Genomic DNA, 57671 nt, shown 5'->3' with positions numbered 1-57671 from the left:
AACATACTAGTGAATATCCAATTTCGTCTCAAAGGGTCGCGGATCGACAATGCTTCGAATTACTTCGACAACACACTGAACGGCAAGCAGACCAAAACCTATGGGAATAACAATTTCCGACCACCATAAGGGGATGTCGAGCATGGAGCCGGTGGTCTCATTCGTTATCCAGACATCCACCGCGATCACCCCGCCCCACCAGGCAATAAACACCGCAAAACCGAAAATAAAGATGTAGGTGACCATATCCATGCTCCGCCGAAACCTATCCGGCAAAACAGCAAGCAACATATTGATGCGGATCAGGTCATTGTTGTAGAGCACGAATGCGGACGCGCTGAAAATACCCCAAAGAAGAAGCATGCGGGATATTTCTTCAACCCAGATAGTGGGGGCATTGAAGACATATCGCATCACCACTTCATACGTGACGATCAGGCCGATAAAAAAGAACAACCACGCGGAGAAGGCTCCCAACGCACGTGTCATTTTATCAAAAATACTCAAAATCTGCACGTCAGTAATTCTCCAAAAAATGAACGGGTGGCTAAGTCAGCCACCCGTTGTAGCTCCGCCAAGCTTATTTCTTCAGCTCATCTACAGCCATCAAGAGCTGTACGCCGGTTTCGCCGGCATCTTTTTTATAAGACTCGATAACCGGTGTAACAGTTTCCTGCCACAGGATCACTTCTTCTGGTGACAGTTCGCGCACTTTCATGCCTTCTTTTCTGGCAGTTGCCAACGCGTCCGCTTCGACTTCGCTGATCCTGTCACGAAGTGCCACTTCTACTTTCTGCGCCGCAGTCGTAATGATCACCTGCTCTTCGCTGGTCAATCCTTCCCAGAATTTTTCGTTAATCAGAACGACAAACTCGATATCACTGTGGTTTGTCAGAGTGAGCCAGTCCATCACTTGATAGAGCTTACGGCTTTTAACGCCGGACAAGCCGGTCATACCCGCATCGACGATTCCCCGTTGATAAGCCAGGAACTGCTCAGACCCTGAAATAAGGGTTGGGACGCCGCCGGCAGATTCAACGAATTTACCCAGGGTTTTACCAAAAACACGGACTTTCTTGCCATCCATATCCTCGGGAACAGCGATGACATCACCGTTGGAAAGGACTTGCGCCATTCCATATGCCTGCCACCAAAGAACCCGAGATCCGGTCTTCTGGATTTCATCTTCAATCAAAGTCCGAACTTTACTGCCGGGAGCGGTTGCCTTCTTCACAAGCTCTTCAGAGTTCAGGACAAACGGCAGATAAAACAGTTCTACAGCAGGAATAGCGCCGGAAAAACGTGTGAGAGACGCAACGCCCATTTCGATCGCTCCGGAACCAACCGCGCGCGGTACTTCCTTGTCTTTGTAAAGCTGGGCTGAATGATAAATCTCGACTTCCAGCTCACCCTTGGATTCCGCTTCAACTTCCTTTTTGAACTCCAACAAGTTTTGCGTCAGGTGATTTTTCAATGGGACTTGAATGGTAATGCGAAGCTTCTTCGCTGCGTCGGCGTCACTGGCTAATGCGCCGAGAAACATTAAATTTGTTATCAATAATGCGTATAGAATTTTCTTCATGACTTCCCTCTGTGTTCAATCGGTATTCAGTATTAGGTGCAGAAATTATTATTCTTATTTGATGATCTTATCTGCAGTCGTTTCTTAGCTTTATGTTTGAGAAATCTATTTTTTGTATACATGTTTGTAAAGAAGTTTATTACTATTTACATCATCTGTATGATCGATTTAAAATTTATGTATTTAATATCAATTAGTTAATACTATTTTTCTTTCCGTTTCTGATTTGTTGATTTATTGAATATCACCTTATATACTCTAAATTGTATACATTTTGGAATAGGATTCGATTAGTATGGCAAATACTCGTGCTCAGGAAATAGCGGAACATCTGCGCAAAAACATCCTCTCGGGAACCTATTTGCCCGGCAGCCGTCTGCATGAAGAAACATTGGCAGAAGAAACCGGCGTCTCCCGAACACCAATCCGTGCGGCGCTTCGGCTCATGGATGCGGAACGACTGGTGAATTATTTTCCCAATAAGGGATATGTGGTTCGGGAATATTCCCCGGATCAAATTCGTGCCGCCTATCAAACCCGCGCCGTCCTTGAAGGGTTGGCCTGCCGGCAAGCTGTCGAACGGGGCCTTTCTAACTCTTTCAAAAACTCCTTAAAGAAATGTATTACCGAAATCGACGTGATGCTGAAAAAAGGCAGCTTGCATAAAGATAACGTTTTACAATGGCGTCACTGGAATGCCCAGTTTCACAATCAGATTATCGAGGCCTCAGGGAATGAAAGCCTGGCGGCGGCCATTAATCTGGTCACACGTATTCCCATGGTTTCCAATTCCATCATCGTCTGGAGTACCTTCGACGTTGTTGCCAATTTCCACGAGCACCATCGCCAAATTCACGATTTGCTGTGCCGGGGTTTAGCCGGTAGAGCGGAATTCGCCATGCGCGAACATGTGGAACAAGGCGGTGATTTTATCGTCTCCAAATTAATGGAAGCCGAAAGTTCGGGTTAGTCGTCCTCACACCATTCGTCGCCCAATAGCTCTGGATCATTATAGTCATAAAAATCTTCGAGATGTTTTTGACTGTCTTCAACAAACAAGCTTTTAACCAGGGCGGTGACCAATCTGTTTGCCCCGATGTTGACGCCCGGAATGTCACTGCTCACGGCGGCGTGGGACATGGTTGTCGCCGCATTGAACAAATGGATGTGCGACAAATATGGCGCCGCTCCCGGTTTTTTCTCCAACAACTCGAAATCGCTTCCCAAATAGGGGAACCGACTCAATTCAGGATCTGCAATTTCTAACGGTGGCGCATATTGATCTTTCCACAGCTTAACTTTATCCGCAAAATCAGTGAATTCCGGTTGATCATTAATATTGATCGCGTAACCGGTTCCCAGAATGAGGAAATCAGCTGCAATGGTTGCTTTGGGTGTCGTTACAACGACGTTATTGTTCTGAAACGTTGCGATCTCAACCGGGCTACCAAAATGAATATGGGCCCGTTTTAACGCTTTCAAGCGGAGCATGGATCCGCGCGGGGCGGCCACTTTGCATCCAAATCCATGCTGCAGAAACCGCCAGCGCGTCTCATCATCAGTGGATAAAAATCCGTGTAGAAAACCGGAATAAACAGTGCTTTTGAACTTATTCAAACGCGGCATTTCAGATGCACGCATAAGTAAATGAACTTCATCCGCCCCAGCTTCCAAGGCAGTTGCCGCACTATCCACCGCCGAAGCGGCGCCACCAATCACGATAATTTTCTTACCTTTAAGTGCTGAAAAATCAATATCATCTTCCGTATGGGCCCTTACGGTTTTCGGTAAACCGGCAAAGGCCTGCGGCAACCGCGTCCCACCAAACGCGGCCCGCCCCGTGGCCAAAACAATTCTCCGGGTCAATTTCTGGAATTCTAATCCCTCCTGCTTTAAATGGAGGTTTAACAAATCTCCAACGGGCTCGATGCGCAACAATTCGATATTATTCTCCGTCGGAATGTCCAGTATTTCCCGATACCAACGAAGATACTCCATCCACATTTCTCGCGGAATATTAGCCAGCACCTCCCACTTTTCCCGACCCCATTTCGCCCGAAACCAAGCCTGAAACGTCAGGTTGGGCAGTCCCATATGTGGTCCGGTTAGATGTTTTGGCGATCGCAACGTTTCCATTCTGGCCGTGGTAACCCAGGGGCCTTCAAATCCTTTGTCTTGCCGCTCGAAAATTCTGAAATTTAGAACGCCTTCACGGCGCAGACCAAAAGCTGCGGCCATGCCGCACATGCCACCTCCGATGATTGCGACATCCAGCACGGGCTGGCCTTTCGGTCCCGTGACAGCCTTCACCCAATTTTCCGCCGGATAATTAAGATACTCGAAGTCGCGAAGGATATCTGTTTCCAACTGGTGCAGCCGGCCCTGATCGTCAGTCATGCTTATTGCTCAATTTTATTATTATATTTTTACCAGCATACGTCATGTTTCAAACTTTTCATCCGGTTTTTATAGGTACCGTTACCTTGACACAAAGATGGGTTGTTGAAATAAGTCCTCTCAACAGATAGCCTAAGCTCTAATGTTCGGGGATTTGTAGAAAAATAAGGGGAACTCCGTTGAAAGCAGTAATCTTGGCCGGTGGATTGGGAACCCGAATTTCCGAAGAGTCCCATTTACGCCCAAAACCCATGATCGAGATCGGGGACCGCCCCATCTTGTGGCATATCATGAAGATTTATGCGCATCACGGCATCACAGATTTTATCATCTGTCTGGGCCATCGGAGCTATGTGGTGAAAGAGTATTTCGCGAACTATTTTCTACATCGATCAGATGTCACCTTTGATTTAAAAAATAACGAAGCAACTTACCATACTGCAAAGGCGGAGCCTTGGCGTGTTTCTCTCGTTGAAACCGGAGAAACGACCATGACCGGCGGGAGGTTAAAACGGGTCGCAAGCTATCTGGATCCGGGAGAAACCTTTTGTATGACCTATGGTGATGGCGTTGCAGATGTTAATATTGCTGAGCTGATAGAGTTCCACCGTTCTGAAGGACGTGAAGCGACCCTTACGGCGGTTGCCCCGCCCGGCCGTTTTGGTGCAACAGTGATCGAAGATAACAGGGTAAAGGAGTTTATTGAAAAACCTGCAGGTGATAACGGGCTGATCAATGGCGGTTTTTTTGTGCTTGAACCCTCTGTTCTGGAAAGAATTGCCGGTGATGAAATTCCGTGGGAGAACGAGCCCTTGACCGGGTTGGCGGCGGATGGCCAATTATCTGCGTATCGGCACACGGGTTTCTGGCAACCGATGGATACATTGCGCGAGAAAAACTATCTGGAGCAACTCTGGGCAACTGGAAATGCCCCCTGGCGGATTTGGGCTTAGTGAAAATCAAATGACTATTTGCTCTGTAAAACCTGATTTTTGGAAAAACCGACGCATTTTATTAACGGGTCATACTGGTTTTAAAGGCACTTGGGCGGCCCTTTGGCTCCAAAAAATGGGGGCCGACGTGATTGGCGTTTCGCTCCCACCCGACGGCGAATTTTCTCTTTTCAGCAGCGTCGAAAATTCCGCGACCGTTCGCTCACATTTCGTCGACATCCGAAATCAGACAGAACTCGATGCGATCGTCTCCAAGGAAAATCCAGAAATCGTTTTACACATGGCGGCTCAAGCCCTTGTTCGTCGGTCGTACCGGGAACCGATACTGACCTATGAGACCAATGTAATGGGGACTGTAAACCTGCTGGACAGTCTAAGCCGGGCTTCGTCCCTGAAGGCCGCGTTGATTGTGACAAGCGACAAAGTCTACGCCAACAACAACAGCGGCAAGCCGTTTGTCGAAGGCGACGCTTTGGGTGGCGATGACCCTTATTCCTCGTCCAAGGCCGCCTGTGAAATTGCCACAGCTTCATTGGCTAAAAGTTTGTTTGCAGATAAGACTATCCCCATCGTGACCGCTCGAGCCGGAAATGTAATCGGCGGCGGCGACTTTTCTGAAGACAGGTTGATCCCCGATATATGGCGTGCCGCTCGCAAAGGTGAGCCGGTTACGCTTCGATATCCCAATGCAACGCGACCCTGGCAGCATGTTCTAGAATCTGTATCTGGATATCTCACTTATCTTCAGGCCCTGTGCGAAGATATGGATAACAATTTACCTAAAGCATTGAATTTTGGGCCTGCGTCGGCGGAAACAGTTACCGTCGGTCAAATTGCTAATCAAGTTCAAGAAGCCTTTGGCATAAAAACTGATTGGCTGTTAGATAAGGCAAATCAGCCCGCGGAAAAAACCGCTCTTGCCCTTGACGCTGGTCTTGCGAAACAAGCTCTTGGCTGGGAAGCTAAGTGGAGGGCTGAAAAGACACTGGATATGACAGTCGCCTGGTATCGAGCCTTTAGTGACGGTCGTAGCGTGCATGAACTGACGCTGTCGCAAATCGAAGAATATGAGAAAGAGACCGCATGAGTAACGTGTTGAAATGCCGATTTTGTCAAGACGACTTAACAGAAACGTTGGTTGATTTAGGCTCAATGCCGCTGGCCAATAGTTACCTGAAGCACAAAGATGACATGGCGTCTGAAAAATCCTACCCGTTGCACGCTCGGGTCTGCGGCACCTGCTTTCTGGTTCAGGTTGAAGATGCCGTCCCTGCAGAAGAAATCTTTTCGGATTATGCCTATTTTTCCTCCTATTCGGATAGCTGGGTCGCTCATGCCAAAAGATATTGTGAAAAACTGACAGGCCTTCTCGATTTGGCCGAAAACTCCCTGGTTATGGAAGTCGCGAGCAATGACGGCTACCTTCTAAAGCATTTTGTCTCCCGCAACATTCCCGTCTTGGGGATAGAACCGGCGGCGAATGTCGCCAAGGTTGCGGAAGCTGCCGGCGTTAAAACCGATGTTGCTTTTTTTGGAGCGGACACTGCCAATAGATTAGCGAACCAGGGTTTGAAAGCGGATCTGATTGCGGCCAATAATGTCATGGCGCATGTCCCGGATATTAACGACTTTATTGAAGGTTTCCGGATTATCCTGGCCGAGAATGGCGTGTTTACTATTGAATTTCCGCATTTATTGAATCTCATCAACAAAGTGCAGTTCGATACCATTTATCACGAACATTATTCCTATTTATCTCTGCTGACCGTCGAAAAAATCCTTACCGCACACGGGTTAAAGGTATTTGATGTTGAGGAATTACCAACACATGGTGGCTCGTTGCGTGTCTACGCCTGTCACGCTGGTAACGACTTATATGCAATGCAAGACGGCTTAACCTCCCTCCGGGATAAAGAACAATTGGCCAGATTAGGTGATCTGGCAGGCTACCGGGGTTTTACGCCAAAAGTAGAGGCCGTTCGGAGCTCTCTTCTCGATTTTCTGACCTCGGAAAAATCCAAAGGCAGCAAAGTTGCGGCGTACGGCGCGGCAGCCAAAGGCAATACATTATTGAATTATTGCAAAATAGAAGCTGGGTTGATTGATTTCGTGGTCGACCGAAATCCGGAGAAACAGGATACCTATTTACCGGGCAGCCATATTCCGGTTTTCTCCCCGGAAAAAGTCTGGCAGGAAAAACCTGACTTCTTGCTTATACTCCCTTGGAACCTGGCCGAAGAAATCTCTACTGACATGGCCGCAATCAAAGACTGGGGCGGTAGGTTCGCCGTACCGATACCCCAGTTGACTTTTTTGCAATGAAATTCACAGCAACGAAAATTTCAGATGTTTTCATCGTTGACATGGAACGCCATGAAGACGATCGCGGATATTTTGCCCGAACTTTCTGTGAAGATGAATTCAGGGAGCAGGGGTTTTCTTTCAAGCCTGTGCAGAGCAATATTTCCTACAATAAAAACAAATATACTTTGCGCGGAATGCATTATCATGCGCCGCCTTATGAAGAAACAAAACTAGTCCGGTGCACGGCTGGGCGCGTTTTTGATGTTGCCGTCGATATCCGCCCACACTCTCCTTCGTTTAAAAACTGGGTTGGTGTGGAACTAAGCGCGCAAAATGGACGCGGCCTCTATATCCCCGCCGGCTTCGCACACGGATTTTTGACCCTTGAAGACGCCACCGATGTTTTTTACCAAATGGGCCCCGCCTTTGAGCCCGGTCATGACCGCGGATTTCGCTGGGATGATCCGGAAATCGCGGTCAACTGGCCCGCCATTCCAAAAGTTATTTCTGATAAGGATCAAAATCTTGCCTGCTTTACCTGAAGTAAAATGGTAACCGATAACAACCAACCCTGCCTCGTCACCGGTGCCACCGGGCTGATCGGACGGCGCGTGGTTGAACGTCTCTGTGCAAGCGGCCATTCCGTCCTCGCCGTCGGCCGCACACCAACCGCTTATGAGGATAATGAACAGGCCACCTATTGTCCGCTCGATTTACATGATCCAATCGCCGTCACTGCCTTTTTCGAACAATACAAGCCACGCCAGTTGATCCATCTCGCGTGGGAGGCAACACCTGGTACCTTCTGGCAGTCACCGGAAAACTTCCGCTGGATTGCCGCTAGCGCCCATCTGCTCGACCGTTTTGTCGCACATGGCGGGCAACGGGCTATACTTACCGGCAGCTGTGCCGAATATGGCTGGGGCCAGACCCCTTTGCAAGAACATCATTCTGCTCTCAACCCCCGTAGCTATTATTCCGCAGCAAAAGCCGCCTTTCACAATCTGGCCCAGGTGATTGCCCAAGACATCGATCTCGTCTGGGCCCGGGTATTTTTTCCCTACGGCCCCGAAGAGGACGGCAGCAAACTCATCTCCCACATCTTACGGGAAATCAGCGCGGATCGGCTGCCCGAATTCAAGACGTCCGGCCGTGCCGTCGATTTTATCCATCTTTCCGACGTCGCCTATTGTTTTGAACGGCTTCTTGGTGCGCCCCTCACGGGACCCGTCAATATCTGTTCCGGGGTCGCCCTGAAACCATTAGAAATTGCGGCCGTTGCCGTCCGGCTTCTCAACAAACCGGATCTATCCGCCAAACTTGATGATCAATTGGCAAATGTCGAACGCGAATTAACAATCGTCGGCGACCGCCAGCTCCTGGATCAGGTTCTGACACAGACAATGCCTAAACAGAAAACACAGATGCAGACACGTCGCCTCCTCAGTATGGAAGACGGCCTGCGTAGCTATCTCTCGGCAAAAGCGAGATAAAGGCAAACTATCATTTCTCTATAAATACGACGAAATGGTGCTTTTTCTGCCCCCAAAAACAGCCAATTAACCCCTAAAATTGGCTCCTGTTTCTACGTCGCACGTCAAAATACTGTTGGCGGCCCATCAATTCACGCCGAAGCCTCACAGAACATGTTTTTGAAATTTAATACTACAACAATCATTATACAGAGCTTACGAGCCTAATGACCATCATTACATTGTAATAGTTTGAGCCCTGCTGTGACCCAGCTCGAAAAAAAACGCCGCCGAAATCCACTGAAGCACCGGCCTGATACGCAATGTAAAAAGCCTGCGCTTGCCGACACAAACCCGGACACTGTACAAGGCGTCAGCTCAGATTTTCTCGCGAACCAAGTACCCATTAGATGTACTAAAATGTTGAAAGGAGACGGACGAAAGCGCCGCTAGAATTGCGATTTCAAAGGACGGGTCACACGGATAATGTTCTCGGCAACAACACGGGCGTCTAGTCTTCAAACCCGCCGACATCTCGCACCACTGCGCATCATCCCTATCTTCGCAGATACTTGCCCCATAATGACGGGCTTCTACTTAATGCCAAGCAGTTTTCTTACCCGCCGTGACTTCGTAAATCTGTTCCGCTTTTTGGGTTTTTTTGCTGTATCGCTTCCCGTCGCAAATAGTTGTAAATTTTTCTCAAAAATATTGACTTGCTGAATGAGGTTCGCATCATAAACCCCGCCAAACTCCTCCACAATACGGCGAAAAACGGCTTCTTTATGTTTCTTATCTAACGTTCTAAGAGGCGCAGGTACATTATCCAAAGACATTCTTAATCCGCGTAAAATAAGCCAGTCAATGGGTATTTCGGATGCATATCGCCATTCTTGATCAAATTTCTGAAGGCTGCCATCACTTCCAATAATCGTATTCTCTGGAATCAAATCACAATATTGCCCGTCGATAACACGCTTACCCGAACTGCTTGACCCTAGTTCCAAAACTAACTCACACCACGGCCGCGCCCAATCCAGTATGTCAGTTTCTGATTGTTTTCCCTCAGCAAGCAATTTGTACAGCTGCTTGAGTAGGGAAATACCTGAAATATAGGCCTCATCTACGATGTGATGTGAGTATGTAGTGTCTTCTTTACGGGGCATATCATGCAAATAGGACGATTGAATATTGACAATTCCGTCTGTGAATTCGAATACGTTAAGTTTGTTAAAACATTTCCGTCGTTCCGTGGAAAATGTCCAGGCAAACGGGCCACCCGAAGGGTCAAAAACTGTTTTATCTCCGGCAACAATAAGAAACGAGTTTGAAACATCTCCCAAAATATCGTTATCAATTATCGCGTCGAAACTCATAGCTTCAGAGAAATGACGAGGATAACTTTGAGCCTGAATATCTGCCTGCCCGCGTTGTAAAACACCTTTTAAACAATCTCGTTTTTCAGGCTCTATCAAATCAAACGCCTGCTCCGACACAACGAGCTTAGGCAGTTTGTAATCTGGAAACGGATAATAGAAGTCAGCGTTATTAAAAACCTTTTTTAGCTTTCTGGTAATTTCCTGCTTGCCAAAGGTCCTGACGGGTTTGTCATCGTATAAATCATAAATTCCGGAATGTGCTTTTCCTAAATGATCCTCAGGTGCGCCGGCAAAATACTTGAGCCCCAATTTGTTTTCAATTGCAATAACAAGCTTGCCATTCGGTTTTAGCATGGCATTGCATTTCTTCAGCATTTCGAAAGCCGGGTCTTCCCCTTTTACAAAAGCTTGCGAATATTCAAGAACCCCAATAAGCGTAATAAAATCGTATTTCTCGCCTGTATTAACTAAGTCAAAATTGTCACAAATCACCGTAATATTGGAAAAAGACTTACATCTGCTTGCCGTAATTCTCGCGCGGCGCTCACTTCCTTCGATGGCCGTAACAGTATTGGCGACTTCACACAAATACGGGGTAATCGCACCACAACCAGCGCCAATTTCAAGGACATCTGCGTCCCTCATTAGGGGCTCTAGTGGCTTGAGTAAGCAAAAGCGAGATCTGGAGAAATGATATTTCGTCGCCCAATCATGGACATGTCCGAATAAATCATCTGATCCAGCGGACGTATCACTAGTAGATTGCACGATTTCGAAAAGCGCATCTTCTGTTTTATCACCTTCGCTATAACCGAAACTATGCGATCTGTTGCTAGGAACGTAAACACCATCATTAAGTGAGTAATTATCCATATGTTAGGCCGATATCTCTATATTGAAGTACTGTTAGCAATCTGAAATTCAGACAGTTGTTTTACCTAACACAGACGAGCCATTTAATCACTGTTTGATGTTACTTTTGTTTCACGCCAAGGAAACGAAAAAACCGCCGTATTCTTCGTGACAACTTTTTTTGTTTAAATGGATTAGGCCCTGGATCGTCGGCACTCCAGGCAAGGTTTGATAAAAATTGGCGCATCCACTTATCTCCCTGTTGGTAGTCATCAGTTCGATTATCAGCGATCAACAAGTTCTTTTGCTCCTGCGAGCGAAAAGTCTCACTTTCCCGCCAATCCTCTTTTTCCCAAACTCGACCCTTTTTGTCCACCACCAACAAGTGCATTCCTTTTTCCAATAATTGTTGGCTCATGCTACTGGGTCCGGATTCAAACAAATTGGTGTCGCGCTTTTGGGACATTTCCCATTTTTGCAACATCGCCAGATTCCCGCTGGATATAAAAAATGCATTTGTTCTTATTGTGTAATTCGGAAAATTCCCGTCACCAACATTGCTTTCCCATGAGCCGGAGACACCAACAACACCGACGCTTGCGCGACTAATAAATCCATTGAAAACATGCGTTAGCCAGTCCGGCGCTAGTATCCTGCTATAAGAATTCATAAAAAAGAAAAAGTCATGATCAAAAAAGTCAGCGCTCTCCAGATACGGCCCTATATCGTATCCGCCATCGTCTCGATAATCCCGTCGTAGATACGAGAGTCCTTCCAGAACCTCAAGCGCGGCCTGATCCTCACCACCTTCAAATCCTGAAAAGAGAATAATAAGGTCATGAGGTAGTGGGTCTGGAAAGCGACGATAGGAATCGATAAAATTCTTAAAATGTATGATATCTGCACCCTGCCAAAGTAAATGGCAGACTGCGATCCGTGGCGTTGTCTCTAAGATCATGAGCACCAACTTTTAAGGTTGGTATTACGCCCAGATATACATCCTGAATTTCGATATGAATTTTTCACGAAGACGCCAATTTTTCTTTCAACCAGCTACGTATTATCCGTCTAAATTTCGCTGTGGTGCCGTTCACATAAGAGGGCAAATATGCATAAATAATAATTTTTTGCCCTCTTGATAGTGTGGCGTTCTTCACTATTGATACACAATATTTCATAAAGGAAACAGCCATATCATATTGGCCGCGAAAGTCTTTAGGCCGCCACCTGCTGTCTGACTTTCCGGTTTCAAGCTGGTAAAACTTAGTCTCATTTGTTCCCATTACCTCGCCACGAACGACATAGTTAAAAAGCACTAAATGATCCCACGCCCAGACATGCGTGTATCTCGTCACGACATCTTGAATACGATCTGGTAAATTCGCTCGTCTGTATAATCCATAAAACCAGCCTGGATGTGACTTGGATAATTGATCTTTTACAAAAAAGGCAGAACGAGTATTCAAGGCCGCTGGATAATCGATTTCGCCAGCAATACTGCCGTCCATCCGTTTTCTGACAATTTTACTGACCGCTAAACTACAGCCTTCATTACATAATAAAATGTCGAGCAGGACAGAAATATAGTTTGAATCCGAACGATCGTCGTATGATCTCCATAAGAAAAAATTTGCCGTGCTTAAGGCCGATAACAGCCGGAAATTCTCCAACGCACCGACATTGGACTTTTGCTTTATTACGGTAATACGCGGGTCAGAAAAACTTTCTATAATTGAAATAGTGGCGTCAGTAGAGGCATTGTCCGATATCAATATCTCCAAATCTTTATGATCTTGATCAAGTAAAGACTGTATTGCACTTCCAATAAAAACCTCGCCATTAAAAACTGGCATTCCGACGGAGACTTTTGTCATCTGTAGTACAACATAGAAAATATAATATTTGATCCCAATCAACTGGGCAGAATCACTGCATCTCTAATATCTATCCTGCAAAAAAAAGGAACACAATAAATTTTGCTCCTCAAGTTTTGTTTCCTTAGTAGTTTGTTTTTATTTAATGCGGTGTAGTTGTGATTTTAGCCAACAGCTGCCCGGCATAGAGATCTTTTTATTCGGGTTTTCGTTCGCGGCTAGGGCTGATGCCATATTGCTCACGATAACTTTTGGCGAAATGGGAATGTGTCGTAAATCCGGAGGCGATAAATATCTCCGTTATGGACATACTGGTTTGGAGTAAAAGCAACCGGGCATGTTCAAGGCGAAGTTCCATATAATAGCGGGCCGGCGATTTGTCCGTGTGCTGACGAAAAAGCCGCTCAACCTGACGGATGGAAATCCCGACGGTCTCCGCCAACTCTTCTGGTGAGATTGGATCTTCGATATTCTGCTCCATAATCTCAACAATCGACAAAAGTTTTTGCGATTTCGCCGCCAGCTGTAATTTGCGGCCAGCCTGTTGTTTATCATGGTGGGTGCGGATGCGATCATGCATAATTTGAAGACAAATATCTTGCGCAAGTTTCGGTCCATGTTCCTCTGTAATCAAATGCAACATCAAATCGAACACAGCGGTGCCGCCCGCACAGGTATAGCGGTTCCGGTCTATCTCAAAAAGGCTTCCGGTGAAATTCACTTGCGGATACCGTTCTTGAAGGCTGATGGCCCCCTCCCAATGGATCGTGCACCGATAGTTATTGAGAAGGCCGGCCGCGGCCAGAATAAAGGCACCGGTACTCAAAGAGCCAATCCCCGTACCGTGATGCGCAACGCGGCGCAATTCAGCGAAAAAATGCTCATCTTCAATTTTATCTGTCTCTATGCCCCCCATGACAAACAAAATATCCAAGTCCGTCGCCTGCTCAAACAGCAAATCGGGCAAAATTTCGATGCCGCTGCTACAGCGTTCGCTTTTTCCGTCTATGGTCAGGATGTTCCAATCATATAGATGCCGGCCACTCATACGATTGGCAATTCGCAATGCATCAATGCCACAGACGAGGCAATGCATGCTGCTTTTTGGTGTTACAACGAACCCGAATTTTTTGGGAGTATGCAAAGTTATCTGCCCCCACCCTCTCAAATTTACCCTGGCGATTCTGATCGATCAGATTATGCCGTCCACAGAATATCTACGGAAAATTCCTGAACTGCAACAAAATTGAGTCATCGTGTCAACGAAAGGGATAGAAAGGGTTCGGAATAAATAACAGGGTATGTCCATGTTCAATTTTTTACTGTCGTATTCAGAACGAAAGAAAGGAATAGTTTCCTTTATGTTGCATCATGAAAAATGACCCCCAATGTATGCCTGTTGCCGGACTTGATCTCGCTGACACCATGTCGCATTTTTATACGAGACATCTTTTTCAGCCCCATCTTGGGTCGATCATTTACAGCAAATATAATGGCATCTCCCTGGTTTAAATCTATTACCGTCGCGCGCGATTGCATACGCGGGCTTTGTTCCGTCAAAACGAACTCGCCACCCGTAAAATCTTCTCCGGGCTTGTTGAGTAAGATAGCCATTTGCAGCGGAAAAACATGGTCTCCATAGAGGTCTTGGTGCAATCGATTATAGTCGCCCGTTTTATATTTGAGCAAAAGAGGAGTCGGGCGCCGCTGCCCAGATTCATGACAAATTTTTGTATAGTCTTCCAGGTATTGAGGATAGCGACGATCCAAATTTAGTTTCTCTGACCACTCATTAGCAATGACCGAAAGCGGTTGATAAAATCCCTGCCGCAGATCCGAAACTTGTTTGGGGAGTGGATAGGAAAAATAGCGATACTCTCCCTGTCCGTAGCCATGTTGTTGCATCACAACTCGATTTCGAAAACGCTCCTCCTCCTCATACATTGCAATTAACGCACTGCAGTCCGTTTCCGTCAGGAGGCTTTTCAAGCGCCCAAAACCTGTTTCGTTCAGATCTTCTGCTATTCTCGCCCAATTGTTTGCCATTAATGTTGTCCCCTGCCCGCGTTCATTCCGATATGCATCTGATAGCACTTATTGAGAACTTTTTTGCCCCGAAAATCGACTTGGAATTTCTGGGTGCGCCTGAAATAATTTAGTATAGACTGCCTGCCTATTAAATTGGGAGACAGGGATGCAAGAAAAAGATCTGGTCGTGGTCACAGGGGCGTCGGGTTTTATCGCCCAGCACACAATCAAAATATTGCTGGAAAAAGGATATGCTGTTCGCGGCACGGTGCGTGATCTTGGTCGCATTGAACGACTGACAACGTCTCTTGCGGCACAATGTGATGTGACCAATCTGAGTTTTGCCAAAGTTGATTTATCAGATGACGAGGGTTGGGATACAGCTCTTGGCGGCGCAAAATACCTTTTGCATATGGCATCTCCCCTACCGGTGGAGCAGCCGGAAGACGAAAATGACCTCATAATTCCAGCCCGCGATGGAGCTCTGCGCGCGCTTAAAGCGGCCGTGGCGGCGCAGGTTTCCCGCATCGTAATGACATCATCTATTGCCTCCGTTTCCGGTGGGCTTGATTCGACCGCGACCTTTAATGAAAGTCATTGGAGTGATATAACGCAGGACATAGGCCCCTACCCCAAGAGTAAAACCATCGCCGAGCGGGCGGCTTGGGACTATATCAAATCCCTGCCCGAAGAAGATCGCCCGGAACTGACCATGATCAATCCGGGTTTCGTCCTCGGTCCGCTTATCGATCCGGATACAAGTGCGTCTCATGAAGTGGTCCGCAGACTGCTCTCCGGGCAGGTTCCCGGCATTCCGGACATCGGGTTCAGCCTTGTGGACGTGCGTGATGTGGCAGCTGCCCACGTGGCCGCCTTGACAGCGACAGATGCACCTGGAAATCGTTATATCTGTGTGACTGGCTATATGGATTATTACGATGTTGCAAAACAGCTGCATGCTCATCTTGCCGGAACCGACTTCAAAATTCCCTTACGCCGTATTCCAAGCTGGCTCGTTCGTTTAATGGCGAATTTCAATCCGACCCTGAAACTGATCGTTCCGCGACTGGGCCAGACTCCGCAGTTCGATACAGCGCGCATCCGTCATGATCTCGATTGGCAACCAATTGACCTCGACACGTCCTTGATTGAAACGGTTGATAGCCTGATCGAGCATAAAATCGTCTAGGTTTTTCCGCGTAATGTCCGACGCTTACTGAGGACAGAATCGTTATCGACGTAGCATCCTTGAAGATGACGCGGGCCGCTTTCAGGATTGAAGGCGGCGCGGCCATGGAGTGCCCGGCGATTGTTGAAAACCAGTAAATCACCTGGCTGAAGTTTAAGCGCTAGTATGTTATCGGACCTTCTGATTATTTCGGTAAAGACACGATAAGCCCGGTAAAAGGGCAAGACATCGTCGAAATCAAGGTCAAGGGGCGCTGTTAAGGCGGCATGAAATCTTATTTCCTGCAAATCCCCTAATTGGTCCCGAGCTATGGTCGGTGCGGACCACTGAACATCCCAGTCCTGATCATGAAACCGAAATGGAATATGCAGCTTGGCAAGTATCTCATATGCTGCTGGATCCTCTTTTTCCAGCTGACGGGCAGCGCCGAAACCATCGACTAGCGTACTTTCTCCGCCTTCGGCGTCAAATTCTAGACAATGCAAAAACTGCGTTCCGGGTGGCAGCTCCCAATTTGGTAGATCACTATGTGATTCCAGCTTCAAAGCCGTATAGGCCACGTTATTAGGATTCGGTTTTGAAATAACATCAAAGTCCCGACCAAAATTTGTTTCTCGCAAATATGCGATACGATTGGCAACGCGCGTAACCTCTCCTTGCACTGTTGGCGTATTTCGTACGAGGACAAATCCATAATCGACCAACAAGTCTAACCAAGCCAGCAATCCCGAATCATTTTTCATAACAGCTTCATATTCAATTTCCGGTAAAGCCGTTTTTACAGTCGCCGCCCACAAAATTGGCTTTTCCCGTCGGGCCTCTCTTGCAGATTTTGAATAACAATTCAAACGAAGCCAATCCGTTCGAAATTCGCTTACGTGACCATCTTTCCATGAAATAACCAGTTGCTCTTTTTGCAAATCAAGCGCGTTCAAATCCGGTTGATCCGCAGCTATTGTCATGACATCAAACGTTCTTTCTTTCGTTTGAGGGTGAAGACAATTCGGGCAGGGGCAGTTATCACGCAACCAAATAAAATGAAATTGGCTATGATGGCCATCTGACCAGACCAAATCTACACTGTCGGCGGCTGTTTCGGCCGATTTTACACTGCAAGCTGACGCCATAGAATCCACCTCATGCATTTCCATTCGATATGATTGGAGAATGGCAATTTAATTGTGTTTGTACAAATCAAATCAGCGTCCTTCATATTTTTCGCCAATGAGTTTTTTCTTGGATTATTGCAGCTTTAACGATAGAGCAATTAAGTTAGCCCCTATTCTTCTTTCTACATGTTCCCGATCAGGATCAAAATGGCAAAACTATCGCCTCATTTATACGGCACGCTTATCACTACTCTGGGCGTAATTATTTTGTCCCCGGATGCATTGCTTATCCGCCTAATCGGTGTGGATGGATGGACAATTTTATTTTGGCGCGGGTTGTTTTTTGCAGCGGGTGTTTGGGGATATTATATTCTCCGCCATGGTCGCAAAAGCGTCGGTTTTTTGACAGTTATGGGTAGGCGTGGGGTCCTAGCCGCAACCCTGTTTACTTTGAGCACAATTTTTTTCGTGTTGGCAATAACGCATACCTCGGTTGCGAACACGCTTGTCATTATTGCAACGGCACCTTTATGGGCCGCAATTCTGTCTCGGATTTTTCTAAAAGAGCGAATTGCACTTTTAACATGGCTCGCCATCCTCATCTGTGTTGGCGGTATCAGCCTTATTTTTATCGGTAGTCTCGGCGGTGGTAGCCGCCATGGAGATATATTCGCACTTATTTGCGCTTTCGGCCTGGCCGGGCAAATCACGACAGTGCGCCACGCAAAAGACATTGATATGGTGCCGTCTCTCGGTTTGTCAGGCCTAATGGTTGCGGCTATAGCATTTCCACTAGCAGACCCAGGTTCCGTGACACAAGAGGGCTTCGCCTACCTCGTTTTGCTAGGCCTTTTCATTCTTCCTTTGGCATTCAGCCTAATTACAATTGGTCCACGCTATATTCCAGCGCCGGAAGTAAGCCTGCTAATGCTGTTGGAAAGTATATTAGGACCGCTTTGGGTATGGCTTGTTCTCAACGAAGTGCCGCACTCCGAGACGCTTATCGGCGGCACTCTGGTGATCGCAACGCTCGTTCTGCACTCATGTCTTGGATTCTGGAGAAAGAAATAGTCTAGATCGTTTCTTCTCGATAGAAAATATGGCTACCAACCTGTCCAAGTTTGTTCAGGTAAGCGCTCCATCTCGGATTTACATAGGAAGCATGATAATGTGTGGCGCGCTTCGCAATGCCGCTTCGTTCACCCTCCATGACAAGCGCGACAACCTTAAGGGCTTTTTCCCAGGACCGCGTATTTCTAGGCCGATCGGATTGACCATCACAAGCAAAAGAGAACTGACATTTATGTCGGCGATGTTTATTTTGAAAAACGACAGCGCAAGCCGTATCTGGATATCGCGCATCAACGATCCGGTTCAATATCACTTCGGCAATGGCAACTTGGCCGACAAGTGGCTCGCTTCTTGCCTCAAAATACACAGCTTGCGCAATACACATATCTTCTGAGGTAAAAGTCCGCCCGAATAAATCAACGCTCTTAAAGGTTTTGTTCAAGCTATGAGCGTCCGGCATATCCAAGTCGGTCAACTGAGCATAAGTACCAGGTTGCGCCCACAAGTCTTTTACTTTTTGATCCAATACTACGCTTTGTGTAGTTTTCTGAGATTTTACAAAAGCAAATTTCTCTGCAGAATCAGCCGCAGCGCCGATCCTGAATAATAGTCCAAAGCTGATAACCATTACCGCTAATATCGTCGCAGAGCCCAGCGCTATGCCTATTTCATGAGAACGTGCTTTTACCATTTTATTCATTTTATCCCGCAGGTTTCGCATTGCTCCGGTCCCGTCAATATTTGTAAGAAGGGTCTCAGATTACTGGGACCCCACCATTAAATAAGACTTACCAGCCATTCACAATTTGACTCATCCCCTAAACATGGGGACAACCTTCATTTTTTTTACCTATTATTAACCATCAATTCAAAATTATGGTTAATCAACAGGTACTCTTATCCATCCGATTAATCTGGCTCAAAATACTGATATTCATTATAAAACAACAGCTTATAATAAAAAAACAGGAGATCAATGTTATTAACTATTTCCTGCCGATCCTATCCCCCAAACAAGGTAGAACACTGTAAAATGAGCCCTTGATCAATTGAGAAAAGCCACGTCGATAGAATCTAGCAGAGGAAGTAACATAAATTTTTCCGAGCGTATATTACTTTTTTATATTTATCGAAAGCCCCGATATGAGTCGCCTTCTTTGATCCAACCGGACTCTACAAGGACATGCTAAAGTACCGTACTATTCTCCAAAAAGTAGCGTCCGTCACATTTCTACATAACTTTTTTGTATTTCAATATTGTTTTACTTGCATCAATTCACAAAATTGTTATATCAGCGGTTAAGCATTTTCGTTTACACAACAAATTAGATGGTTTTTTAATGGATATCTCCCTACTGCAAGAAAAGTCCCTGGACGCAAGCCGCTTCCTCAAAGCGATGTCAAATAAGCACAGATTGCTTATCCTTTGTAATTTGGTCGATAAAGAGCGTTCTGTCGGTGAATTGGAAAAGATCGTTGGTCTTAGTCAGTCTGCGTTGTCACAACATCTTGCTCGGTTACGCAAGGAAGAAGTTGTAAAGACACGTAGAGATGCACAGACGATTTACTATTCATTGCAAGATGAAAACGTCGTTGAAGTTTTAGAATTACTGTTTTCTATTTTCGTCGCCGACGACAGGAAACTAGCCGAAGTCGCATAGTTTTATGCAATTATTTATACGGGTGAAGGGGTTATTCCTTTCACCCGTTTTTTTGTTCAAGCAATTGTCACGACCTGCTTACCAATTACATCCCTGCGCTCCATCGCTTCAAGGGCTTCTTTGATCTGATCAAGTGGCCACCGCTTCCCGATCAGTGGCTTCAAATCATTTTCCTCGGTAAGTTTGATTAATTGCTCGAAACTTCGACGCCCCGCCGCGGGGTCACGCCGACCAAATTCACCGGCACGTACACCAATAACAGAACATCCTTTTTCAGAGGGTAAATTTGTTTTGAGAACACCAAATTCGCCGCCAGCGAAACCAACGATCAAAATACGACCAGCCCAGGCTATGCAGTCCAAACTTTTTTCGAAATACTCGCCGCCGACTGGATCAAGAATAATATCCGCGCCCACATTATTTGTGATTTTCTGAACTTCAGAGGCAAAATCATCCGTTTGATAGTTGATTAAATAATCCGCACCGCTCTGTTTGGCGAGTGCGAGTTTAGCCTCAGAACTAGCGGCCGCAATTACAGTCGCTCCTTTTGCTTTCGCAACATCTACACTTGCTTGGCCAACGCCACCACCGGCGCCAAGGATTAAAACGGTTTCGCCGGGTTTGATCCGCGCCTTGTCAACCAACGATACATGCGCGGTTAAATAGGTAACAGAATAGGCTGCAGCCTCTTCAAACGTTAGGGTATTGGGCATTGCGGCCAACTGGGCATAAGTAGCCGTCATGTATTCTGCGAATGCTCCTGTTTTTCCCTTTACCAACACCGCATCGCCGATAGAAAAATCAGAATCTGGATCCTGAAGTTCTTCGATAATGCCAGCTCCTTCCATTCCCAAAATAAACGGCAGTTCAGGTTTGAACTGATATTTTCCGTAAGTCATAAGTAAATCGGGGAAATTCAATGCTGCGGCGCGTATCCGAATTCTATACTCACCGGCTTTCAACGGCTGAAGTGGCATTTCTTTGATAACCACTGCCTTTGGGCCATCCAATTTCATGCATATTGCCATTTTGGAAGTCGTGTCAGTCATTTCTTTTTTCTTATTTTTCTGAATTCATAGATCATCACCTATTGTGGACTGATATCACACATTTTTCCACGATCTTGTGACTGGAATATGTCTCGAAAAAAGGTTATCTGTGGCACATAGAATTCAAATTCAGCTTTTAGTAGATTGAGTAACATAATGGGTGGTCTGGATATTACTTACGCAGCGGCGGTTGGCGGCGGGCTTGTTAGTTTTCTGAGCCCCTGTGTTTTGCCGCTTGTCCCTGCGTATCTATGCCTTGTTGCCGGTAAAAGTCTTGATCAACTGGCTGACCTAGATGAGAAGGAAGCAATCCGCAGAGGGGTAAATTGGCAAGTCGTCTCTATGGCCGTTGTTTTTGTTTTGGGATTTTCTACGGTTTTTATACTGTTAGGCGCTTCAGCTTCGTTCATCAATAGGCTGATTATCGAGCATCTTGAGCTGCTGTCGAAAATTGCGGGAGCTGTCATTATCATATTTGGCGTCCACATGACCGGGCTCGTCCGTATCCCTTTTCTTTACCGAGAAGCTCGCTTCAATAACGTGGATAAACCGCAAAACTGGTTTGGCTCCTATGTAATTGGACTCGCCTTTGGATTCGGCTGGACACCCTGTATCGGACCTATTTTGGGAACTATCCTAGCCCTCGCGGCAAGTGAGAGTTCTCTAGGTTATGGTGTTAGTTTGCTTGGCGCCTATTCCCTGGGCCTCGGGATCCCATTTATTCTTGCTGCCTTCGCAATGAATACATTCTTAAAATTCATGCGACGGTTCAGAAAGTATTTCAAAGCAGTCGAAATTGGAACCGGTCTCATTCTTATTGCAACGGGTGTCTTAATATTCTCCGGCCAATTCCAGATTCTTGCCTATTGGTTTCTTGAGGCATTTCCGGGGCTAGCAAATCTCGGGTAACATCAGCTCCCCGCTCTCAGGTTTTAGAGAAAAGAGAACCAACCCAATCACAGGCGCCACTTTTTTCAGTAATCTTTTTAGCGACTACCGTCCCGGTAGCCAGTGACGTGATATCCGGTTCGTTTTGGGCCAAGACATCAGAGCTGTCGGCCATTAATGAACTAATTCCCATCACGGCAACCAAAAGGCCTGCAATAATCCAAGTTGTTTTGATTTCGTCCCGCATCTTTCTCATTCCTCAAGTCGAATTAATTTTTCAAGCAGTTTCGAGACTGATATTTTGCACATTCTTGGTGCTTTAGCCGTGTAGATATTGCGCCCTGATTAAAGTTCAAGATAAACCGTCGTGTCCTAGGATAATTGGCTGTGTTAAAAGGGAAAATTGTATCATTCGTCACATTCTGAATGCCTTTAACTCACTGGCTTCCTATAATATTCTCTTCAACTGAGGCCAATTATCCAATATGCTTAACGCCGCGATAAAAGTTGTATGTTAGGTTCTCAGGATGTGCGGAAGATTCAGCTTAACGAGCCCAGTAGACGCAATTCGGCAACTTTTCGGATTTAAAGAAAGCCCTAACCTCCAACCTAGATACAATATTGCGCCAACAACGCAAATCATAGCAGTCCGCCACCCCCCAGTTGGGGAGTCTGCTGAAAAAGAGCTTTTTTCCGCTCATTGGGGCTTAATTCCTTCTTGGGCAAAATCGCCGGAATTTAGTGCAAAAATGATCAATGCACGATCAGAAACAGCTGCGGGCAAACCGGCGTTCCGCACCGCTTACAAGTCACGCCGCTGCCTCATCCCGTCGAACGGTTTTTATGAATGGCAAAAACTGGGAAACACAAAAAAACAACCCTGGCTGATTTGCCTTCGAGACGCGCCATTGTTCGCTTTTGCAGGACTTTGGGAAAGTTGGAAAGATTCGAGCGGAAGAACGATTGAAAGCTGTACTATTCTAACGACCGAAGCAGCTGATAGTATTGCATTTATCCACCACCGTATGCCGGTCATTATCGACAAGATCAAGTATGATCAATGGTTAGACGGGGGGATCGAACAAACTCTGTTCGCACCGTTCGACAGCTCAAGAATGGCGTATCATAAAGTATCACAACGGGTTGGGAATGTCCGCAATGACGATGCGGACTTGATTGTTCCAAATGACAGCATCTCAACGAACAGTCAGCAAGAATTATTTTGAAGCCAATTTACGCAGTCTGTGAGTTTCGCCCAACAGGGGTTTCACGGCTAATTCGAACAACCGACGCTCTCAATTTTTCGAATGCCTTATGTTCTATCTGACGTACTCTCTCCTTGGTTATGCCTAATCGGCCGCCCAACACTTCCAAGGTTGTTTTATCATCTTGCAATCTTCTTTCGCGAATAATCAGCTGTTCTCTGTCGGTCAGTTCATGCAATGCCAAATCTAACCAACGGGACCTGACTTCACCATCGAGGGACTTCATTACAGCTTCTTCGGGCGTCGGACCTGTATCTGGTAAAAAATCTTCCAGGCTATCGTCACCGTTCTCACCAATAGGTGCATTCAAGGATTGATCGCGGCCAGACAGCCTATTGGCCATTTTCTCGACTTCACCTATCTTAATTCTCAATTTCTTGGAAATGGCATCCAGGGTATCTGACGAGAACCCGCCGTCATCAGAACTTTGAATTTTGGCTCGTAGCCATCGCAAATTGAAAAAGAGTGATTTTTGAGAAGCGCTTGTACCAGATCTGACAATCGACCAATTGCGTAAAATGTAATCTTGCATTGACGATTTTATCCACCAACTGGCATAAGTCGAAAATCGAATTTCCCTTTCTGGTTCAAACTTAAAGGCAGCTTGCATCAGGCCAATATTGCCTTCTTGCACCAGATCACCCATAGGCAAGCCGTAATTCCGGAATTTAGTTGCCATAGAAATAACAAGTCTCATATATGCCGATACCAGCTCATGGAGAGCCTTCTCGTCGTCATGATCACGCCAGAGGAATGCCAGTTCAAATTCCCGTTCTCTCGTCAAGAGTGGAATTGACATCGCTTCCGAAACAAAAGCTCTGTTTCGTCTTACCGCAAGTGTCGTATCATGTTTAGTCATGTGAGTTTCCTCCCACCAAACTTTTCTAGACAGTTGATATCAGGAACAGCTCATTCATATTAATACTATAAAATATAAGAATTTTCGCTGAATTGTCCATTATTTAACAGGTATCCTGATACAAACGTGATCGGAGTTGACGGCTGCTGTCTCCTTGTATTTTGTATACGCAAGAAGTATTAAATCAGATCAGTGTGATTAAATTTAGGCAGGAGCAACGGTTTCTTGCATTGGTTTTTCGCTCGATCTTGAATAGAGCAAAAGCGCTATAACCAGCATACCACCGACAAACATAAAGGAATGTCGATACCCTGCCTCTGGACTTATCGCCAAAATCCAACCAAACATCGATTGCATGAAACCAACGCCGGTAATACTGATCAGATTTAGTGTAGAGTTTGCACGCCCAACCAAATGGTCTGGGAAGGCCGCTCGGCATTGGGCCGCGAGGACCACGTAGTACTGTTGTACAAACGCAATATAAACGAAAAGACAGGTGACTGTAATAATCGATAAATTCTCAACAGCTCCTAAAATTCCAAAAGCAATCAACTCCGTTGTTACGGCAAAAAAAACGATTGTCTTCCGACTTTTGAAAACCCGATCCAAGGGGCCAAAGAACAAAGCTCCAATAGGGACAGCCACCATCATCAAAAACAAGATCTGGCCGCGCTCCCATCCGTCCAGTCCATAGGTATCCTCAAGGAACGGACCACCCCACATACCGATTATGGCGACCGCGGGTCCGTACGCGACAAATCCCATAGCCAGCAAATTGAAAAACCGCGGATGGCGTAGAACATTTATGTATCCCCGAATACTCTGCCCCATAGTCAACGGTGCATTGAGGCTGTTGCTATATCCTGGCGGTGCGTCCCGAATAACGACAATTCCAATCAACAACATGATCAAGGTCGCGCCCGCGACAAAGAAGAAGGGAGATCTCCAGCCATATAACTCAATCATTCCAGCCAGTGGGGCCGACGCCATTATACCACCTATGCTCGATGACGCCATTAACCAAGAAGCCATTGTCGCAAATTTTTCCGGCGGAAACCATTTCGCGAAAAGTACATATGCAGACATCATCGTTGCTGAGAACCCTAAGCCGATCAAGATCCTGGATATCAGCAGCTCGTTGAAATTAGTTGCCGTGGCTATCAACAATGAGCCAATGACCGCCAATATAGCTATGCTCGGTATAATTATACGGGGGCCAAAGCGATCAAGCAGCATGCCGATGGGCACTTGGACAAAAGCGGATGCGAAGAATAGTGCCGCTGCTGCAATACCCAATTCCTCGACGGCAATGCCAATATCTTTGGCAATGGGCGGCATGATAACAGCCCCAGACATGCGATGAAACTGGCCAAGGCCAAACATTACGGCGCAAATCAGGAAGATGTAAAAGGCATGTCTTTTGACGGCAGCCGGCCGATTTTCTGAAGGCATTGAGCTCGCTTACTGACGATTTCTTTTGATCCTACGGTCTGCCTAATTAAATTATTTGTCAAACGAATTGCTTAAATGGTCATTGCTTGCCCGGTGGAAGAATACGAAAATTTCAAATTAGCTGTTTCCCAAAAGTGATTTTACGAATATTAATCTCGCAGCAATTGATAATGACACCCTAACCGTTAAAAAATCACGTGTTGAAGGAAACCCAAACATGGATAGTTTTTACGAAATATTTCAACGGAATAAAGATTGGGCTGCGCGTACTAAAGAAAATAAACCTGACTTTTTCGAAAAAATGGTGGATCAACAAAATCCGGAATATTTGTGGATAGGGTGTTCTGATAGCCGCGTTCCTGCAAACCAGATCGTCGACTTACCGCCTGGCGACGTATTTGTTCATCGCAATGTCGCTAACATAGTTGTTCCCTCAGACTTAAACTGCTTGTCTGTTTTGCAATATGCTATTGAAGTTCTAAAAGTAAAACACGTTATTGTTTGTGGCCATTATGGTTGTGGTGGTGTTGAAGCCGCCCTTTCGGGCCAGAAGTTTGGGATGATCGATAATTGGCTGCGCCCAATTCGCTCTATTATCCGCCATAATAAATCGGCAATGGACAGCGCAACAACAGATCAAGAGCGGTCCGACCTACTCTGCGAGCTAAATGTCATTGAACAAGTACAGAATGTCTGCGCATCGACGGTCGTCCAGGATGCTTGGGATGCAGGACAATCCTTCTCCGTCCATGGTATTATTTATTCCATTCGGGATGGCTTGCTACGCGACTTGGTTCACTATGAAAAAGGCCGGATTGAGACACGTGGCCCCGATTATCCGGAATCTTTGCCTTGAAGGTCGGGCTGCTTGAGCAGCAAGGTTTAAAACTGACTTTTTGTCAATTTACTTGATCATTGTATCTACCCGTCCTATTTTCCAATAAATTGCGGGCGCCGCAGATAACCAAATAAGAAATAAGAAATTGAGAGTACGGCATGAAATTTAAAGGCACTGATACATATGTTGCAACGGAAGATCTGATGATCGCCGTAAACGCGGCGATTACACTTGAGCGCCCTCTTCTTATCAAGGGGGAGCCGGGCACCGGTAAAACAGTTTTGGCACAAGAAGTAGCAAACGCACTCGGCAAGCGATTTATCGAATGGAACATCAAATCAACGACCAAAGCACAGCAAGGATTGTACGAATATGATGCTGTCTCCCGCTTGCGCGATTCGCAGCTTGGTGATGACAAAGTACATGAAATATCCAATTATATTCGCCCTGGAAAAATGTGGGAAGCATTTACTGCCGACGAAAGCCCTATTTTATTAATTGATGAGATCGATAAGGCTGACATCGAGTTTCCGAACGACTTGTTACAGGAGCTCGATCGCATGGAGTTTTTTGTCTATGAAACTCAAGAGACAATCAAAGCAACTCATCGTCCACTAGTGATTATTACATCAAATAACGAAAAAGAACTTCCTGATGCTTTCCTGCGTCGGTGTTTTTTCCATTATATCAGCTTCCCTGACACAGAAACCATGGAGAAAATTATCGATGTGCATCACCCAGATGCAAAACAGGAACTGGTTCGGGATGCTTTAAAAGTTTTCTTTGACGTTCGTGAAACGCCGGGTCTCAAAAAGAAGCCATCAACGAGTGAACTTCTGGATTGGCTTAAACTTCTCATGTCGGAAGAACTTCCCGAAGACGTACTTCGCTCAAAAGATCCATCGAAACTTATTCCGCCTTTGCATGGCGCTTTGTTAAAGAACGAGCAGGATGTCCATTTGTTCGAACGATTAGCTTTTCTGTCGCGACGCGAGCAACGATAACAACGGAGGACGTCTATGTTCACCAAATTTTTCTTCACGCTCAAAGACGCTCAGATACCGGTTACATTGCGCGAATATCTAACGTTGATTGAAGCTTTGAAAGCAGGATGCGCCGAATATTCTGTGAATGATTTTTACTATCTCTCGCGTACCACGTTGGTGAAAGACGAGAAGAATCTCGATAAGTTTGACCAGGTATTTGGTCATTGCTTCAATGGCATCGAGTTCATAGCGGATGACCAAACGGTCGAAATCCCCGACGAATGGCTCAAGAAACTGGCAGAATTGTCTTTAACCGACGAGGAAAAAGCCGAAGTTGAAGCCATGGGGGGCTGGGAAAAGCTAATGGAAACCCTTCAAGAGCGCTTGAAGGAGCAGGAAAAACGGCATCAAGGTGGTAACAAATGGATCGGAACCGCCGGTAAGTCGCCGTTTGGAGCTTACGGATATAACCCTGAAGGGGTCCGTATTGGCCAAAAGGAAAGCCGCAATCGCAAAGCCGTTAAAGTTTGGGACAAACGTGAATACAAGAACCTGGATGACAGTATTGAGCTTGGCACCCGAAATATAAAGGTAGCCATGAAGCGCCTCAGGCAATTTGCCCGTGAAGGCGCGGCGGATGAGCTGGATTTGGATGACACTATTCGGTCCACAGCGCGCAATGCTGGTTTCCTGGATTTAAAAATGCGCCCGGAGCGCCACAATACGGTCAAGGTGCTTATCTTGTTTGATATTGGCGGTTCCATGGACGACCATATCAAGGCCTGCGAAGAGCTCTTTTCGGCCGCACGTAGTGAATTTAAACATCTAGAGTTCTACTATTTCCATAACTGCGTTTATGAAAAACTATGGAAAGAAAATAGCCGACGGCACTCCGCTTTTATGCCCACATGGGACGTTCTTCATACCTATCCAGCAGACTACAAGCTGATCATTGTGGGGGATGCAACCATGAGCCCTTACGAGATTGCCTATGCGGGTGGTAGTGTCGAACACTGGAATGAAGAACCCGGCCAGGCCTGGATGGAACGGATGCTGAATATTTATCACAAAGCTGTTTGGCTTAATCCAGTCCCTGAAAAATATTGGGACTATACGCCGTCAGTTCAAATGATGAAGCAATTGATGACGGATCGAATGTTTCCGTTGACTATTGGCGGCCTTGAAGGCGCGATGAAAGAGTTAAATCGTTAAGTCCCGCCATCTTCATGGATTAACAGTATAAACCATCCATTTGCCGCCGAAAGGCGATGATATTCTATGGAATTTGTCATTGTCGTCCAGGACGGCATGATGCATTGGGTTATTATAAAGGAAAAATATTGGCTCATGGACATCTGCCAAGTCATGCGTAATTTTGTCCGTAACATCTTTTAAAATGTCCGCACCAAAAGAATTAAAAAGATATATGATGTGTGGCTCGGACGGCAGTTCATATGTTGTAGCATCCCCATGTACAGAATGTAGAACGTTAGCTACGACACTATTCCTGCGCTTCATTTTTATTATGTTTTCCGTCGCGATCTCGTGAAGCATGAAACTGTGTTCAACTCCCACAACAGACTTGAAAGGATAAGTTGCTGCTGCGGCCAATATAGCGCCTTTTCCAGATCCATAATCGATGAAATTGTATTGATCGTATTGTACCTTTAACCTTTCAAGAACATCTCTGAATTCATATTCAGAAGCAGCTTCATAGCGAGTGGCGGTCTTTTGTTTTTCTTTCGGCAAGTCAAGGTTTTGAACTTCAACAATCCCGCCTGTGTCCAATCCACTATATTCGCTACCATGTTCCTGGAACATAAATTTTTGCATAATCGGTAGCTGAAGTTTGGAAGAAGCCCTCGCTATGATACCTAGTATTGTCAGAACAAATCCGCGATACTTGATATTGACAAAAACCGTTCGTGTGGTTCTTAAAAACTGGTTATGTTCAACTTCAAAGCCGGGCATCCGGGCGGTCCGGGTAAAGAAATAACGTACCAACTAATTACTCCACTAATTGCTGTCAACTACGTACCAATCGCACAAAAGCGCTAAATGTTTGCAGTCTTCAAATTATAACGAATTTATTAATTCCTACTTACTTCATATCATCTTCGATAAACTGAACGGCATTTATAAGCGGTTCCATTCTTGCGATAGCAAGCTTTTGTAGCGCCAAAGACACAGTCAGATAGTAAACAGGTGCATGAATAACCGCCTCGATCTCACTGTTTTGAATAAGATATACTCCGATTAAAACAGATCCGAAAACAAGATACCAAAGCCGGCCATACCGACGGAGACGTTGTGCTTTGTACGGAAATTTATCACTTTGCAACTCATGCTTATACCATAATTCAAAAGCGTTAGAGAGGATGATGATGGGTACGACTATGGTCGTTACTAGGATTAGCATAGCCACCGCCGGCTGCCCTGATTTGAACAGTGCTACCATACCATCAATCAAGGAATATGAGCCGTTTAGATCGTGAAAGCTCTGTACAGTGACGATAGATTGAGACAGTGCAAGCCCCAGCAATGCCGCAGACGCAAGCAATCCTACGCCAATATACCGATCCCGGCCTTTGGCAAATTTTGAGATTGTTTGTCTATCTGCTCGCCCGACTAGAATATTTTCTAATGACCAGTGCCTCAATTTTTTGGCCTTTCTCTATTTTCACATGATTATATCTGGTTTATCCCTAAACAGGAATCCCATTCGTAGAATTCGGAGATTTTTTGGGCTGAACTTTAATTGACGGCAACTAATATTGCGCCTGTTGAAATCAATCCGACCCCCAACCAACCTGCTGCAGAAAGATGTTCGCCCAAGAACAAGCTGCCCAGAATCGCGACAATTACGACACTTAATTTGTCAACGGGCGCGACCTGCGACGCATACCCGATTTTGAGCGCTTTAAAATAGCAAAGCCAAGAAGCGCCTGTCGCCAGGCCAGATAAAATGATAAAGACGGTACTCTTCGATGTAATGTTTTGCGGCCCCTTAAATTCGCCTGTAAAGGCCAACAAAATTGCTAATGCGACTACCACCACGACAGTGCGTAAAAATGTTGCAAAATTGGCATTAATGTCGGTCACGCCGACTTTTGCAAATATGGCAGTTAATGCTGCAAAAACAGCTGCGAGTACAGCCCAAAACTGCCAGTATCCGGAATAACTCATTACTCGCCCTCCTCCGTTTTGATTTCTTACTCTATTGTAAATTGCAGCACGCAGATAGAGTCACTTAAAGTCTCGCCCCTGCGGCAGGACAAGTGGGGCCTCCGCTTTTTCCAGGAGATTGGAGAGATCCGCGTCCATATCAAATGCTTTCTTCACCACCACATGGATAACAATCCCCGCTTTCTGAACGTCTCCTTCCACGGCAAGCAATCGGCTGCCCAAGATAACGCGACGGTATTTCTCGAATGTTTTTGCCCAAATTACTAAATTGATCCAGCCGGTCTCATCTTCCAGGGTGGCAAATAGCACACCCTTTGCTGTACCAGGACGCTGCCGATTGAGGACCAGTCCGGCAACGCGGACCTTGGTACCATGCGCCGTATACTCAAGGCGCTTGGCGGCAATCATCTTGGCTTTGGTTAAATCCGTGCGAAACAATTCCATGGGATGGGCTTTGAGGGATAGGCGCAAACGCTCATAATCCAGCATCACATCCTCTCCCAACACGGGTTGTGGCAAAATCACCTGCGGTTCTTTGACAGGTGTGAAATTCGGACTATTGGCCCCTGGGCGAAACTTATCCTGAGCATGAGCAAAAAGCGGCAGTTCATAATTGCTGAGCGCCCGGGATTCCCAAAGCGCTGCACGACGGCTCAACCCCAAAGACCGAAAAGCGTCCGCTTCCGCCAAACGTTCAAGCGCCGCCGAGTTCAACCCGCTGCGGCGCCACAGATCCCGCACACTCAAATAACCATTATTACGTTCCGCCACCAACGCCAGGGCATCTTTGTCCTTAAATCCCTTAATTTGCCGAAATCCAATGCGCAGGGCTTGCTGTGGTACTCCGGTGACCGTATGCGCCGCTTCCAGCGTATTATCCCAACCACTGTAGTTCACATCGACAGCAAAAACCTGCACATGATGATCCCGGGCATCCCGGATAATCTGCGCAGGTGCGTAAAAGCCCATGGGCTGGCTATTGAGTAGAGCTGCTGCAAACACAGCGGGATAGGCATATTTTAGCCAGGCTGAAGCGTAAACAAGCAGTGCAAAGCTCGCTGCATGGCTTTCTGGAAAACCATAATCTCCAAATCCTTCAATTTGTTTGAAACAGCGCTCAGCGAAATCGCGCTCATACCCCCGTGCAACCATTCCCTCAACCATCTTAATCTGAAAGTTACCAATGGTTCCCATTTTTCGAAATGTCGCCATGGCCCGGCGAAGTTGATCCGCTTCAGAGGGCGTAAAGCCCGCCGCGACAATGGCTATTTTCATTGCCTGTTCCTGAAAGAGCGGAACCCCCATGGTTTTCCCCAGCACCTGACGCAACTCTTCTTTCGGATACTCCACCACCTCATGACCATCTCGGCGACGAAGATAAGGATGCACCATGTCCCCTTGAATAGGACCCGGGCGGACAATGGCAACCTCCACCACCAGATCATAGAAGTTTCTCGGTTTCAGCCTTGGAAGCATGGACATCTGTGCCCGGCTTTCCACCTGAAAGACACCAATGCTGTCGGCACGGCATAACATGTCATAGACATGAGGATTATCCTGAGGAATGGTCGCCAATGTGTAATCGAGACCATAATGCTGGCGTAAAAGATCAAATCCCTTGCGCAGGCAACTCAGCATCCCCAGCCCCAACACATCGATTTTTAAAATGCCAAGCGCATCCAGATCATCCTTATCCCATTGCACAACGGTGCGATCCGCCATAGCCGCATTTTCTACCGGGACCATCTCTTCCAAAGGTCCATGGGTAATCACAAAGCCGCCGACATGTTGCGAAAGGTGGCGGGGAAATCCCATCAGTTCGCGCGTCAACTTCAACGCAAGCCGTATATTCGGCGCCGTCGGATCCAGACCTGCTTCGCGAACTTGTGCCTCCTGAATTTCTTCATCCTTGCTTCGCCATAGGCTTTTCGCAAGCACCGTGATGGTATCAATGGACAAGCCCAGCGCTTTTCCCACCTCACGGATTGCCATTTTTGTACGAAAGCTAATAACCGTCGCCGCTAGCCCGGCGCGATCTCGACCATATTTAGCATAGATATATTGAATAACCTCCTCACGACGCTCATGCTCAAAATCCACATCAATATCGGGTGGCTCTCCGCGCTCTGCTGAAATAAACCGCTCGAACAAAAGTTCTGATTTAACGGGATCGATGGATGTAATACCGAGGCAGAAGCAAATGGCCGAATTGGCCGCTGAGCCCCGTCCCTGACACAGAATTTCCTTGCTTCGAGCAAAGCGCACAATGTCATAAACGGTCAGAAAATATGGCGCAAAATTAAGCTCCGCGACCAGATTGATCTCATGGGTCAAGGTTTTGACAACCTCTTCTGGCATCCCATCTGGAAATCTCGACGCTGCGCCAAGCCATGTCAATCGCACCAATTCTGTTTGTGGGTCCCGTCCGTCGTAGGCATTGACTGGATATTCATATCGTAACTCATCAAGATTGAATTGGCATTTTTCAGCAATATCAAGACTAGCGGCAATAGCTTTCGGCCATAGAGAAAATAGCGCTCCCATCTCTTCCGGTGATTTAATATGCCTTTCCGCATTGACAAATAGACGGATGCCCGCTGTCTCGATAGTGCAGCCATCCCGAATGCAACTCAATACATCCTGCAAAGGTCGTCGGGCAGCCATATGCGCATGGACGTCGTTTGTCGCCAGCAGTTTAAGGCCGTTTTTTTTGGCCAGCTGAAACAGTATGGTAATCCGCTTATGATCATCCCCCCCATATAGATGATGGGCAGCAAGATATATAGCTCCTTCAGCGACCTGTTGAACGTCGACAATCCAACCTTGAAAATCCAGGTCAATTTTTTCTGGTGCCAGAAGGACAACCACCTGCCCTTCTGCTAAAGCAGCAAAGTCATCCAGAGTTAGATGACAGCTCCCTTTCTCCGCGCGACGGCGACCGATAGTGAGCAAGCGGCTAAGTCGCCCATACGCCGCTCGATCCTTTGGATACACCAACAAACTTCGATCGTTCGTAAAATCGAGCCGAACACCAATGATCAGTTTAATACCTGCCTGTTTGGCTGCCGTATGAGCACGCACAATTCCCGCAAAGCTGTTGCGATCCGTAATAGCCACCGCCGACAACCCACGGGCGGCAGCGGCGAGCACCATTTCTTCAGGATGGCTGGCGCCCTGCAAAAAAGTAAAGTTTGTCGTTACCTGCAGCTCCGCATATGCGCCTTGCGGGTTTTTACTACGAAAAAAAACCATGCATATACCAATCTGGTGACCGAGCCTGAACTTCTTCTCGACGGGCATAGGATGTATAAACCCAGAACCGCTGCCCCGTGGTTGCTTGCAAGCGGAAATAATCCCGAGTCTCGAGCGCCAGTCTCCACCATTCCGGGGAAATACGTTCTGGGCCTTCCAGCGCTGCAATCCGTCCCGTTTCCTGCCGCCATTGATAATGCTGTGCGCGGGGTCCTTCAAAGATCATCTTCATACGTTCGGGTACAGGTAACAAACGTAAAGGCCGCGGCTGTTTTTGTGGCCATGACAGGCTGGTGGGCGGCGCCATGGGGGGCACAACAGCATATGCCCGTGCTGGGTCATGGCTCTCAAATGGAATCAATCGGAGAACATGTGGCGTGCCCAAGCGCGTTTCCAGACGGTCGACCAGCTGACCGAGCGATTGGGTCATCCCTTGTGTCATCTCCCCCGTGCTATCGGATACAGTCGTCATTTTGCTGAAGCTTGTTTGCTGCCCTCGGTACGGTGCAACCTGCAAGGCGGAGCAAATCATCACATCAACGCCAAAACCAACATCAATATCGGGAAGTTTTTCGAGCAATAATCGCATCATATGCTTCGCATCACGGGTGACAACACTGGTGCCAACCGACACCCGGATTACCTGACCATCCGCCCGGTACAAAGCCAATTCAACTTTCCGGGTCCCTTTGCCATGCCCGTCAAGTTGACGGCACAATTCTGTGGTCAATTGCGCCGCCGCTTCTTCAATATCAGTCAGCAAACCAATTGGATCTGGCCAAGTCATCCGCGTCCGAAACGGTGCCGTCGGTCTAAGCGGGGAAATTGGTTCCGCTTCTCTTCCTGATATCTGGTCAAGACGTTGCAACAATTGTCGGCCGAACCGAAGCTCCAAAGGTGCCCGGGGTAAATCATACAAGTCAGATATCCTCCGCAGGCCAACTTTTTCCAATCCCGAGAGTGTTTTTTCCGCCAATCTCAGCGCCTGTATTGGAAAAGCCGCAAGATACCGTGCTCCTTCTCCTGGCGGCACGATGACAGACGGTTTCGATCCAAAACGGGCTACAGCCCAGGCGACTGCGGGGCTGTCTGCCAATCCAAAAACAGCAGTAATACGCATTTTTCGAAACTGAGACGTCATGATAGCCAGCATTTCCACCTCTCCGCCAAAAAGATGGGCGCAACCCGTAATTTCAAGGCGAACACCTTGACCTCCGTCGGTCGCACACCAGGGGCTAAATCGGCCGCACCAATCGGCCAGGCTCAAAAGCGCCTCTTGGTCCTGTTCAACCGTTGCCGGAGCAATAGATAATTCTGGAGCGAGAGCTCGTGCATTTGCCAATTTCATCTGCGGGACAAGCCCTAACGACGCAGCGGCCTCATTTACCGCATAAAGCCGCACACCGCCATTCATCTCACTGGTCAGTGCAAACGGATCTTTAGGCTTGGTCGTTCGCCGTTCGCGGCAATCTATCGGCCATTTGGGTAGCCATATCACAATGAAACGCTTCATCCCTCCACGAAATCTCCCATTGATTAGGCGCTCCCCCCCGACACCGCCATAATGCCGCCTGCCATTTAAACTGCGGTGACTCTATTTCTTGTTTATTGTCTACCGGATACATTTCTGACGGCCGAATATGCCACCGGGTTAAAGCCGCATTATTTCCCAGAGCTTTCTCCGGGAATCGCAACAGCAAAGCAAAGGCGCCCGATTTTTCCGCAGCCAGTTGCAGGCGCCTGCTCGCAGTCAAATCCAAATCTCCAACCTCACCAAGGACCGACTGAATGACACCTGATCTAAGACCTTCTTCCATTGCCCAGAGGGTTTCGGCGTCGCTTTGGGTTTGCACAATCAGCAGCCGGTTCGGCCGCAGCCCAAAGGGCGCTATACCGGGGCCATATATTTGTCCATATTTCCGTCCCCACCGTCGATTCTGACATAATAGAATCTGGCCGGAAGGTCCGCTGGCATGCTGTAAAAGAGCGACTGCAAAACCTGTTGCGGCCGAAAACATGGAGATCTCTGCTTTCGGAGGAAGAGCAATTTCATGCAATCCACCCTTTGGCAATCCACCCCACGGGAGGGCGTCATCTATGCTTTCATGGCCAAAATAAACCAGATCCTTCTTCTCAAAATGATTGCCGTCCAGGCTTTGCGATAACGGCAAAATATTTCCTGGCAAAGCTAAAAGACTCTTTTTTTCAGCGCCTGTTTGCAAAACACTCCTTCTCTTTCAAAGCAGTTTCAAATTCTCATGAGGTATATCATAAAATATCATTTGTTCTTGTTTTGTTCTATTTTTTATTTAAACAAGAGTCAAGTATGTTGCGTCTAAATCCAACAGCTCCATCCCAAACTGGGCATAAAAAAATCTGACGTTTACTTAACCACTGTAAGGGCTTCCTGCCCTTTCTCAATCAGATGCAGGCGATCTAGATCCAACTCAATCGTCGTCACCGAGCAAGTATCAGGGCGAAAAACAAGAACATTATCGTTGCCCTCGGCAAATCCTACTAATGAATTGATAACAACGAAATGTGTGACAAAAACCGCGTCTTCCGTCTGGCTTTTGGCAAACTCGACAATATTGGATCGCCAGTTTTGAAGCACATCCGATTGATTCTTCCATTGCCCCTCTAGAATTCCAGTCAGCCACTGACGGCGATCTTTAAACTCTATACCGGCGGACGGTACCTCTGTTAATTGCGGAGCAATATCAACTGTCTGTCGCCATAAGCTGCCAATCGGCTTCGCGGTTTCCTGAGCTCGCTTCAAGGGACTGCTAAAAATGTTAATTGGCGCCATCGTCTCATTCAGCAGCCGCCCGACAGCATCTGCCTGTGAAACCCCTTTGTCACTTAAACCTGGATCCGCGGTATTATCCCACGATCCCCCAGCCTCACCATGTCTAACAAGATAAATTTTTACACTCACACTCAGTCCCCTCTTCTTGATGTCTTTCAAATAACACATTTTTCTGTCCAGGAAGTAAAACAATCAACTGGGGGGGTAAAAAATAACGTGGCGCCAATCTGGCGCCAGAAAAACTACTTATAAGGGTTAAAATAATTTTTATAACAATTTAAAAGAGTTGTTTTTTCATCTATTAGAATATATAGATATGAAAAATATTAGAAACTTTATCTTCCACTACTTATTCGTCAGGCAGAAATAATCATGAACCACGCGCAGTTACGAGCTTTTCATGCAGTCGCAGAAAATAAAGGCTTTTCGGCCGCAGCAAGAAATCTAGGGCTTACCCAGCCCGCTTTAACGTTGCAAGTACAAGCCCTGGAGCAAAATTATAATACTAAACTATTTACACGTCGCGGCCGCAAAACCCACATGACAGCTCCCGGAAAAATGCTGTTAAATTTGTCTCGCAGAATATTCAGCCTGGAAAAAGAAGCCCATACACTTCTGTCCTCTCTGGAAACACTCAAAATCGGCCATTTGAAGATCGCCGCTCCTTCCTCCATACATGCTTTACAAGCCGCCGCCGCCTTTCAGGAAAAATATCCGGAAATAACCATCGGATTTACGACCGGGCCCTATAAAAAAATAGATGAAGAAATTCTCGATTATCGTGCCGATATTGCGTTCTTCGACACCCCTCCTGTCAATAATCAATATTACTATCAAAAAATTTATGACGAGCCTCTTAAAGTGGCAATATCACACCGGCATCCATGGTCCGGACGCGAGTCGGTATCAATAAGCGAGCTTCAAGATCAAAGGACCATCATCTCCATAAACGAGACGACCAACGGGCAAAAACGCGATCACTGGTCCCATCACGTAAAATATAACAAAGACGATCTTGTGATTGTCGAAAACCGGGAAATCAGCCGTGAAGCTGTCGCGAATAATATGGGGGTCTCATATTTTACGCCAACAGAAGTTTCCGGCGATAATCGTATACTTTTATTGGAACTTGAGGAACAAAGTCTGAGAATGGAAATTTTTGGAATATGTTTGGCGGAACGTCGAGATTCTCAAATCATTTCCAAGTTTTTCGAAGTTTCTTCTGATCTACGCGCTGTCAAAATTGATGCTTAATAAGCGACAGAAATTTTCTCTTCCTGACTAGCTGCTTCGATGGCCACGGTCATGCCTTCTTGCGCGACAAAAGTATTTGACCAGACTTTGCGCGCCTGCTTGGCCACATTATCCATAAAAGCGTCATCATGAGATGGATCATGGTGGAAAATAGCCATCTGCCCAACATTCGCTGCCTGGCACAATCGAATACCTTCTTGCCAGGTGGAATGCCCCCAGCCAGCAAATTTCGGATATTCTTCATCGGTATAAGTTGAATCGTAAATGACCAAATCGGCGCCTTCTATGAGGCTCAAAATATCCTCGTCAGGATGGCCGATAACATGCTCCGTATCCGTTATATAGCAAATAGAGCTGCCACCATGTTCAATGCGATATCCCGTACCCCCATCTGGATGCTTCAACGGCGCCGTTCGAACGAAAATTCCATCCCCTAATGAAAACGACTCGCCCGCCTTAAAGTCCGTAAAACTCAAATTCGCTGAAAGCTCTGAAAAGGGAACAGGAAAGGTCGGCTGACACATTTGAGAGGAAAGGACTTTTTTAATACCGCCGGATTCGCTCAAATGCCCCGCCATAATTTTGATGCTGACATCGTCCCGATAGACCGGGGCGAAAAAAGGAAATCCGTTGATATGGTCCCAATGAGTATGTGATTGGAGAAATAGGTATTCTTTAAGGTCTCGTTCCATCAGGCAGTTTCCGAGCAGGCGGACACCGGTTCCCGCATCAAGTATTATGATACGGCCATTGACGTTTACCTCAATGCAGGAGGTATTGCCGCCATACTTCATATGGTCTGCAGACGGTGTTGCTATGGATCCACGCACACCCCAAAATTTCACTTTTATACTCATTAAGCCTCGAGTCACCCCAATCCTAAAGAAACAACATATTACCTAATTTGTTATTTACGAACGACAATTACCAAGGGTTAACGTCTTACTTTGTAATCGTCGTCACGAAAAATTGACCATGATTGGCCAATTTTCCAATTTTATTTTCTATCAAGAGGCCTCGCGGTCCAGAATCCGTTCTGTTAGCTCCACCCAGTAATTAGCTCCAAGGGGTAAAATATCATCATTAAAGTCATAATTCGGGTTATGGACATGACAACTTCCCTCGCCCTGCCCATTTGCGATCATAATATAACATCCAGGGCGCTCTTTCAGCATCCAGGAAAAGTCCTCTGCCCCCATAACCGGTGTCACATCCTTATTGACACCGCCATTTCCGACTAACTCCACGGCCGCCGCAATTGCCTCATCAGTTTCATCCGCCGTATTAATTGTCGGTGCATATCGCCGATCATATGTAAATTCTGCAGTGGCACCATGCGCCTCAGCAATCCCGATCGCAACCTGACGCATCCGGTTTTCAATCATATCCTGAATATCCGGATCAAATGCACGTGTCGTACCGCTCATGACGACTTCTGCCGGAATAACATTTCCAGTGTGGCCTCCGTGAATCTGTGCGACCGTGATAACCGCAGAATGAAGCGGGTCCACATTCCGACTTACGATGCTCTGCCATGCTTGAATAATCTCCGCAGATATTACAACAGGATCCGTTGCCAGATGCGGAAAGGCCCCATGACCACCGTTGCCGGTTACCTTACAATCAAAAAAGTCAGCGGACGCCATGATGGGGCCCTTACAAACAGCAAAAGTGCCCACCTCATGTCCCGGCATATTATGCATTCCATACACACTATCGACAGGAAACAAATCGAATAGTCCATCACTGATCATAACGCGACCACCGGCAACATTCTCTTCCGCTGGTTGAAAGATAAATTGAACAGTCCCATCAAAATTCTTTGATTCCGACAAATGCTTCGCCGCTCCCAATAACATAACCGTATGACCGTCATGTCCACAGCCATGCATCTTGCCATCCACTTGAGACCGGTGTTCAAATTCATTCAGTTCTTGTAAATCCAACGCGTCCATATCTGCGCGCAGCCCAATTGCACGATTTCCGCTGCCGCTCGTCAATGTACCTACAACACCAGTTTTTCCAAGCCCTCGGTGAACTTTCAAACCAAAGCTTTCAAGCTTTTCAGCAACGAAATCAGACGTTTCATATTCTTCAAAAGCCGTTTCCGGATGCTTATGAATCCGATGGCGCCATTCAGTCATTTCTTTATGCAGGTTTTTGAGTTCGGGAAGAATTTTCATGGATATTTTTCCTGTTTTTATTGAATCTACGATCTTTGCGAAGAGCCTAGCACACCGCTCCCGTATTTTGAAAGCCTGCCCGGTTAAATGAAACAGGCCTAGATCAACAAATGTACTTTCTTTCGCCTCTCGAATGGACTAGAAAGCTTTCCATAATTTCGACAAATGGAATCAGCCGCTGAGGATCATTCGAAAATATCATGGTAAAACAAACTCTCGATAAAGATCTGGACCGAATTGGACAGATTGAATCTCAAGGAAATTTCGCGGTCAATAGCTACAAAGCCCTTGCATTGGCCGGATTGTTTTTGCTTATTGTTTGGGCATTTTCCGCAAGTATTATCACTACAGGAGAACATTCAACACTCATCATAATTGCCGCTATTATTGGCGGCTACATGGCCCTTAACATTGGGGCAAATGATGTCGCAAACAATGTTGGACCAGCCGTTGGCTCCCGTGCCCTGACTATGACGGGTGCTCTTGTCATCGCCGCTATCTTTGAGTCTGCAGGGGCAATATTGGCGGGCGGCGACGTTGTAAATACAATAAAAAAGGGAATCATAGATCCCTCCTCTATGGAAAACAGCCAAGTATTTATTTGGGTCATGATGGCTGCATTGTTCTCCGCCGCATTATGGGTCAATATTGCAACTTGGATCGGCGCGCCCGTTTCAACTACCCATGCTGTCGTTGGCGGTGTTATGGGTGCCGGCATTGCGGCGGCTGGATTTAGTGTGGTCAATTGGACCACCATGAGCGCAATAGCGGCAAGCTGGGTTATCTCTCCCGTTATGGGTGGCATCATTGCCGCTGTATTTCTTGCGTTTATCAAATCCTATATCATCTATCAGGACGATAAAATTGCGGCCGCCAAACGCTGGGTCCCCTTGCTCGTGGCCATTATGGCCGGTGTCTTTTCCGCATATTTGATTATGAAGGGTTTAAAAAAGATTTGGAGACCGGATGGCGTTACGATCTTGTTCGTCTCATTGGCATTATTTGCAGCTGTATATGCCCTCGTAAAACCAATTATCGCCAAAGCCGCTGTCGGCATGGAAAACCGAAACAAATCCCTGCGGATCCTATTTACAATACCCCTTATTTGCTCGGCCGCACTTCTGTCATTTGCTCATGGCGCCAATGATGTTGCCAATGCTGTCGGCCCTCTCGCTGCTATCGTAGGTACATCAGCCTCAGGTGCAATTGACGCTAAAGTCGGTATCCCGCTTTGGGTTATGCTTATCGGTGCTGTCGGATTAAGCGCCGGATTGTTTCTTTTCGGGCCTAAGCTCATCAAAACCGTAGGGGAACAGATTACAAAGATGAACCCCATGCGAGCTTATTGTGTTGCTTTGTCTGCGGGCATTACTGTTTTGATTGCATCCGCTCTAGGTCTGCCGGTCAGTTCAACACATATTGCTGTGGGAGCTGTATTTGGGGTGGGATTCTTTAGGGAATGGGACACAGAACGTCGGGCCAAGAAAATACGTTCCATCAATAGGCCTGCAAAAATAAATCCCGAAAGTAACCTGCCCGAAGGAATTGACGAAAAAAATAACAATCGACGTAAAAAGCTGGTACGCCGATCTCATTTCATAACAATTATTGCTGCCTGGATAATTACTGTTCCCTGCGCCGCCTTACTTGCAGCAGGCATTTTTCTCCTGATTTCTCACTTCGCCTCCTAAAGGTGTCATTTGCCGTTCAGTAACATTTGCGCGTCTTGTTGAAATTTTTCATATAGAAAATCCAAAAATACACGAATTCGGCTAGTACCGATCAGATCGCGGTGAGTAAGCAACCACATATCAATATTCTGATTAATCCTGTCTGGAAGGAGTCGGACGACCGTATCGTCTTTTGGCACCAGATAATGCGGTGCTAGAAATAGTCCCATCCCGTTTTTAACCGCTGCGATCTGGGCCGCTACTGTATTGCACTGAAATTTTACATTTGCCTCTCCAACCATTTTTGACAGTGCCTTAGTCAAGACGATATCATCTCGGGTCTGCTGCCATCCGATAAAGTCGTGATCTTTGAGATCATCAACAGACTGCGGATAACCGCGTCTTTCAAGGTAATCTCTCGCCCCATACAGACCGAACCCAGCTTTCCCGACACGCCGTCCGATTAAGTCTAAAGATCTTGGGTTTGCAAGCCGTAACGCGACGTCAGCTTCTCGTTTTCGCAAATCAAGGACAGAGATATTGAGGATAAGTTCGAACCGGATGTTCGGATAAATTTTCTGAAACTCGCTGATTTTCGGCGTCAACCAATAGCTGCCAAACCCTTCTGTTGCTGAAAACCGGATCAGCCCGGAAAGTGATTTATCCATCCCCCTAATCTGGCTCTCGATATCGCGAAAACCTGCTGCGGTTTCCTCTATTCTGGCTTTTATCTGCTGGCCCGCGGTTGTCAGTAGATAGCCATGAGAAGCCCTTTCGAACAATCGTGTTTCAAGCCTAACTTCAAGCTCGGAAATTTGCCGACCGACCGTCGGTTGTGACACGGAAAGCTGGCGGGCGGCCGCAGACAAGCTACCGGTTTCCGCAACCGCTAAAAAATATCTATAAAGATCCCAGGACATGTTTATTCATTTTTGTATAGTTGATATACATCAATAGCATATTTTCGTATTGATAGTAATCCCTATCTTTAAGCTATAGCCTAACTAAAAATGGATTTATTATGACCCTCCAGAATATCGATTTGGAAAAAGCGCGACAACAAATGACCGGCCTCCAACAACTTCAGGCGATGGTCGCGGGTGCAGTGCCCCCTCCGTCTATAGCCAGTACTCTTGATTTTACCTTAAAAGAAATTTCATACGGAAAAGCCGCCTTTGAAGGAAAACCAAGTTCCAAGCATCTCAATCCAATGGGTAGTGTCCATGGCGGGTACGCAGCGACTTTACTTGATTCCGCCTTAGGCTGCAGCATTCATACAATGATGGAACCTGGAGAAAATTACACCACTGTCGATCTGAATATCAAATATATACGCGCCATGAAACCCGGAATGGGCCTTGTAACTGCGACCTCGGAAGTGGTTCACAAAGGCCGTAAAATTGCCACTGCAGACGCAAAACTGATTGGCGAGGACGGCAAAATTTACGCGACAGGAAACACCACCTGCGCCGTATTTTAGGCGACTTTCTAATTTGACATCGGGACCGGCGACACACCAAACAAGCTGGAATGGAAATGAAATACCGCCGCGAATACAAACAAACCCAGAAGTATGCGCCACCAAAGCGGCTTGAATGAGAAGGTCGCCCGTCCCTGAATAAGTGCAAGGAACGGAATATTTGACGTCCGGGCAGCGTATCGATCCCAGTCACCTGCTAATTGCTGCGCCTTTTTTGCGTCAATTAAAAAGCTTCCAGCTAGAGCCAGCACTCCAAATCCACCAAAAAAGATGAGAGATGTGCTGTCGGAATTATTAACCACATGAACAATCGACCAAAGGATAATTGCCCACATTAAGGGATGGCGGGTAATGGCATTTATTCCGCTATACGCGAACTCCTTATCCACCAGTTTATCGCCGCCCAATGTTGTGGGGTTTGGACTGGTATACGCACTAACAAATAATATGAAGGCAATGGGCATCAAAATAGTCCCCAAATACAATCCGGTGTTCCCGGCATCCCAGATTGGTGTTCCAAATGGCGTTTGAATATACGCATATATGACCCAGGCAAATGCTGCGATGGATAGCAGACTGAAAAAACCAAGATAGGCACCTGTCCCGATTTTGGAGACAAGGGCAACTCTAAGGTAACTGGAAGGAATAATATGGATAGCGAGAAAGACAATCATCGCTGCCGAAAGCATAAACAAGGAACCAGTCATAATAACGCACCCACCACGCTGTTGTCAGATAATTAAAGTTTGGCATAACGCGCACGTCAGGAGAAGAATATTGTGACCCTTACTATAACGCAATGAGAGGTTCGTCACATTCTGTCATCGATATTTCGTATTAGTATCAATGGCGGTCAGGGTATTTGTCGACAGTTTTGATACCTTCATCCGTCAATTTACAAACGAGCCAGTCGGGTTTGATGGGATTCTTAAACCACGAGGCAGCCCATCCTTTACGAATACAGCTGCGGATCGTCGTCGCGTTAATTTGCTGACCGTTGGGATCAAACAGAGGCAATTTGCCGCCTGGCTGAAAACGGCCAAGTCGCAAATATTTCAACTGCGCCGTTGTTGGAGCTTTCATAATCATCCGATCAGACTAGCTGAATATGTAACCGGTTAAAAGCCTTTGAAAGTAACTTGATGAAATCGGGTCTTTTCATATGTGTGACCTCAGTCTAAAACCATCATCAAACTTACGACAAGGAATAATACGATGACACAAGAAGCCGCTTATATAAAATATTTTCCAGTTTCATGGGAAGAACTGCATCGCAACGGCAGAGCGCTCGCCTGGCGACTCATGGAGAAAGCCCCTTTCAAAGGAGTCGTTGCTGTAACACGAGGAGGTTTGGTTCCGGCGGCGATTGTCGCCCGAGAACTTGATATTCGGCATATCGAAACAATTTGTATTTTGGCCTACCGGGATGACAAAACAGTCGGCGAGGTCAATGTCATCAAACCGCTCGAACTGGAGAATGGCGGCGAAGGCTGGTTGATTGTAGACGACCTGGTGGACAGCGGAATAACGGCCCGGCACGTGCGCGAAATGCTCCCTAACGCCCACTTCGCCAGTATTTACGGCAAACCCAAAGGGTTGGAGCAAGTCGATACCTTTATTACAGAAGTAAGTCAGGATACCTGGATCCTGTTTCCATGGGATCAGGCACCAACATTTGTCAAACCCATCGTCGAAGAGACACGATCGAAATCGGAGTAGTGCCATGCTAAAACTGGCCGCAAACTTAAGCTTTTTATATCAGGAGCTAGCATTTCTTGATCGATTTGAAGCGGCGGCCAAAGATGGTTTTAAAGGTGTCGAATATTTATTCCCCTATGGCTGGTCTGGTCCAGAACTCTTTAATTTATTAAATGACAACGGATTGAAGCAAGTTCTTTTCAATACCAGCGCCGGTGACTGGAATGCTGGAGAGCGGGGCCTGGCATGCCTTCCAGGAAGAGAACAGGAATTTCAAGATAGTATTACTCTGGCCCTAGAGTACGCGGCGACACTGCAATGCCCGCAAATCCATATTATGGCAGGCCTTCGAGACCAGACAATCGCCCATAGTGCACAGCTGGAAATTTATCACCAAAATCTAGCATTTGCCGCCATCGAATGCGCGAAAAGTAACGTTATCGCTCTTATTGAACCAATTAACGCGAAAGATATTCCGGGTTTCTTTTTGGAAAACGTCGCTATGGCAGCTTCAACCCTCGAAGTTGTCGGTCGCTCAAATCTCAAAATTCAATTCGATGTCTATCATATCCAGCGAACAGATGGCGACATCTGTCAGCAATATCTGGCAAATGCTGATAACATAGGTCATCTTCAAATCGCCAACCCACCGCATCGGTCCGAACCAAGCAATGGTGAAATTAATTATCCCTATATATTCGAATTTTTAGAATCTGAGGGATATTCGGGATGGATCGGATGTGAATACAAACCATCTACCACGGCATCACAAACGCTGGGGTGGGCGAAAGAATTCCTTACTTGCTAAAATTGACGCATCAAGTCTTCGTGACAGATTGCATTGGAATTATTGAAACTTTAAGACAATAGCGTTACACCTGAATATCAAAACAAATAACTAAGTGTCCGTAATGCTATTATTTTTAGGGCAATAGGCTTTACCATGGCCGTCGTTGAACGAAACAAGACAAAAGAAAAAATTCTCAACCCGATTTTCTCGGCAACGAATAGCATGCCGGTCAAACTCGTCGCTTGTGCGATCGCCATCGGCTTGTTGGCTGGATATGGTGCAGTAGGTTTTCGGATCGCCATCAGCGAGCTGCAAACCCTGTTTTATGGATTTGGAAGCTACGATATCATTTCGATGGCGGATAGCCTTCCCTGGTGGCAAATTGTTGCTGTCCCTGTAATTGGCGGACTCATCGTCGGTTTTTTCCTGAAATATCTGATGCCGGGTAATCGCCCGCAAGGTGTCGCTGACGTTATGGAAGCGGTTATCGTCAATCGCGGCAAGATGAAATTGCTGACAGGCCTTGGAGCAATGTTTGTGAGCGCGGTATCCCTCGGTTCCGGCGCGTCTAGTGGTCGCGAAGGTCCAGTGGTACATTTTGGTGCGATGATTGCCAGTCAGCTCGGACAACGGTTACGTCTACCCTCAAAATATTATATGACTCTGGTGGCCTGCGGTGTGGCATCTGGTGTTGCCGCGTCCTTCAACGCGCCGATTGCCGGGATGTTCTTCGCGCTTGAAGTTGTGGTCGGATCTCTAGCCACGCAAGCCTTTGCGCCAATTGTAATCGCGTCCGTCGTCGGAACGATCGTCAGTCGTATTTACGTGGGGGACTTTCCAGCTTTCATCATTCCTCAATACAACATCGTTTCTCTCTGGGAATTTCCAGCAATCGCATTGCTTGGCGTTGTTTCAGCCTTTGTTTCGCTGATTTTCATATGGAGCATTACATTTTCGACGAAAACTATTGACCGTTTTCATATTCCCGACGTTTTACGCCCTGCGGCGGGCGGTCTTGTGCTGGGACTCATTGCAACTCAATTTCCGCAGATTATCGGTGTTGGCTACGAGGCGACAGATAGTGCGCTGAAGGGTAATTACGGGTTGCTTCTACTGCTCGCGCTGATAGTGGTGAAAACAATAGCTGTCGGAATTACCATAGGCAGCAAATTCGGCGGTGGGTTTTTCTCACCTTCATTGTTTATCGGAGCAATGACCGGGGGCGCCTTTGGCCTTATCGCTGCACAAGCAGTTCCAGAAATGGCAGCCAGCCACGGACTCTACGCAATCATCGGAATGTCCGCAGTCGCCGCCTCTGTACTCGGGGCGCCTATTTCAACCATCCTCATCGTGTTTGAGCTGACAGGCGATTACAAGATTTCTATCGCGGTGATGATCGCTGTATCGGTGGCAACTCTTATCACAAAGAATATAATCGGGCGGAGCATATTTCAGACGCAGCTTCTCAATCGGAATGTTGACGTCAACGAAAGCCGTGCTCTTCGTCAATTGAGCTTTCGCCAAGTGCGCGGCATCATGGATCGTGAATTTATAGAAGTCGCCAAAGATGCGCCGATGGCAGATCTTCGAAAAATTGTTGGCAACACCAACCATGACAAATTTGTTGTTGTTGATCCGGAAACCCATGAGTTTTTCGGCCGTATCGATTACTCTGATTTAAAAACTCATTTGTTTGGAGACGAGCCAGAAGAAAATTTGACGGCAATGGACCTTGTTCATGAAGATAATCCAGTCTTATTTCCAGATACCAGCCTAAAAGCCGCCATTAGTATAATTGAAAAAGCTGGCGTTGAGCATATTCCGGTCATCAATAGAGCGGGCGACCGCCGACTTATCGGTATATTGCACCACAACGATCTATTGCATGCATATAATGGGGCACTGCTCTCTGCTCAGGACGATGCACGAGACAAAGTTTTCAAATAAGATTAATCATTCGATCTGGTATAGCCGGGCAGATCATGTTGAGCTATATCATATAACCATGAGTGACAATTTTGACATTGGTAGTTTTGACGCCCCTGAAAAACTGCCTTCCGCCCCAGATTTATCCTATCTAAATGGCCTGAATGAAGGGCAAACTGCCGCAGTCCAATCTCTTGATGGACCGGTACTCGTTCTCGCTGGCGCGGGAACGGGTAAAACACGTGTCTTGATCACACGACTGGCTCACATACTGAACATGCGAGATGTAAGACCTTGGGAGATTCTCGCGGTTACATTTACCAACAAGGCCGCAGCCGAAATGCGGGAGCGCACGGCAAACCTGGTCGGACCACAGGCCATTGAAATTAAACTTGGCACGTTCCATTCAATTGGTGTCTGGCTATTACGCCGTCATGCAGAATTGGTCGGACTTAATACGAATTTCACAATCTTGGATACGGATGATCAACTCAGGTTGCTAAAACAAATCCTTACCGATGAAGGTATAGATGTAAAAAAATGGCCGCCTCGAGGTTTAGCCGCAATCATAGATCGTTGGAAAGATAAAGGTTTACGCCAGGATCAAGTAAAAGATCTAGAGAGCAGTGGATTTGCGCATGGCCGCGCTGGTGATTTATATAAAATCTACCAAACTCGTTTGACCGCTCAAAATGCATGCGATTTTGGTGATTTATTGCTGCACATCCTTACACTCTTTCAGCAAAACCCGGAAATACTCGCCCAGTATCAAAACCGCTTCAAGTATATCCTCGTTGATGAATATCAAGATACCAACGTCGCGCAATATTTGATGCTCAGGCTGCTTGCCCAAAAACATAAGAACATTTGCTGTGTTGGCGATGACGATCAGTCCATTTATGGCTGGCGTGGCGCTGAAGTCGGTAATATCTTAAAGTTTGAGGACGACTTTCCAGGTGCTGATATTATCAGATTGGAAAGAAATTATCGCTCTACCTCCCATATTTTAGGTGCCGCGTCTGGATTAATTTCTCAAAACGAAAGTCGGCTTGGCAAAACCCTTTACACAGAAGGAAATGAGGGCGAGAAAATTGTCCTCAACGGGTTGTGGGATGGTGGCAATGAGGCTCGCTGGGTTGCTGACGAAATTGAAAACATCGAACGCAAAGGCACTAGTCTAAAGGACATTGCAATTTTGGTTCGCGCCAGTTTTCAAACCCGGGATTTTGAAGAGTGTTTTTTGAGCATGGGTATAAAATACCGTGTCATTGGCGGATTGAGGTTCTATGAGCGCCGAGAAATTCGGGATGTTCTTGCGTATCTTCGGGTCATAAACCAGGCTGATGATGATCTGGCTTTTGAGCGAATTTACAATTTGCCAAAAAGAGGTCTTGGGGCAAAAGCACTTGAAAAGATTAGAGACATCGGTCTCACCAATAATATATCCCTTTCCCGGGCGTCGGCTCTTGCTGTTGAGCAAAAACTGTTTAAAGGAAAGCCCCTCGCAGCACTTTCCGCATTATGCGATAACTTTGATCATTGGCGGGCACAGAAAGACCTAATTCCACCGAATGAGCTCGTTGAAGCTGTTCTCGAAGAGAGCGGATATTTTGACATGTGGCGTCAGGATAAATCTGTTGAGGCTGAAGGGAAAAAAGAAAATTTGAAAGAGCTTGGACCTGCTCTCACAGATTATGAAAGTCTTGGCCAGTTTTTGGAGCATGTGTCCCTTGTTATGGAGAATAACGAGAATAAAAATGATGAAATGGTCAGCCTTATGACGCTTCATTCAGCAAAGGGACTAGAATATGACACGGTTTTTCTCCCCGGTTGGGAAGAAGGCCTATTTCCTCATCAGCGTGCCTTAGATGAAAACGGCCTCAAAGCCCTAGAAGAGGAACGCCGCCTCGCCTATGTTGGAATTACCCGCGCCAAGTTGCGTTGCTATATAAGCCATGCCAGCAACCGCCGCATTCATGGCCAATGGCAGTCCTCTCTGCCTAGCCGTTTTGTTGATGAATTGCCCAAAGAGCATGTTGCTGATCAATCTGAACAAGGCATTTACAGTACTAAACGGTCCACTGACTCACCATCTTCCTTCGCTTGGCGAACGGCAGAGGCGACGCATTACACAGACGTGCTGACAAAACGGGCTGCTGCTAACGAGGTTTTGGTCGACAATGCCACGCAACCCTTGAAGACTGTGGCGAGTGATGCGGGCAAAGAAGTTGGTGACCGCATATTTCATCAAAAATTCGGCTATGGCCGTATTGTAAGAAAAGATGGTCCAAAACTCGAAATCACCTTCGAAAAAGCGGGTACAAAGAAAGTGATGGAAAATTTTGTCCAAACCTGCTGATACTTCCCTTTGGCAACTCAGCGTTACTCTTCCTTTGCAAGAACTTGAACCAATTGAACAGATCCTTGAGGAACATGCATTAACAGTTTCTATGGAAGAAGCTGTCGCAGATGGTTCCCGTTGGACGATGAATGTCTTGTTTGAACAAATGCCAACCGAGGAACTCCTTCAACGGTTGGATTCGGATCTTGAGTATATTGTTGCGCCTCTGGTCCAGAAAGACTGGGTTTCGGAAAGCCAGAAATTGCTCCCACCAGTCGACGCCGGGCGATTTTATATTCACGGATCACATGATGCCGTTCACCCCTGTATTTCTCGACATGACCTGACAATTGACGCTGGACGCGCCTTCGGAACGGGACTGCATGAAACGACTTTCGGCTGTCTAGTGGCAATTGATGACCTCCGAAAAAACCAAGAGTTTTATAATGCACTCGATCTCGGATGTGGTTCAGGTGTGCTTTCCCTCGCGATTGCGAAAGCCTGGCGACGCCCCGTGCTTGCCAGCGACATAGATATAGATGCTGTCCTGGTTACAAATGAAAATGCCAAGAAAAATGGCCTGTCGCCGCTCATTAAAACAGAGCATGCAGCAGGTCTGAATAGCCGCGCCCTACAACAACCCGCACCTTACGACCTCATCGTCGCAAATATACTTGCAAAACCCTTAGTCACGATGGCTCACGGCATTACCAGCGCTTTGGCGAGCGGCGGAGTCCTCGTACTGTCTGGATTGCTCGGCAAACAAGAACAAATGGTGCTAAGCAGTTACCTGCTTCAGGGCATGCGTCTACAACGTCGATACGCCATTGGTGAATGGCGTGCCCTTGTCTTGGCAAAATAGAAAATATTTCGTCTAGAAAAGAAGCAGCCGGTCCATTAACACTATGGGGGGATGCATATGAACCGGCTGCTGACGATCAAACCGCGTGACGGTGATCGTTATGCTGTTTGTTATCATTCGGCGGGATGTGTTGATTATTGGTGCCATCAATCACCGTTAAACCACCTTTTTCTCCTTGAGCAATAACGGACGGACCGTTTTCTTGGTGTTGGCTCAAATTACCGCGTACAGCGTCGGGTATCATGCCCCGCGAGAGGCCTAAATCGGCAAGCTGAACGTCAGTCATTGCCATCAATTCACGGTAACCCGCCCGCATCCGCATTGCTTTTTCAACATTTGCCCAGACATTTCCAAAATATTTTTTCGAAGCCGTGAGCAGCGTTGAAAAGCCTCTCCGCCGGTGCCCACTAACGACAAGTTCAATTTCTCCTCGGGTAATTCCGAGTTTTGCCAAGTCATAGTCGCGCATTGCGTAGAGTTCTTTTTTTGCCGTCGAATTGCGCTGATATTCTGCAATACGTCGTGATAGGGACCGTGACGTCAGACTCAATCGTCTCATAAGATAATTTCTTCTGAAACGCCTCGACCGCAGATGAAGTTCATCCACTGTTTTTCGGTTATGGTTAGATGGATTAGCAACAGCAGTATTTGTTGCAAAAAATCCGCCAAAGTCCGCCATATAATAGTGCATCATGTCTATTCCTCCACAAGAAGTGTCGAAGACCTGCGATCTATACCGCTTTCCCTCTAACCCTTCCGGCAACCTAACTGGCGTTTACTTAAATGACTGATATAAACACAGTCGATTTATGCCTGCCTTACAGAATAACAATCGGGATAACGTTACCCAAAATCATTAAATTAGCCTTCTCCTGTATCAACAGTTATGCATCAAATATGGCCTAAAAGTGTCAATAAAGCTGGGCACGTCCTTCAATGCCAATTTACTTATTAACCTATTGTTTTTACATGTAAATAATTTTACTTTGAGAGATAAATTTTATCTAGATATTGGTAATTTTTTATTGAAAATAAAAAAATCCCCCACGCTTCTCAGCATGAGGGATTGGTTAGTTAATTGCTTGCAATCGGAATTACAAACTCATTGTCTTAATCAGACCGCGTGACGGTGCTCATTGTTGTTGCTTGCATGCGCGAGGTTGTCATTGGCAAGAAAAGCTGTATTGCCATGAACAGCAGCTTCAATATCGCCTTTTACTAGCCCGATATCCGCAAGCTGGCGTGTGTCCATCGCCATTAGCTGAGCGTACCCTGCCCGTGCCTTCTGCGCATGCGCTATCTTTGCTTTAACCGTTGCCCAGAAAGACGGCGCTGATTTAGCATCCATATTTCCTTCTACGGCGTAATCGATTTCCGACCGCGTAATGCCTAAATCATCTAATTCCCGGTTTGACATAGCATGCAGGCTTCTTTTTGCCGCTGCGATTTGTTGCCGCTTCGCAAAGTTGCCGACCACTTTTTTATAGAAAGACGCAACGCCATTTGACATATATTCGCTTCTCAGTACATGACCGCGATAGATCAATGCGTCGACATCAACATTCTTTTTAGTCACTTGAACGGGTTGGATCATAGCCAAAGCTTCAAGTTCTTTCTGGTTGTAGTTCATCATAATACTTCTCCTTTAGAAGCAGATTCCCTTTCGGGTCTATTTAACTAAAGCGTTATTCGCGCTCAGCCGTTCAATTTCATTTTCATTCACTGATTTACTTGCAATCTTGTAATCACGTTTTGCTTCTTGCATTGACACAATATTTAGCAAATCAACTTCGACAGTATTTGCAGTTTTTTGTTGTTTCCTTGAACTCAAAATCCGCTGCCAAAATGGCGATGCATTAAAATGACCATTCAACGAAGAGCCATCTGCGTCGCTATTTGAAGCGCCATACTGCAAATGCAATGCTTGTCCGTATTTTTCGTTTCTAGAGAACATATCAAATTCCATACTGTTTGTTCCTGATACTGATTATATTGCATCGCATTCATTAAAAAACAATGGCTTACCCTCTGAATCTGCCCGCGAAGATCGTATTGGTGCATTGCATAAAATGCATAGCTAGGATTGCACTCAATCAAAAAAGCCCCCATATTCATGCAGAATAAGTCCTTTAATGCTAAATGCCCCATTGCCCGGAGATGTTATGAATACAGCCGCAGAGATAGACACCCTTATCGCAAGCAATCATACGGGTCTAAGCAAAGAGTCGTTAATGGAACTTATCGAGGCTGTTGCCGCGGCTCCGTACCGGCCGGATGAAGACAACACCCTTCGTCATGTATTGCCAAACTTATCGCCGGAACAAATAACGTCCGTAAAAATGGTGCGCGATGCCTATCGTGATCGTATCGAAAAGATTGTTCTATCGCCTGAAAATTCGACCACCCGCTTAGCGGCATTACGCGCAAAAATGATCGCTGAAAATGCTGATGGCTTCATTGTTCCACTGAACGACGAATATCATGGTGAGGCGGCCCCCGCATGCTCCGAGCGTTTGAAATGGCTGACGGGCTTTACTGGGTCAGCCGGCGTTGCCGGTGTCTTGAAAGACAAAGCCGCAATCTTTGTTGACGGACGGTATACCTTACAAGTTGTAAATGAAGTCGACACTTCATTATTTCAGCCCCGGCATGTTTCAGATGAGCCAATGTTTGCCTGGATCGAAGAAAATATGGCCAGTGGCCAGACATTAGCGATAGATCCCTGGCTTCACACAGAAAGCAGCGTCAATGCCTTCAAACAACTGACGAAGCGTCTTGGGATATCGCTGAAAGAAACAGAGACCAATCTTATTGATGATGTCTGGACGGATCGCCCGCAACCACCTCTCGCAATGGTCGTCCCTCATACCGACATGTTTTCAGGAGAAACTTCGCGCGACAAACGGACAGCGATTGCTGCCACCTTACAAGGAAGCGCTGTCGATGCCAGTATCCATACTTTGCCAGATGTAAATGCGTGGCTCTTGAATATTCGCGGAGCTGACCTTCCTTGTACGCCATTCGCATTGGGATTCGGCATTCTACATAAGGATGCCACAGTCGATCTTTACATGGATGAGCGCAAACTTTCACCGGAATTATCGGAACATCTGGGAAATAGTGTCCGATTATTTAATCCTGACCAATTCCACGAAGGTCTTACCAGTCTCAACGGTAAGTCTGTTCAAATCGATCCCTCCACAACCAGCCAATGGATCGTAAACAAACTAACAAGCGCGCAGGCCAAAATTATTCGGGCGGACGATCCGTGCTTACTGCCAAAAGCCACGAAAAATGCCACTGAAGTTGCAGGGACGCGGAGTGCCCACATTCGAGATGGTGCTGCTGTTACAAAGTTTTTGCATTGGCTTTCTTTAAATGCAGCATCCGGATCTGTGGATGAAATCTCTGCGGAAGCTCAATTACGGGAATTCCGTAAGACGGGGGATAAATTTAAAGACCTAAGTTTTCCGACAATTTCGGCGGCCGGGCCCAACGGCGCTCTTTGTCATTATCGCTCGACTGATGCATCCAACCGTAAACTTGAAACAGGTACACTCTACCTTGTTGATAGCGGCGGACAGTATCTAGACGGTACAACTGATATAACGCGCACTATTGCAGTCGGGGAACCAACGGAAGAGATGCGGCAACGCTTTACTCTGGTTCTCAAAGGTCATATTGCTCTGGCAACCGCCAGGTTTCCAAAGGGAACAACGGGGAGTCAGCTTGATACGTTGGCCAGAGCACCCCTTTGGGCCGCAGGCCTTGATTATGATCATGGTACAGGCCACGGTGTTGGAAGTTATTTATCTGTCCATGAAGGGCCGCAGCGCATTTCAAAAATGCCAAATTCAATAGCCCTCCAACCCGGCATGATTATTTCGAATGAACCCGGGTATTACAAAGCAAACGATTACGGGATCCGGATTGAGAACCTTGTGACTGTTTATGAAGTTGATGGTTTGAAGAATGCGGAATTAACGACTTACGGTTTCGAAACCCTAACCTTTGCTCCGCTTGATCAGAATTTGATTGAGACGTCATTACTAACCACTGAAGAATTGCAATGGGTAAACAGCTATCATCAATCCGTATGGAACAAAATTTCACCCCTAGTTTCCCGAGATGTTAAAGATTGGCTGCAATCGGCCACAACTTCTATTTAGAGCTTAAGACGTGCCCATTAAGTCAACCCACTCTTGTTCAGTTAAAACCTGCACACCCAGATCGGTAGCTTTTTTGAGTTTGGAGCCAGCCTTCTCGCCAGCGACGAGATAATCGGTTTTGGCGGAAATGGATCCGCTGACCTTAGCTCCAAGCCCTTCTGCTCGGGCTTTCATTTCTGCGCGCGTCATCAATTCCAAAGACCCTGTAAAGACAACTATCTTCCCGGCTATAGGGCTGTCATTGGTTGGAATATCAAAGTCCAGTATTTCCACTTCTTCCAGAAGTTCATTCAGAATCTCTTGGTTTTTTTCCTCATTGAAAAACTCGCGAGTGGCGTCGGCAACAGCTTCGCCGATACCATCGATATTCAATAAATCGACATACTGCTCACCGGCATCGTCTCTTGCCGTATCTAGAGCGGCTCGCAAATTGTCGAACGTTACGTAATTTCTTGCCAACAAACGTGCATTGCCCTGTCCAATATGGCGGATGCCAAGGGCATAGATAAATCGATCCAAGTCAATATGACGCCGCTCATCAATCGCCCCAAACAGATTATTAATGGCTTTGTCACCAAAGCCATCTCTATTTTTAAGCCGTTGCAAATTGCCGGGCGTACTATCGCGTTTTTTGAGAGTGAAGATATCAGCAGGAGACTTTATAAGATCATCAGCATAAAAGGCTTCTATTTGCTTAGCGCCCAATCCATCAATATCTAGTGCATTGCGTGAAACGAAATGCTTCAGTCGTTCTACCGCCTGCGCACGGCAGATCAAGCCACCAGTACAGCGCCTGATTACATCCGTCTTTCCGGTAATGGCATTAATCTCCTTAACAGCATGACTGCCACAGACAGGGCAAACTGTCGGAAACTTAAAAGGTAAACTATTTTCTGGCCTTTTTGCCAAATTGGCCTCAACCACTTGTGGAATAACATCGCCAGCGCGTTGAATTATGACGGTATCGCCTACGCGAATGTCCTTGCGTTCAATTTCTTCTTCGTTATGCAAAGTCGCATTAGATACAACAACTCCTCCAACAGTTACGGGGTGCAGCCTTGCAACGGGTGTTAGCGCACCAGTGCGACCAACTTGGATTTCGATATCCTGAACTAAGGTACTTGCTTTCTCTGCCGGAAATTTATGAGCAATTGCCCAACGTGGACTACGGCTTACAAATCCGAGGCGGGCTTGCCAATCCAGACGGTTTACTTTGAATACAACACCATCAATGTCGTAATCGAGCGACGACCGTAATTCCTCTATTTTACGATAAGAATCTATGGCCTCTGCCATATTGGCGCATACACGAGATAGAGGGTTGACCGAAAACCCCCATTTAGCAAATTGTTCGAGTATTTCCGACTGTGACTTGCCCGGAATCTCAGAAGCATCCCCCCAGGCATACGCAAACAGGCGAAGGTTTCTAGAAGCCGTTATCGACGTATCCAACTGTCGCAAACTACCCGCGGCAGCGTTTCTGGGGTTCGCAAAGGTTTTCGCATTATTCGCCAGCTGCGCCTCGTTGAGAGCTCGAAAATCAGCGCCGGACATGTAAACCTCGCCGCGCACTTCAAATACAAATGGTGTGATCTCCTCTGAGCCCTCCAAACGAAGAGGAAGGTCAACGACACCCTTCAGGTTTTCAGTGATATCTTCACCTTCTTGGCCATCTCCCCGTGTCGCCCCCTGAACAAAAAACCCAGCTTCATATCTAAGGCTGGCCGACAATCCATCTATTTTGGGCTCTGCAAAAAAAGCAACTTCTTCATCAGGCGGCAATCCTAAAAATCGACGCACTCGGTTTTCAAATTCCTGCAGTTCGTCGCTATTGAAAGCGTTATCCAAAGATAGCATTGGAACTTTGTGCCGTACTTTACCAAACCCTTTTGCCGGTGCACTACCAACACTTTGGGTAGGGCTATCCGGTGTAATTAAAACCGGAAATTTCTGTTCCAATCCGACTAATGCGCGTCGCAACTCGTCGTAATCTGCGTCCGAAACTAATGGATCATCATCTTGATAATACCGAGCGTCATGATTCCTAATTTCGGCTGCCAATCGCTTATGCTCTATCGCTGCGGTATCAGCCCTCAGTTTTGCTATATCTTCCATTCCATCAGCCCTGTATCAGGCTTTGAGCCGCGGCCCGTGCCTCATTCGTAATCGTCGCCCCAGACAGCATTCTAGCGATCTCTTCCTGTCTTTGAACTGAGCTTAGCCGAACAACAGAGGTTGTTGTTCCGCTACCGTTATCAGTTTTCTGAATATTCCAGTGAGCCTCGCCCGATGCGGCGACTTGAGGGGAATGGGTTACTACAAGAACTTGCAATTGTTCCGCCAACCTACGTAATCGTTCGCCAACAGCATCGGCAGTTGCCCCGCCTACACCGCGATCCACTTCGTCAAAAACAAGTGTCGGTGCTGAACCGGATTTTGCCAGAACTACTTTTAAGGCAAGCATGAATCTGGAAAGTTCGCCGCCGGACGCTATCTTTATCAAAGAACCCGCAGTACTTCCGGGATTTGTTGAAATCAGGAATTCAACTTTGTTTGATCCGGAGGATCCCCAATGAGCTTCATCCAAATCTGTAACTTTCGTTATAAATTGAGCACTGCCGAGTTTTAACGGACCCAACTCTCTTTTTACTGCCGTGTCCATTTTGGTCGCCGCGATTTTACGATGCTCACTTAATTTATTTGCTTTGAGGACGAAGGCAACTTTCGCGTCTTTCGCTTCTTGTCGCAGTTTTTGAAGTTCTACATCACTCTCTTCTACGGCTTTTAGTTTGGCCTTAAATTGTGCAAGTAAGACAGGTAGCGCTTCCACTGTACATTTATGC

Annotated in this window: 54 protein-coding genes and 1 pseudogene (1 of these 55 running past the window's edge); 23 read left to right on the top strand and 32 right to left on the bottom strand. The window is 46.6% G+C overall.

Annotated elements, in window-relative coordinates; translation table 11 throughout:
- From V7723_RS03285 to V7723_RS03275, 3 genes are all read right to left on the bottom strand, one after another.
- A protein-coding gene (locus V7723_RS03285; protein WP_443024177.1) for a TRAP transporter large permease crosses the window boundary here: on the bottom strand, positions 1-2 show a 2-nt sliver of it. It extends 1273 nt beyond the left edge of the window; a 2-nt sliver of its 1275-nt coding sequence is all that appears in the window; only part of the start codon is in view: it crosses the left edge, with 2 bases visible at positions 1-2; the stop codon falls past the left edge of the window.
- Positions 3-6: 4 nt separating this feature from the next.
- Positions 7-516 (bottom strand): TRAP transporter small permease subunit, encoded by a 510-nt coding sequence (locus V7723_RS03280; RefSeq protein ID WP_335683002.1) that lies wholly within the window; start codon positions 514-516, stop codon positions 7-9.
- Positions 517-580: 64 nt separating this feature from the next.
- A complete protein-coding gene (locus tag V7723_RS03275; protein ID WP_335683001.1) occupies positions 581-1582 on the bottom strand; it encodes a TRAP transporter substrate-binding protein in 1002 nt (333 codons plus the stop codon).
- A 295-nt stretch (positions 1583-1877) separates the two neighbouring features.
- Here V7723_RS03275 and V7723_RS03270 point away from each other — a divergent pair, with 295 nt between their 5' ends.
- Positions 1878-2552, top strand: coding sequence for a GntR family transcriptional regulator (locus tag V7723_RS03270; protein ID WP_335683000.1), 675 nt, complete (start codon positions 1878-1880; stop codon positions 2550-2552).
- Here V7723_RS03270 and V7723_RS03265 read toward each other — a convergent pair.
- Complete coding sequence (locus V7723_RS03265; protein WP_335682999.1) at positions 2549-3979, bottom strand: NAD(P)/FAD-dependent oxidoreductase; 1431 nt, start codon at positions 3977-3979, stop codon at positions 2549-2551. The two genes, V7723_RS03270 and V7723_RS03265, sit on opposite strands and share 4 nt — an antisense overlap.
- Positions 3980-4158: 179 nt before the next feature.
- Between V7723_RS03265 and rfbF the strand changes: the two genes are divergently transcribed.
- From rfbF to V7723_RS03240, 5 genes are read left to right on the top strand one after another with little or no spacing between them, the layout of a single operon-like run.
- Complete coding sequence (rfbF, locus tag V7723_RS03260; protein WP_335682998.1) at positions 4159-4932, top strand: glucose-1-phosphate cytidylyltransferase; 774 nt, start codon at positions 4159-4161, stop codon at positions 4930-4932.
- 10 nt (positions 4933-4942) lie between these two features.
- Positions 4943-6019 (top strand): CDP-glucose 4,6-dehydratase, encoded by a 1077-nt coding sequence (gene rfbG, locus V7723_RS03255; RefSeq protein ID WP_335682997.1) that lies wholly within the window; start codon positions 4943-4945, stop codon positions 6017-6019.
- Positions 6016-7254: a class I SAM-dependent methyltransferase gene (locus V7723_RS03250; RefSeq protein ID WP_335682996.1), complete on the top strand. Its 1239-nt coding sequence runs from the start codon at positions 6016-6018 to the stop codon at positions 7252-7254. Before rfbG ends, V7723_RS03250 begins: the two co-directional genes overlap by 4 nt.
- Positions 7251-7778, top strand: coding sequence for a dTDP-4-dehydrorhamnose 3,5-epimerase (rfbC, locus tag V7723_RS03245; protein ID WP_335682995.1), 528 nt, complete (start codon positions 7251-7253; stop codon positions 7776-7778). The genes V7723_RS03250 and rfbC overlap by 4 nt, the downstream gene beginning before the upstream one ends.
- Positions 7779-7784: 6 nt before the next feature.
- Positions 7785-8729 (top strand): NAD-dependent epimerase/dehydratase family protein, encoded by a 945-nt coding sequence (locus V7723_RS03240; protein WP_335682994.1) that lies wholly within the window; start codon positions 7785-7787, stop codon positions 8727-8729.
- A 572-nt stretch (positions 8730-9301) separates the two neighbouring features.
- On the opposite strand, the gene V7723_RS03235 is transcribed toward V7723_RS03240, so the two are convergent.
- The 5 genes from V7723_RS03235 to V7723_RS03215 all read right to left on the bottom strand — a co-directional run bounded on the left by V7723_RS03235 (position 9302) and on the right by V7723_RS03215 (position 14859).
- Positions 9302-10960 (bottom strand): class I SAM-dependent methyltransferase, encoded by a 1659-nt coding sequence (locus tag V7723_RS03235; RefSeq protein WP_335682993.1) that lies wholly within the window; start codon positions 10958-10960, stop codon positions 9302-9304.
- A 100-nt stretch (positions 10961-11060) separates the two neighbouring features.
- Complete coding sequence (locus V7723_RS03230; RefSeq protein WP_335682992.1) at positions 11061-11897, bottom strand: hypothetical protein; 837 nt, start codon at positions 11895-11897, stop codon at positions 11061-11063.
- 64 nt (positions 11898-11961) lie between these two features.
- Positions 11962-12792, bottom strand: coding sequence for a glycosyltransferase family 2 protein (locus V7723_RS03225; RefSeq protein WP_335682991.1), 831 nt, complete (start codon positions 12790-12792; stop codon positions 11962-11964).
- Positions 12793-13009: 217 nt separating this feature from the next.
- Entirely contained in the window at positions 13010-13957 is a 948-nt protein-coding gene (locus V7723_RS03220) for a GlxA family transcriptional regulator (RefSeq protein ID WP_335682990.1), read from the bottom strand.
- Positions 13958-14172: 215 nt separating this feature from the next.
- Complete coding sequence (locus V7723_RS03215; protein WP_335682989.1) at positions 14173-14859, bottom strand: 2OG-Fe(II) oxygenase; 687 nt, start codon at positions 14857-14859, stop codon at positions 14173-14175.
- A 148-nt stretch (positions 14860-15007) separates the two neighbouring features.
- Between V7723_RS03215 and V7723_RS03210 the strand changes: the two genes are divergently transcribed.
- Positions 15008-16030 carry an NAD-dependent epimerase/dehydratase family protein gene (locus tag V7723_RS03210; RefSeq protein ID WP_335682988.1) on the top strand — a complete coding sequence of 341 codons (1023 nt, stop codon included), beginning with the start codon at positions 15008-15010 and terminating at the stop codon, positions 16028-16030.
- On the opposite strand, the gene V7723_RS03205 is transcribed toward V7723_RS03210, so the two are convergent.
- Positions 16027-17157: a TauD/TfdA family dioxygenase gene (locus V7723_RS03205; protein WP_335682986.1), complete on the bottom strand. Its 1131-nt coding sequence runs from the start codon at positions 17155-17157 to the stop codon at positions 16027-16029. The genes V7723_RS03210 and V7723_RS03205 overlap by 4 nt on opposite strands.
- 189 nt (positions 17158-17346) lie before the next feature.
- On the opposite strand from V7723_RS03205, the gene V7723_RS03200 reads away from it, so the two are divergent.
- Entirely contained in the window at positions 17347-18210 is an 864-nt protein-coding gene (locus V7723_RS03200) for a DMT family transporter (RefSeq protein ID WP_335682985.1), read from the top strand.
- A 1-nt stretch (position 18211) separates the two neighbouring features.
- Here the strand turns inward: V7723_RS03200 and V7723_RS03195 are convergent, their stop codons facing one another.
- Complete coding sequence (locus tag V7723_RS03195; RefSeq protein WP_335682984.1) at positions 18212-18910, bottom strand: cell wall hydrolase; 699 nt, start codon at positions 18908-18910, stop codon at positions 18212-18214.
- 640 nt (positions 18911-19550) lie between these two features.
- Between V7723_RS03195 and V7723_RS03190 the strand changes: the two genes are divergently transcribed.
- Entirely contained in the window at positions 19551-19871 is a 321-nt protein-coding gene (locus tag V7723_RS03190; RefSeq protein ID WP_335682983.1) for an ArsR/SmtB family transcription factor, read from the top strand.
- Positions 19872-19927: 56 nt separating this feature from the next.
- Here the strand turns inward: V7723_RS03190 and V7723_RS03185 are convergent, their stop codons facing one another.
- Complete coding sequence (locus tag V7723_RS03185) at positions 19928-20920, bottom strand: NADPH:quinone oxidoreductase family protein (protein ID WP_335682982.1); 993 nt, start codon at positions 20918-20920, stop codon at positions 19928-19930.
- Positions 20921-21076: 156 nt separating this feature from the next.
- On the opposite strand from V7723_RS03185, the gene V7723_RS03180 reads away from it, so the two are divergent.
- Entirely contained in the window at positions 21077-21829 is a 753-nt protein-coding gene (locus V7723_RS03180; RefSeq protein WP_335682981.1) for a cytochrome c biogenesis CcdA family protein, read from the top strand.
- 16 nt (positions 21830-21845) lie between these two features.
- On the opposite strand, the gene V7723_RS03175 is transcribed toward V7723_RS03180, so the two are convergent.
- On the bottom strand, positions 21846-22055 hold the full coding sequence (locus tag V7723_RS03175) for a hypothetical protein (protein WP_335682980.1): 210 nt from the start codon (positions 22053-22055) through the stop codon (positions 21846-21848).
- Between the two features lie 280 nt (positions 22056-22335).
- Here V7723_RS03175 and V7723_RS03170 point away from each other — a divergent pair, with 280 nt between their 5' ends.
- A complete protein-coding gene (locus V7723_RS03170; RefSeq protein WP_335682978.1) occupies positions 22336-23034 on the top strand; it encodes an SOS response-associated peptidase in 699 nt (232 codons plus the stop codon).
- A 7-nt stretch (positions 23035-23041) separates the two neighbouring features.
- On the opposite strand, the gene V7723_RS03165 is transcribed toward V7723_RS03170, so the two are convergent.
- Positions 23042-23932, bottom strand: coding sequence for an RNA polymerase factor sigma-32 (locus V7723_RS03165; protein ID WP_335682977.1), 891 nt, complete (start codon positions 23930-23932; stop codon positions 23042-23044).
- A 204-nt stretch (positions 23933-24136) separates the two neighbouring features.
- Positions 24137-25384: an MFS transporter gene (locus V7723_RS03160; RefSeq protein ID WP_335682976.1), complete on the bottom strand. Its 1248-nt coding sequence runs from the start codon at positions 25382-25384 to the stop codon at positions 24137-24139.
- A gap of 217 nt (positions 25385-25601) precedes the next feature.
- Here V7723_RS03160 and can point away from each other — a divergent pair, with 217 nt between their 5' ends.
- The 3 genes from can (at position 25602) to V7723_RS03145 (ending at position 28420) form a co-directional block, all read left to right on the top strand.
- Positions 25602-26240, top strand: a complete 639-nt coding sequence (gene can / locus V7723_RS03155; protein WP_335682975.1) for a carbonate dehydratase — start codon at positions 25602-25604, stop codon at positions 26238-26240.
- 140 nt (positions 26241-26380) lie between these two features.
- Positions 26381-27226 (top strand): AAA family ATPase, encoded by an 846-nt coding sequence (locus V7723_RS03150; protein ID WP_335682974.1) that lies wholly within the window; start codon positions 26381-26383, stop codon positions 27224-27226.
- Between the two features lie 15 nt (positions 27227-27241).
- Positions 27242-28420 (top strand): vWA domain-containing protein, encoded by a 1179-nt coding sequence (locus V7723_RS03145; protein WP_335682973.1) that lies wholly within the window; start codon positions 27242-27244, stop codon positions 28418-28420.
- A 12-nt stretch (positions 28421-28432) separates the two neighbouring features.
- On the opposite strand, the gene V7723_RS03140 is transcribed toward V7723_RS03145, so the two are convergent.
- From V7723_RS03140 to V7723_RS03110, 7 genes are all read right to left on the bottom strand, one after another.
- Positions 28433-29212: a hypothetical protein gene (locus V7723_RS03140; RefSeq protein ID WP_335682972.1), complete on the bottom strand. Its 780-nt coding sequence runs from the start codon at positions 29210-29212 to the stop codon at positions 28433-28435.
- Positions 29213-29309: 97 nt separating this feature from the next.
- Positions 29310-29867 carry a paraquat-inducible protein A gene (locus tag V7723_RS03135; RefSeq protein WP_335682970.1) on the bottom strand — a complete coding sequence of 186 codons (558 nt, stop codon included), beginning with the start codon at positions 29865-29867 and terminating at the stop codon, positions 29310-29312.
- A gap of 95 nt (positions 29868-29962) precedes the next feature.
- Positions 29963-30394, bottom strand: coding sequence for an EamA family transporter (locus V7723_RS03130; protein ID WP_335682969.1), 432 nt, complete (start codon positions 30392-30394; stop codon positions 29963-29965).
- Between the two features lie 60 nt (positions 30395-30454).
- A complete protein-coding gene (locus V7723_RS03125; protein WP_335682968.1) occupies positions 30455-33646 on the bottom strand; it encodes an error-prone DNA polymerase in 3192 nt (1063 codons plus the stop codon).
- Positions 33630-35159 (bottom strand): Y-family DNA polymerase, encoded by a 1530-nt coding sequence (locus V7723_RS03120; RefSeq protein ID WP_335682967.1) that lies wholly within the window; start codon positions 35157-35159, stop codon positions 33630-33632. The genes V7723_RS03125 and V7723_RS03120 overlap by 17 nt, the downstream gene beginning before the upstream one ends.
- On the bottom strand, positions 35086-35817 hold the full coding sequence (locus V7723_RS03115) for an ImuA family protein (protein ID WP_335682966.1): 732 nt from the start codon (positions 35815-35817) through the stop codon (positions 35086-35088). Before V7723_RS03115 ends, V7723_RS03120 begins: the two co-directional genes overlap by 74 nt.
- A 212-nt stretch (positions 35818-36029) precedes the next feature.
- Positions 36030-36584 (bottom strand): histidine phosphatase family protein, encoded by a 555-nt coding sequence (locus V7723_RS03110; RefSeq protein WP_335682964.1) that lies wholly within the window; start codon positions 36582-36584, stop codon positions 36030-36032.
- A 243-nt stretch (positions 36585-36827) separates the two neighbouring features.
- On the opposite strand from V7723_RS03110, the gene V7723_RS03105 reads away from it, so the two are divergent.
- The gene (locus tag V7723_RS03105; protein WP_335682963.1) at positions 36828-37709 is read left to right on the top strand and encodes a LysR substrate-binding domain-containing protein; all 882 of its coding nucleotides are present in this window, start codon (positions 36828-36830) and stop codon (positions 37707-37709) included.
- Here V7723_RS03105 and V7723_RS03100 read toward each other — a convergent pair.
- Positions 37706-38566 (bottom strand): MBL fold metallo-hydrolase, encoded by an 861-nt coding sequence (locus tag V7723_RS03100; RefSeq protein ID WP_335682961.1) that lies wholly within the window; start codon positions 38564-38566, stop codon positions 37706-37708. The genes V7723_RS03105 and V7723_RS03100 overlap by 4 nt on opposite strands.
- A 150-nt stretch (positions 38567-38716) precedes the next feature.
- The gene (locus tag V7723_RS03095) at positions 38717-39892 is read right to left on the bottom strand and encodes a M20 aminoacylase family protein (protein ID WP_335682960.1); all 1176 of its coding nucleotides are present in this window, start codon (positions 39890-39892) and stop codon (positions 38717-38719) included.
- 200 nt (positions 39893-40092) lie between these two features.
- On the opposite strand from V7723_RS03095, the gene V7723_RS03090 reads away from it, so the two are divergent.
- The gene (locus tag V7723_RS03090) at positions 40093-41583 is read left to right on the top strand and encodes an inorganic phosphate transporter (RefSeq protein WP_335682958.1); all 1491 of its coding nucleotides are present in this window, start codon (positions 40093-40095) and stop codon (positions 41581-41583) included.
- A gap of 5 nt (positions 41584-41588) precedes the next feature.
- Here the strand turns inward: V7723_RS03090 and V7723_RS03085 are convergent, their stop codons facing one another.
- Entirely contained in the window at positions 41589-42482 is an 894-nt protein-coding gene (locus tag V7723_RS03085; protein ID WP_335682957.1) for a LysR family transcriptional regulator, read from the bottom strand.
- Between the two features lie 101 nt (positions 42483-42583).
- On the opposite strand from V7723_RS03085, the gene V7723_RS03080 reads away from it, so the two are divergent.
- Entirely contained in the window at positions 42584-43042 is a 459-nt protein-coding gene (locus V7723_RS03080; RefSeq protein WP_335682956.1) for a PaaI family thioesterase, read from the top strand.
- 8 nt (positions 43043-43050) lie between these two features.
- Here the strand turns inward: V7723_RS03080 and V7723_RS03075 are convergent, their stop codons facing one another.
- Complete coding sequence (locus V7723_RS03075; RefSeq protein WP_335682955.1) at positions 43051-43749, bottom strand: NnrU family protein; 699 nt, start codon at positions 43747-43749, stop codon at positions 43051-43053.
- Between the two features lie 136 nt (positions 43750-43885).
- Positions 43886-44125, bottom strand: a complete 240-nt coding sequence (locus tag V7723_RS03070) for a hypothetical protein (protein WP_335682954.1) — start codon at positions 44123-44125, stop codon at positions 43886-43888.
- A 132-nt stretch (positions 44126-44257) separates the two neighbouring features.
- Here V7723_RS03070 and gpt point away from each other — a divergent pair, with 132 nt between their 5' ends.
- The 5 genes from gpt (at position 44258) to V7723_RS03045 (ending at position 50659) form a co-directional block, all read left to right on the top strand.
- On the top strand, positions 44258-44761 hold the full coding sequence (gene gpt, locus V7723_RS03065) for a xanthine phosphoribosyltransferase (protein ID WP_335682953.1): 504 nt from the start codon (positions 44258-44260) through the stop codon (positions 44759-44761).
- A gap of 4 nt (positions 44762-44765) precedes the next feature.
- On the top strand, positions 44766-45548 hold the full coding sequence (otnI, locus tag V7723_RS03060; RefSeq protein ID WP_335682952.1) for a 2-oxo-tetronate isomerase: 783 nt from the start codon (positions 44766-44768) through the stop codon (positions 45546-45548).
- A 135-nt stretch (positions 45549-45683) separates the two neighbouring features.
- A complete protein-coding gene (locus V7723_RS03055; protein WP_335682951.1) occupies positions 45684-47477 on the top strand; it encodes a chloride channel protein in 1794 nt (597 codons plus the stop codon).
- Positions 47478-47535: 58 nt separating this feature from the next.
- Positions 47536-49815: an ATP-dependent helicase gene (locus tag V7723_RS03050; RefSeq protein WP_335682950.1), complete on the top strand. Its 2280-nt coding sequence runs from the start codon at positions 47536-47538 to the stop codon at positions 49813-49815.
- Entirely contained in the window at positions 49799-50659 is an 861-nt protein-coding gene (locus V7723_RS03045) for a 50S ribosomal protein L11 methyltransferase (RefSeq protein WP_335682949.1), read from the top strand. Before V7723_RS03050 ends, V7723_RS03045 begins: the two co-directional genes overlap by 17 nt.
- A gap of 76 nt (positions 50660-50735) precedes the next feature.
- Here the strand turns inward: V7723_RS03045 and V7723_RS03040 are convergent, their stop codons facing one another.
- From V7723_RS03040 to V7723_RS03030, 3 genes are all read right to left on the bottom strand, one after another.
- Positions 50736-51353 carry a DUF1127 domain-containing protein gene (locus V7723_RS03040; RefSeq protein WP_335682948.1) on the bottom strand — a complete coding sequence of 206 codons (618 nt, stop codon included), beginning with the start codon at positions 51351-51353 and terminating at the stop codon, positions 50736-50738.
- Positions 51354-51773: 420 nt separating this feature from the next.
- Entirely contained in the window at positions 51774-52292 is a 519-nt protein-coding gene (locus V7723_RS03035; protein ID WP_335682947.1) for an RSP_7527 family protein, read from the bottom strand.
- 36 nt (positions 52293-52328) lie between these two features.
- A complete protein-coding gene (locus V7723_RS03030; RefSeq protein WP_335682946.1) occupies positions 52329-52625 on the bottom strand; it encodes a hypothetical protein in 297 nt (98 codons plus the stop codon).
- 196 nt (positions 52626-52821) lie between these two features.
- On the opposite strand from V7723_RS03030, the gene V7723_RS03025 reads away from it, so the two are divergent.
- The gene (locus tag V7723_RS03025) at positions 52822-54828 is read left to right on the top strand and encodes an aminopeptidase P family protein (protein ID WP_335682945.1); all 2007 of its coding nucleotides are present in this window, start codon (positions 52822-52824) and stop codon (positions 54826-54828) included.
- Positions 54829-54831: 3 nt separating this feature from the next.
- On the opposite strand, the gene ligA is transcribed toward V7723_RS03025, so the two are convergent.
- On the bottom strand, positions 54832-56943 hold the full coding sequence (gene ligA, locus V7723_RS03020) for an NAD-dependent DNA ligase LigA (protein WP_335682944.1): 2112 nt from the start codon (positions 56941-56943) through the stop codon (positions 54832-54834).
- Positions 56944-56947: 4 nt separating this feature from the next.
- A pseudogene (locus tag V7723_RS03015) lies at positions 56948-57671 on the bottom strand (DNA repair protein RecN); the annotation flags it as partial.

The organism is Sneathiella sp., from assembly GCF_036960985.1.
Classification (GTDB): domain Bacteria; phylum Pseudomonadota; class Alphaproteobacteria; order Sneathiellales; family Sneathiellaceae; genus Sneathiella.
Note: the sequence above shows the minus strand (reverse complement) of the source record. Positions and strands in the feature narration are given on the sequence as shown.

Bases quoted from the DNA above. Each gene is read 5' to 3' on its own strand.
- V7723_RS03275 (WP_335683001.1), bottom strand. From the start codon at position 1,582: ATGAAGAAAATTCTATACGCATTATTGATAACAAATTTAATGTTTCTC.
- V7723_RS03270 (WP_335683000.1), top strand. From the start codon at position 1,878: ATGGCAAATACTCGTGCTCAGGAAATAGCGGAACATCTGCGCAAAAAC.
- V7723_RS03265 (WP_335682999.1), bottom strand. From the start codon at position 3,979: ATGACTGACGATCAGGGCCGGCTGCACCAGTTGGAAACAGATATCCTT.
- rfbG (WP_335682997.1), top strand. From the start codon at position 4,943: ATGACTATTTGCTCTGTAAAACCTGATTTTTGGAAAAACCGACGCATT.
- V7723_RS03250 (WP_335682996.1), top strand. From the start codon at position 6,016: ATGAGTAACGTGTTGAAATGCCGATTTTGTCAAGACGACTTAACAGAA.
- rfbC (WP_335682995.1), top strand. From the start codon at position 7,251: ATGAAATTCACAGCAACGAAAATTTCAGATGTTTTCATCGTTGACATG.
- V7723_RS03240 (WP_335682994.1), top strand. From the start codon at position 7,785: ATGGTAACCGATAACAACCAACCCTGCCTCGTCACCGGTGCCACCGGG.
- V7723_RS03235 (WP_335682993.1), bottom strand. From the start codon at position 10,960: ATGGATAATTACTCACTTAATGATGGTGTTTACGTTCCTAGCAACAGA.
- V7723_RS03230 (WP_335682992.1), bottom strand. From the start codon at position 11,897: ATGATCTTAGAGACAACGCCACGGATCGCAGTCTGCCATTTACTTTGG.
- V7723_RS03225 (WP_335682991.1), bottom strand. From the start codon at position 12,792: ATGCCAGTTTTTAATGGCGAGGTTTTTATTGGAAGTGCAATACAGTCT.
- V7723_RS03215 (WP_335682989.1), bottom strand. From the start codon at position 14,859: ATGGCAAACAATTGGGCGAGAATAGCAGAAGATCTGAACGAAACAGGT.
- V7723_RS03210 (WP_335682988.1), top strand. From the start codon at position 15,008: ATGCAAGAAAAAGATCTGGTCGTGGTCACAGGGGCGTCGGGTTTTATC.
- V7723_RS03205 (WP_335682986.1), bottom strand. From the start codon at position 17,157: ATGGCGTCAGCTTGCAGTGTAAAATCGGCCGAAACAGCCGCCGACAGT.
- V7723_RS03200 (WP_335682985.1), top strand. From the start codon at position 17,347: ATGGCAAAACTATCGCCTCATTTATACGGCACGCTTATCACTACTCTG.
- V7723_RS03195 (WP_335682984.1), bottom strand. From the start codon at position 18,910: ATGAATAAAATGGTAAAAGCACGTTCTCATGAAATAGGCATAGCGCTG.
- V7723_RS03190 (WP_335682983.1), top strand. From the start codon at position 19,551: ATGGATATCTCCCTACTGCAAGAAAAGTCCCTGGACGCAAGCCGCTTC.
- V7723_RS03185 (WP_335682982.1), bottom strand. From the start codon at position 20,920: ATGACTGACACGACTTCCAAAATGGCAATATGCATGAAATTGGATGGC.
- V7723_RS03180 (WP_335682981.1), top strand. From the start codon at position 21,077: ATGGGTGGTCTGGATATTACTTACGCAGCGGCGGTTGGCGGCGGGCTT.
- V7723_RS03175 (WP_335682980.1), bottom strand. From the start codon at position 22,055: ATGCGGGACGAAATCAAAACAACTTGGATTATTGCAGGCCTTTTGGTT.
- V7723_RS03170 (WP_335682978.1), top strand. From the start codon at position 22,336: ATGTGCGGAAGATTCAGCTTAACGAGCCCAGTAGACGCAATTCGGCAA.
- V7723_RS03165 (WP_335682977.1), bottom strand. From the start codon at position 23,932: ATGACTAAACATGATACGACACTTGCGGTAAGACGAAACAGAGCTTTT.
- V7723_RS03160 (WP_335682976.1), bottom strand. From the start codon at position 25,384: ATGCCTTCAGAAAATCGGCCGGCTGCCGTCAAAAGACATGCCTTTTAC.
- can (WP_335682975.1), top strand. From the start codon at position 25,602: ATGGATAGTTTTTACGAAATATTTCAACGGAATAAAGATTGGGCTGCG.
- V7723_RS03150 (WP_335682974.1), top strand. From the start codon at position 26,381: ATGAAATTTAAAGGCACTGATACATATGTTGCAACGGAAGATCTGATG.
- V7723_RS03145 (WP_335682973.1), top strand. From the start codon at position 27,242: ATGTTCACCAAATTTTTCTTCACGCTCAAAGACGCTCAGATACCGGTT.
- V7723_RS03130 (WP_335682969.1), bottom strand. From the start codon at position 30,394: ATGAGTTATTCCGGATACTGGCAGTTTTGGGCTGTACTCGCAGCTGTT.
- V7723_RS03125 (WP_335682968.1), bottom strand. From the start codon at position 33,646: ATGGTTTTTTTTCGTAGTAAAAACCCGCAAGGCGCATATGCGGAGCTG.
- V7723_RS03120 (WP_335682967.1), bottom strand. From the start codon at position 35,159: ATGAAGCGTTTCATTGTGATATGGCTACCCAAATGGCCGATAGATTGC.
- V7723_RS03105 (WP_335682963.1), top strand. From the start codon at position 36,828: ATGAACCACGCGCAGTTACGAGCTTTTCATGCAGTCGCAGAAAATAAA.
- V7723_RS03100 (WP_335682961.1), bottom strand. From the start codon at position 38,566: ATGAGTATAAAAGTGAAATTTTGGGGTGTGCGTGGATCCATAGCAACA.
- V7723_RS03095 (WP_335682960.1), bottom strand. From the start codon at position 39,892: ATGAAAATTCTTCCCGAACTCAAAAACCTGCATAAAGAAATGACTGAA.
- V7723_RS03090 (WP_335682958.1), top strand. From the start codon at position 40,093: ATGGTAAAACAAACTCTCGATAAAGATCTGGACCGAATTGGACAGATT.
- V7723_RS03085 (WP_335682957.1), bottom strand. From the start codon at position 42,482: ATGTCCTGGGATCTTTATAGATATTTTTTAGCGGTTGCGGAAACCGGT.
- V7723_RS03080 (WP_335682956.1), top strand. From the start codon at position 42,584: ATGACCCTCCAGAATATCGATTTGGAAAAAGCGCGACAACAAATGACC.
- V7723_RS03075 (WP_335682955.1), bottom strand. From the start codon at position 43,749: ATGACTGGTTCCTTGTTTATGCTTTCGGCAGCGATGATTGTCTTTCTC.
- V7723_RS03070 (WP_335682954.1), bottom strand. From the start codon at position 44,125: ATGAAAGCTCCAACAACGGCGCAGTTGAAATATTTGCGACTTGGCCGT.
- gpt (WP_335682953.1), top strand. From the start codon at position 44,258: ATGACACAAGAAGCCGCTTATATAAAATATTTTCCAGTTTCATGGGAA.
- otnI (WP_335682952.1), top strand. From the start codon at position 44,766: ATGCTAAAACTGGCCGCAAACTTAAGCTTTTTATATCAGGAGCTAGCA.
- V7723_RS03055 (WP_335682951.1), top strand. From the start codon at position 45,684: ATGGCCGTCGTTGAACGAAACAAGACAAAAGAAAAAATTCTCAACCCG.
- V7723_RS03050 (WP_335682950.1), top strand. From the start codon at position 47,536: ATGAGTGACAATTTTGACATTGGTAGTTTTGACGCCCCTGAAAAACTG.
- V7723_RS03040 (WP_335682948.1), bottom strand. From the start codon at position 51,353: ATGATGCACTATTATATGGCGGACTTTGGCGGATTTTTTGCAACAAAT.
- V7723_RS03035 (WP_335682947.1), bottom strand. From the start codon at position 52,292: ATGATGAACTACAACCAGAAAGAACTTGAAGCTTTGGCTATGATCCAA.
- V7723_RS03030 (WP_335682946.1), bottom strand. From the start codon at position 52,625: ATGGAATTTGATATGTTCTCTAGAAACGAAAAATACGGACAAGCATTG.
- V7723_RS03025 (WP_335682945.1), top strand. From the start codon at position 52,822: ATGAATACAGCCGCAGAGATAGACACCCTTATCGCAAGCAATCATACG.
- ligA (WP_335682944.1), bottom strand. From the start codon at position 56,943: ATGGAAGATATAGCAAAACTGAGGGCTGATACCGCAGCGATAGAGCAT.